8 protein-coding genes and 1 pseudogene are annotated in these 46,101 nt (G+C 74.7%); 4 read left to right on the top strand and 5 right to left on the bottom strand.

Going from position 1 to position 46,101, the window contains the following annotated elements:
- From EF387_RS49550 to EF387_RS46915, 4 genes are all read left to right on the top strand, one after another.
- On the top strand, nucleotides 1-16,041 hold a 16,041-nt coding region (locus EF387_RS49550), incomplete at its 5' end, for a type I polyketide synthase (protein WP_128381908.1).
- Nucleotides 16,042-16,155: 114 nt separating this feature from the next.
- On the top strand, nucleotides 16,156-26,661 hold the full coding sequence (locus tag EF387_RS49555; RefSeq protein WP_128381909.1) for a type I polyketide synthase: 10,506 nt from the start codon (nucleotides 16,156-16,158) through the stop codon (nucleotides 26,659-26,661).
- Between the two features lie 57 nt (nucleotides 26,662-26,718).
- Nucleotides 26,719-37,809, top strand: coding sequence for a type I polyketide synthase (locus EF387_RS49560; RefSeq protein WP_128381910.1), 11,091 nt, complete (start codon nucleotides 26,719-26,721; stop codon nucleotides 37,807-37,809).
- A gap of 57 nt (nucleotides 37,810-37,866) precedes the next feature.
- Nucleotides 37,867-38,028, top strand: a complete 162-nt coding sequence (locus tag EF387_RS46915) for a hypothetical protein (RefSeq protein WP_155589825.1) — start codon at nucleotides 37,867-37,869, stop codon at nucleotides 38,026-38,028.
- 256 nt (nucleotides 38,029-38,284) lie between these two features.
- Here EF387_RS46915 and EF387_RS42220 read toward each other — a convergent pair whose 3' ends face one another.
- The 5 genes and pseudogenes from EF387_RS42220 to EF387_RS42240 all read right to left on the bottom strand — a co-directional run.
- On the bottom strand, nucleotides 38,285-39,316 hold the full coding sequence (locus EF387_RS42220; protein ID WP_128381911.1) for a ketoacyl-ACP synthase III family protein: 1,032 nt from the start codon (nucleotides 39,314-39,316) through the stop codon (nucleotides 38,285-38,287).
- Between the two features lie 233 nt (nucleotides 39,317-39,549).
- Nucleotides 39,550-43,761 carry an AMP-binding protein gene (locus EF387_RS42225; RefSeq protein ID WP_128381914.1) on the bottom strand — a complete coding sequence of 1,404 codons (4,212 nt, stop codon included), beginning with the start codon at nucleotides 43,759-43,761 and terminating at the stop codon, nucleotides 39,550-39,552.
- Nucleotides 43,762-43,790: 29 nt separating this feature from the next.
- Nucleotides 43,791-44,648: an ABC transporter permease gene (locus EF387_RS42230; RefSeq protein WP_128381912.1), complete on the bottom strand. Its 858-nt coding sequence runs from the start codon at nucleotides 44,646-44,648 to the stop codon at nucleotides 43,791-43,793.
- Complete coding sequence (locus EF387_RS42235) at nucleotides 44,648-45,640, bottom strand: ATP-binding cassette domain-containing protein (protein WP_128381913.1); 993 nt, start codon at nucleotides 45,638-45,640, stop codon at nucleotides 44,648-44,650. The genes EF387_RS42230 and EF387_RS42235 overlap by 1 nt, the downstream gene beginning before the upstream one ends.
- Nucleotides 45,641-45,680: 40 nt before the next feature.
- A pseudogene (locus EF387_RS42240) lies at nucleotides 45,681-46,101 on the bottom strand (dehypoxanthine futalosine cyclase); the annotation flags it as partial.

A 46,101-nucleotide genomic window follows, 5' to 3' on the forward strand; every position in this document is an offset into this window, starting at 1 on the left:
GGCAGCGGGGGCCAGTCGGCCTATGCCGCGGCCAACGCCCACCTCGACGCCCTCGTCGAGCGCCGCCGGGCACGTGGCCTGGCCGGAACCGCCGTCGCCTGGGGCCCCTGGGACGGCGGAGGCATGGCCGCCGACGCCGCGACGCAGGACGTGCTGCGCCGCCGTGGGCTGCGCCCGCTCGAACCCGGAGCCGCGCTGCGCGCGCTGTCCCGCGCCCTCGAACTCGGCGACAGCACGGTGGTCGTGGCCGACGTGGACTGGGACCGCTTCGCACCCGCGTTCACGACCGGCCGCCCCAGCCCGCTGCTGTCGGGTCTGCCGGAGGCCGCCGACGCGCTGGGCGGCTCCGGCTCGGCCGCGGCAGCAGCCACGAGCGTGCGCGCCGCCCTGCGTGAACGGCTCGCCGGGCTGCCGGCCGAGGACCGCGACGCGGAACTCCTCCACCTGGTCCGCCGACACGCTGCGGCCGTGCTCGCGCACACCGAAACCACCGCCGTCGCCCCCGAGTGGACCTTCCGCAAACTGGGCTTCGACTCCCTGACCGCCGTCGAACTGCGCGACGAACTCACCGGCGCCACCGGAGTGCCGCTGCCGTCCACGCTCGTCTTCGACCATCCGACCCCGCTGGCCGTCGCGGCCCGGCTACGCGACGAACTATTCGGCGCGGACACCGACACGGACAGCACCGGCACCGCACAGCCCACGGCGGACGCGGCCTCCGACACCGATCCGGTCGTCATCGTGGGCATGGGCTGCCGACTGCCGGGCGGCGTCGGCGGCCCCGAGGATCTGTGGCGGATCGTCTCCGAAGGCCTCGACACCGTCTCCGGGTTCCCCGAGGACCGCGGCTGGGACCTCGAGACCCTGCTCGCGGCCAGCGACACCCGCTCGGGCGGCTTCCTGCACGAGGCATCCGGCTTCGACGCGCCGTTCTTCGGCATCAGCCCCCGCGAGGCCCTCGCCATCGACCCGCAGCAGCGCCTGATCCTGGAATCGTCCTGGGAGGCGCTGGAGCGCGGCGGCATCGACCCGACCAGCCTCAAGGGCAGCCGCACCGGCGTCTTCGTCGGCGCCGGAAGCTCCGGCTACGGCTCGGGGCTGACGGAGGTCCCCGAAGGGCTCGGCGGACACCTGCTGACCGGTGGCGCGGGAAGCGTCGTCTCCGGTCGCGTCGCGTACACGCTCGGTCTCGAAGGCCCCGCCGTCACCGTCGACACCGCCTGCTCCTCCTCGCTCGTGGCCCTGCACCTCGCCGTGCAGTCCCTGCGGTCCGGTGAGTGCGATCTGGCGCTGGCGGGCGGCGTCACCGTCATGGCGAACCCCGGCGCGTTCGTCGAGTTCAGCCTCCAAGGGGGCCTCGCCCCCGACGGCCGCTGCAAGGCGTTCGCCGACGGCGCCGACGGAACGGGCTGGTCGGAAGGTGTCGGCGTACTCGTCGTCGAGCGGCTGTCCGACGCCCACCGCAACGGCCACCCGGTCCTCGCCGTCGTCCGCGGCACCGCCGTCAACCAGGACGGTGCCTCCAACGGACTGACCGCGCCGAACGGTCCGGCGCAGCAGCGTGTCATCCGCGCCGCCCTCGCCTCCGGCGGGCTCACCCCGGCCGACGTGGACGCCGTCGAGGCGCACGGCACCGGCACCGTCCTCGGCGACCCCATCGAGGCGCAGGCGCTGCTGGCCGCCTACGGGCAGGACCGGCCCGGGGACCGGCCGCTGTGGCTGGGCTCCGTCAAGTCGAACATCGGCCACACGCAGGCCGCCGCCGGTGCCGCCGGAATCATCAAGATGGTCCTCGCCCTCGACAAGGGCGTACTCCCGCGGACCCTGCACGCCGACGCGCCCTCGTCGCGCGTCGACTGGACCGCCGGCGGCGTCCGCCTGCTGACCGAGCAACGGGACTGGCCCGAGACCGGCCGCCCGCGCCGCGCCGGCATCTCCGCCTTCGGCGTGTCCGGCACCAACGCCCATGTGGTGATCGAGCAGGCCCCGCCGGCGCCGGCCGCCCCAGCGGCTCCCGTCCGCCGGTCCGCCGCCGAAGCGGCGACGCCGTGGATCCTGTCGGCCCGCAGCGCCACCGCCCTGCGCGGCCAGGCCGCACGACTCCTCACCCACATCGAGGAACACCCCGCACTCGACACCGCCGACGTGGCCCGCGCACTGGTGACGACCCGGCCGAGCTTCGAACACCGGGCCGTGGTCCACGGCACCGGGCGGGCGCAGCTCCTGGGCGGTCTCGCGGCCGTCGCCGCGGGCGAGCCGTCCCCGGACGCCGTGACCGGCGACATCCTGACCGAGGGCACCACCGCCTTCCTGTTCGCCGGACAGGGCACCCAGCGGCTCGGCATGGGCCGCGGCCTCCACGACGCCTTCCCCGTCTACGCGGACGCCTTCGACGCCGTCTGCGCCCATTTCGACGGCCAGTTGGACCTGCCGCTGCGCGAGGTCGTCTTCGGTTCCGACGCCGCCCTCCTCGACCGCACCGAGTACGCGCAGCCCGCACTGTTCGCCGTCGAGGTCGCGCTCTACCGCCTCGTCGAGTCCTGGGGCGTACGACCCCACCACCTCCTCGGCCACTCCGTCGGCGAACTGGCCGCCGCGCACGTCGCGGGCGTCCTCTCCCTGCCCGACGCGTGCCGGCTGGTCGCCGCCCGGGGCCGGCTCATGCAGGCCCTCCCCGAGGGCGGCGCCATGGTCGCGCTCCAGGCCGCCGAGGAGGAGGTGCTGCCCCTGCTGGCGGGCCGGGAGGACGAGGTCGGCCTCGCCGCCGTCAACGGCCCCCGCTCCGTGGTGATCGCGGGCGACGAGGACGCCGTGCTCGCCGTGGCCGCGCACTTCGCGGGCGAGGGACGCAAGACCACCCGGCTGCGCGTCAGCCACGCCTTCCACTCGCCCCGCATGGAACCGATGCTGGCCGACTTCCGGGCCGTCGCCGAAAGCGTCCGCTACGGCGAGCCGCGCATCCCGGTCGTCTCCGACCTCACCGGCAGGCCGGCCTACGCAGGCGAACTCGCCTCCCCCGAGTACTGGGTGCGTCACGTCCGCGAGACCGTCCGCTTCGCCGACGGGATCGGCCGGCTCGAGCGAAACGGCGTGGAGCACTACCTCGAGCTCGGTCCCGATGCCACCCTGACCGTCCTCGCCCAGGGCTCCTGGGAGTCGTACGGCCACCTCGCCGTCCCCGCGCTGCGCCCGGACCGCCCCGAACCCGCCGCCCTCATCGCCGCCGTGGGCGCCCTGTTCACCCGCGGCGTCCCCGTCGACTGGCAACGCTGCCTGGACGCGGTCGCCCCCGGCGGCCGGCCCGTGCCCCTGCCCACCTACGCCTTCCAGCACCGCACGTTCTGGCTCGACGCACCCTCGAAGACCGGTGACCCCTCGGCGGCGGGACTCCTCGACGCCGACCACCCGCTCCTCGCGGCTGTCGTCCCGCCCGCCGCGGGCGGCCCCGTCGTCCTCACCGGACGCCTGTCGGCGCAGGCCCAGCCCTGGCTCGCCGCCCACCGCGTCAGCGGCTCCCTCGTGCTGCCGAGCACCGCCTTCCTCGAACTCGCCCTGCGCGCCGGTGCCCACACCGGCTGCGGGCACGTCCGCGAAGTCGTCCTGGCCACCCCGCTCACCCTGCCCGAGCAGGGCCACGTCCACATCCAGGTCCACGTGGCGGAGCCCGACGCGCACGGTTCCCGTGCCTTCACCGTGTACGGCCGGCCCGAGGAGACGGACCCCGCCGGTCCCTGGACCCGGCACGCGGTGGGCGTACTGAGCGCGCCGGCACCGGAACCGGCCGACGCGGCACCGGTGTTCGACTTCGCCGTCTGGCCGCCCGAAGGCGCCGAAGCCCTCGACGTCGACGGCGTCTACGACCGGCTCGCCGAGGCCGGACTCGACTACGGGCCCGTCTTCCGGGGCCTGCGGGCCGCCTGGCGCCACGAGGACGACGTGTACGCCGAAGTCGCCCTCCCCGAAAGCACCGACAACGAGGCCGGGCGCTTCGACCTGCACCCGGCGCTGCTGGACGCGGCCCTGCACCCGCTCGGCCTCGGCACCTTCGACGGCTTCGGCGACGGCCGCGTTCTGTTCTCCCTCGGTGACGCCTCGCTCCGGGCCACCGGCGCCACCACCCTGCGCGTCCGTCTCTCCCGCCGCGGTCCCGACACCCTCTCCCTGCAGGCCGCAGACGCGATCGGCGAGCCCGTCCTCAGCGTCGACTCCCTGGTGATGCGCAACGTCGACCCGCACAGCACGACGGCCCCGGCCGCCACCGCACAGCGGCCGGCCGCGACGCCCACCCGGGTGCCCGCCCGCCGCGCCGCGGCACGCGCCCAGCAACCCGGGAGCCTGCTGGAGCGGCTGTCGGGCCGGTCCGAGGCGGAGCGCGCCCGCACCCTGCTCGCCACCGTACGCGGCCAGGTCGCCGACATCCTCGGCTACGACGGCCCCGCCGACGTCGAGGCGGCCCTCTCCTTCTCCGACCTCGGTTTCACCTCGCTCACCTCCGTCGAACTGCGGGACCGGCTCAGCACCGCGCTCGGCGTGGCCCTCCCGGCCACCCTGGTCTTCGACCACCCGACCCCGAACGCGCTCGCCCGGCACCTGTGCGCCGACCTGTTCGGATCCGCCGAGACCGCCGAGGGCGGCGCCACCCCCGGCGCCCCGGTGCTCCTCGACGACGATCCGATCGCCGTCGTCGGTATGGCCTGCCGCTACCCCGGCGGCGTCCGCAGCCCCGAGGACCTGTGGGACCTCGTCGTGGCCGGCGCGGACGGCATCTCGCCGCTGCCCACCGACCGCGACTGGAACCCGGAGACCCTGTACCACCCGGACCCCGACCACGCGGGCACCGTCTACACCCGCGAGGGCGGATTCCTCCACGACGCAAGCCGGTTCGACCCGTCGTTCTTCGGCATCAGCCCTCGCGAGGCACTCGCCATGGACCCGCAGCAGCGCCTGCTGCTGGAGACGTCCTGGGAGGCGCTGGAACGCGCCGGCATCGACCCGACCACCGCGCGCGGCAGCCGCACCGGCGTCTTCGCGGGCGTCACCTACCAGGACTACGTCACGATCCTGGCCGCCGCCGAGGACAACGTGGAGGGCTATGTCGGCACCGGCAACTCGCCCAGCGTGCTGTCCGGCCGCATCGCCTACACCCTCGGCCTGGAAGGCCCGGCGGTGTCCGTCGACACCGCGTGCTCCTCCAGCCTCGTCGCCCTCCACCTCGCCGCCCAGTCGCTGCGCCAGGGCGAGTGCTCTCTCGCGCTCGCCGGCGGTGTCACCGTGATGTCCACGCCCGGCTCCCTCATCGAGTTCAGCCGCCAGCGCGCGCTCGCCCCGGACGGCCGCTGCAAGCCGTTCTCCGCGGACGCCGACGGCGCGAGCTGGGCCGAGGGCGCCGGCATGATCGTCCTCGAACGGCTCTCCGACGCGCGCCGCGGCGGCCACCCGGTGCTGGCCGTGCTCCGCGGCAGCGCCCTCAACCAGGACGGCGCCTCCAACGGCCTGACCGCGCCCAGCGGACCCGCGCAGCAACGGGTGATCCGCCAGGCGCTCGCCACCGCCGGCCTCGCTCCGCAGGAGGTCGACGCGGTCGAGGCGCACGGCACCGGCACCACCCTCGGCGACCCGATCGAGGCCCAGGCCCTCATCGCGGTCTACGGCCAGGACCGGCCCGAGGACCGGCCGCTGTGGCTGGGTTCGCTGAAGTCGAACATCGGCCACAGCCAGGCCGCCGCGGGCGTCGGCGGTGTCATCAAGATGGTCATGGCGATCCGCGAGGGCGTCCTCCCGCGCACCCTGTACGCCGACACGCCCACACCGCACGTCGACTGGACCGCGGGCGACGTACGGCTGCTGACCGACCAGCGGGACTGGCCCGACACCGGACATCCGCGCCGCGCCGGCGTCTCCTCCTTCGGCATGAGCGGCACCAACGCCCACGTCATCGTCGAACAGGCCCCCGACGCCGAAACGGTCACCACCCCGCCCGCCCCCGCGACACCGGACCCCGGCGTCCTCGCCTCCGCCCTGCCCGTCGTACCGACCCTGCTGAGCGGCCGCACCGAGGCCGCACTGCGCGACCAGGCCGCGCGGCTGCGCACCCACCTGCTCGCCCACCCCGGCACCGGCCTCGCCGACGTCGCCCGCTCACAGGCCGAGACCCGCCCGGCCTTCGAACACCGGGCGGTCGTCCTCGCCACCGACCGCGACCGACTCGACGACGCACTCGACACCCTCGCCGCGGGCGGACCCGTCACCGGGCCCGGCGTCGTCTCCGGCACCGCCCCCAGCGGCGCCGATCCCGTCCTGGTGTTCCCGGGTCAGGGCGCTCAGTGGACCGGCATGGCACGCGAACTCCTCGCCGACTCGCCCGTGTTCGCCGCGCTCGTCGCCGACTGCGAACGCGCCCTCGCCCCCTATGTCGACTGGTCCCTGACCGCGGTCCTGCGCGGCGAGAAGGACGCGGCCGACCTCGGCCGGGTCGACGTCGTACAGCCCGCCCTGTGGGCCGTCATGGTCTGCCTCGCCGGGTTGTGGCGCTCCCTCGGAGTCACCCCCGCCGCCGTAGTCGGCCACTCGCAGGGCGAGATCGCCGCCGCCTGCGTCGCAGGGGCCCTGTCTCTCGACGACGGCGCCCGCATCGTCGCCCTGCGCAGCCGCGCCATCGCCGACATCGCCGGCACCGGCGGCATGATGTCCGTACCGCTGACCGCCGACGAAACCCGCGCACGCATGAGCCCGTGGGCCGACCGTCTCGCCGTCGCCGCCGTCAACGGACCGGCCTCCGTCGTGGTGTCCGGCGAAGCCACCGCGCTCGACGAACTGTTGACGGCCCTCACCGAGGACGGTGTCCGCGCCCGCAGGATCGCCGTCGACTACGGCTCCCACTCTCCGCAGGTCGAACCCATCCGCCAGGCGGTGCTCGACGCCCTCGCGGGCATCGAGCCGGGGGAGGCGGAGATCCTGTTCCGCTCGTCCCTGACCGGCCGGTGGCACGACACCACCACCCTCGACCCCGAGTACTGGTACACCAACCTCCGCGAGACCGTCCGGTTCGAGGAGGCCGTGCGCGGCCTGATCGCCGAAGGCCACCGCACCTTCCTGGAGGTCGGCCCGCACCCCGTGCTCGCCGTCGGCCTGCGCGAGACCCTGGAGGACGCCGGCGTCGAAGGCGCGGTGCTCGGCTCCCTGCGCCGCGACAAGGGCGGACTCCAGCAGTTCCTCACCTCGGTCGCCGAGGCCCACGTCCACGGCGTCACCGTCGACTGGGCAGCCGTCTTCGCCGGCACCGGCGCACACCGCGTGGACGTGCCGACCTACCCCTTCCAGCAGCAGCGGTACTGGCCCAACGTGCGCGACACCGCCACCCCCGACCCGTCCGGCTCCCACACCGCGGACCCGGTCGAGGCCCGCTTCTGGGAGACCGTCGAACAGGGCAATCCACAAGCACTCGCCGACGTCCTCGGCCTCCCCGGTGTTCCCGCCGACGCGCCGCTGAGCACCTTCCTGCCCGCGCTGTCCGACTGGCGCCGCACCAGCCGCGAACGCTCCACCACCGAATCCTGGCGCTACGGCGTCCGTTGGTCCCCCCTGACCGAGAACGCCGCGGGCACCCTGTCCGGCACCTGGCTCGTCGTCGCCCCCGCCCACACGGGCGGCCACGACGAACTCGTCGACGCCGCCCGCCGCGCCCTGACCGACGGCGGCGCCCACGAAACCCGCGTCGTCACCGTCCCCGACGGCGGCACCGACCGCGCCGGACTCGCCGCGCTCCTCACGGCCGCCCTCGGCACCGACCGTCCCGACGACGAGACGCCCGCCACTCCTGCTCCCGCGGGCGTACTGTCCCTCCTCGCCCTCGACGAACGCCCGCACCCCGACCACCCGGCGGTCCCACAGGGTCTCGCCGGCACCCTCGCGATCATCCAGGCCCTCGGCGACACCGACACCGGCGCCCCCCTGTGGTGCGCCACGCGCGGCGCCGTCGCCGCCGGCGCCTCCGAGACCGTCACCCGCCCCGCCCAGGCGCTCGTCTGGGGCCTCGGCAGGGTGGCCGCACTGGAACACTCCGAACGCTGGGGCGGCCTCGTCGACCTGCCCGCCGTACTCGACCACCGGGCCGGCAGCCGACTGTGCGCCGTCCTCGCCGCCCCCGACGACGAGGACCAGATCGCGATCCGGCCCTCCGGTGCCTACGCCCGCCGCCTCGTCCACGCCGCCGGCTCCCTCGACGACGGCGTCACCGGCACCTGGCGCCCGCGCGGCACCGTCCTCATCACCGGCGGCACCGGCGCCCTCGGCGGCCACATCGCCCGCTGGCTGGTCGGACGCGGCGCACAGCACCTGGTCCTGGCCGGCCGCCGCGGCGCCGACGCGCCCGGCGCGGCCGAACTCCGCGACGAACTCACCGCGCTCGGCGCGCACGTAACCCTCGCCGCCTGCGACGCCGCCGACCGGGACGCCCTGGCGGCCCTCCTCGGCTCGATCCCCGCAGACCGCCCGCTGGACGCGGTGTTCCACGCCGCCGGCTCCCTCGACGACGGCGTCGTCGACTCCCTGACGCCCGACCGCATGGACCCCGTCCTGCGGGGCAAGGCCACCGCCGCGCTCAACCTCCACGAACTGACCCGCGAACTGGACCTGTCCGTGTTCGTCCTGTTCTCCTCCACGGCCGGAGTCCTGGGCGGCGCCGGCCTCGGCAACTACGCCCCCGGCAACGCCTTCCTCGACGCCCTCGCCGAGCACCGGCGCTCCCAGGGCCTGCCCGCCACCGCCGTCGCCTGGGGCCTGTGGGCCGACGGCGGCATGGTCGGCGACGCCGCGGGCGACCGTATGCGCCGCTACGGCGTCCACCCCATGGACACCGGGCCCGCCTGCGACGCGCTGGGCCGGGCCCTCGAAGCCGACGACACCACGGTCGTCGTCACCGACCTGCGCTGGGACACCTACGCGCTCGCCTTCACCGGGCCCCGCCCGAGCCACCTCCTCGACGAACTGCCCGAGGCCCGACGCGCCCTGAACGCGGCCCGTGCGCAGCAGCCGGACGCCCCGGCGGCCGACCCGTCCTCCCTGCGTGCCCGCCTGGCCGAACTGCCCGGCTACGAACGGGCCGACGCCGTCCTCGACGTCGTCCGCTCCCACGTCGCGGCCGTCCTCGGCCACCCGTCCGCCGACTCGGTCCAACCGGGCCGCCCCTTCACCGACCTCGGCATCGACTCCCTGAGCGCCGTCGAACTGCGCAACGCCATGAACCGCGTCAGCGGCCTGCGCCTGCCCGCCACCCTCGTCTTCGACCACCCCACCTGCGACGCGCTCGCCGCCCACCTCCTCGCGGAACTCGCCGGACAGGAGCAGCCCGCCACCCCGACCGCCGAGCCCCCCGCAGCGCCGCGGGACGACGAACCGATCGCGATCGTCGCCATGGGCTGCCGCTTCCCTGGCGACGTGCACACGCCCGAACAGTTGTGGCGCATGCTGCTCGACGGCGGGGAAGGGCTCGTGCCGTTCCCCGAGGACCGGGGCTGGGACCTCGAGGCGCTGTACGACCCCGAGCCCGGAAAGCCCGGCAGCGTCTACACCCGCACCGGCGGATTCCTCACCGATGCCAGCGGCTTCGACCCCGCGTTCTTCAACATCTCGCCACGCGAAGCGGTCGCCATGGACCCGCAGCAGCGGCTGCTGCTGGAGATGTCGTGGGAGACGTTCGAACGGGCCGGCATCGACCCCAGGACCCTGCGCGGCAGCCGCACCGGAGTCTTCGCGGGCACCAACGGCCAGGACTACACCGGCATGCTGGCCGCCTCCCGGGAGGACTTCGAGGGCTACATGCTGACGGGCAACGCCGCCAGCGTCGTCTCCGGCCGGCTCTCCTACACCTTCGGTCTGGAGGGACCGGCGGTCACCGTGGACACCGCCTGCTCGGCGTCCCTGGTGGCCCTGCACCTGGCCGTGCGGTCGCTGCGCTCCGGCGAGTGCGACCTCGCGCTGGCCGGCGGTGTCACCGTGATGGCCTCGCCCGGACTGTTCGTGGACTTCAGCCGGCAGCGCGGGCTGTCCGCGGACGGCCGGTGCAAGGCGTTCGCGGACGCGGCCGACGGCACCGGGTTCTCCGAGGGCGGCGGCATGCTCTTGGTGGAGCGGCTCTCCGACGCCCGCCGCAACGGCCACCCCGTCCTCGCGGTCGTCCGGGGTTCGGCGGTCAATCAGGACGGTGCCTCCAACGGCCTGAGCGCTCCGAACGGTCCGGCGCAGCAGCGGGTGATCCGTGCGGCGCTGACCGACGCGGGCGTGGCGGCCACGGACGTCGACGTGGTCGAGGCGCACGGTACCGGGACCACGCTGGGCGACCCCATCGAGGCCCAGGCGGTGATCGCCACCTACGGCCAGGACCGGCCGGAGGACCGGCCGTTGTGGCTGGGATCGGTCAAGTCCAACATCGGTCACACACAGGCGGGCGCGGGTGTCGCGGGCGTCATCAAGATGGTGCTGGCCCTGCGAGGTGGTGTGCTGCCGGCCACGCTGCACGTCGACCGGCCCTCCACCCACGTCGACTGGGACGCGGGTGACGTCCGGCTGCTGACCGAGGCGGTCGACTGGCCTGAGAGGACGGGACGACCGCGGCGCGCCGGTGTGTCGTCCTTCGGCATCAGCGGCACCAACGCGCACGTGATCCTCGAGGCCGCCACCGAAGCCGCGACCGAGGCCGCCACGGAGATGGAGCCCACCCCGGCTGACGCCGCCTCTGCCGATGCCGCACCGGCCGACACCAAGTCCGCCACCACCGAGTCGGCGCACACCGAGTCGGCGCACACCGAGTCGGCCCGTACCGAGTCGGCCGGCACTGAACCCGCCGTCGCGGACGGCGTCCTGCCGTGGGTGGTGACCGCACGCAGCCGCACCGCCCTGCGGGCACAGGCGGCCCGGCTCCTCACCCACCTCCAGCAGCGGCCGGAGCAGGACCTCGCCGACGTGGGCCGCACCCTCGCGGCGCACCGCTCGGTCTTCGAGCACCGCGCGGTCGTCCTCGGCGAGGACCGCGACGCCCTCGTCCACGGCCTGCGATCACTGGCCGACGACGAGACGCATCCGCCTCTCACGGTGACGGGCTCCGCCCGCGGCGAGGGCAAGACCGCCTTCCTGTTCTCCGGCCAGGGCGCGCAGCGGCTGGGCATGGGGCGCGAACTCCACGACGCCTTCCCGGTGTTCGCGGACGCCTTCGACGCGGTCTGCGCCCACCTGGACGACGAACTGCGGGAGGTGGTCTTCGGCACGGATCCCGAGCTGTTGAACCGGACCGCCTGGACACAGCCCGCCCTGTTCGCCGTCGAGGTGGCGCTGTTCCGGCTGGTCGAGTCGTGGGGTGTACGTCCAGACTTCCTGGTCGGCCACTCGGTCGGCGAGCTGGCCGCCGCGCATGTGGCCGGGGTGTTGTCCCTGGAGGACGCGTGCCGTCTGGTGTCGGCGCGGGGCCGGCTGATGCAGCAACTGCCGCCCGGTGGGGCGATGTTCGCGCTGGAGGCGGCCGAGGAGGAGATTGTCCCGCTGCTGGAGGGGCGGGAGTCGGAGGTGTCCGTCGCGGCGGTGAACGGACCGCGGTCGGTGGTGGTCTCGGGTACCGAGTCCGTGGTGTCCGCGGTCGCTGACGAAGTGTCGGCCCGGGGCCGCCGTACGTCCCGCCTGCGCGTCTCGCACGCCTTCCACTCGCCGTTGATGGAGCCGATGCTCGACGACTTCCGTGCGGTCGCGCAGAGCGTGACCTACGCGCCGCCCCGGATGGCGGTCGTGTCGAACGTGACCGGCCAGGTCGCCGCGGCAGGGGAGTTGGAGTCGCCCGAGTACTGGGTGCGGCACGTCCGGGAAGCTGTGCGGTTCGCCGACGGGATACGCACGCTGGAAGAGCACGGGGTCCGCCGGTTCCTGGAGATCGGCCCGGACGGCACGCTCACCGCCCTTGCCCAGGCTTGCGTCCTCGGCGGCGACGAACTGGTCTTCGTCCCCGTCCTGCGCAAGGACCGCGCCGAGCACGAGGCACTGCTCTCCGGCCTGGCCCAGGTGTTCGTCAAGGGCGTCGAGGTCGCCTGGGCCCACGTCTTCGACGGCACCGGCGCACGGGCGGTGGACCTGCCGACGTACGCCTTCCAGCGGCAGCGGTTCTGGCCCGGGCCGCCCGTCCTGCCGAGCGACGTCGGTTCGGCGGGGCTCGGCTCGGCGGCGCACCCGCTGCTCGGCGCGGCGGTCGAACTGGCCGGAGGCGACGCCCACCTGTTCACCGGGCGCCTGTCGCTGCGCAGCCACCCGTGGCTCGCCGACCACGCACTCACCACCACGGCCCTGTTCCCGGCCACCGGCTTCCTCGACCTGGCGCTGCACGCCGCCGAACACGTCGGCTGCGACCGGGTGGAGGAGCTGACGATCCTCACCCCGCTCGTCCTGCCCGAGAGCCGAGCCCTGCAAGTGCAACTGCGGGTGGAGGCGCCCGACGCGACCGGTGCGCGCGCCCTCACCGTGCACTCCCGGGCGGAGGACGCGGGCCCCGAGCAGCCGTGGACGCAGCACGCCTCCGGTCTGCTCACGGCCGGCGGAGCGACCGTGCCGCAAGCGCCGTACGACTTCGCCGTATGGCCGCCGCAGCACGCCGACGAGGTGCCGCTCGACGGCTTCTACGAACGGTTCGCCGAGCGGGGCCACCTGTACGGGCCGCTCTTCCAGGGCCTGAAGTCGGTGTGGACACGCGGTGACGAGGTGTTCGCCGAGGTCGCGCTGCCGGACGCCGCCGACCCGGCCGCCGGGGCGTTCGACCTGCACCCGGCGCTCCTCGACGCCGCCCTGCACGCCGTGATGTTCGTGCCCATGAAGGACGCGGGCCGGCTGCCGTTCTCCTGGAACGGCGTCCACCTGGCCGCCGCCGGTGCCGACGCCCTGCGGGTGCGCATGGTGCAGGAGGGCCCGGAGTCGGTCAGCCTCACGCTCGCCGACACGGCGGGGCGGACGGTCGCCACGGTCGGCTCGCTCACCCTCCGCGAACTCACCGGAGACCTCGGCGGCGCCACCATCGGAGCACCACGCCCCGAAGGCCTCTACGAACTGGACTGGGAGCCCGTCCCCCTGGGCACGGGCACGCCTACGGGCACGGTAGCGCCGGACCCGGACGTGAGCCTGGTCGGCGGAGCCGAAGCACGGTCCCTGGCAGCGGAGTTGGAGCGAGCGGGCTCGCGCGTGCGGGTCTTCGCCGATCTGGCCGCGCTCGCCGCGTCGGACACCCCGGTACCTCAGACGGTCCTGCTGGCGCTGCCGCACGCCGACACATACGCCGACCCTGACCCTGAACCCGACTCCGACCCCGGCGCCGACGGCCTGGCCGCCGCCGCGCGCGCCACGGCGCACACGACGCTCCGCCTCGTCCAGCAGTGGCTCGACGAACCCCGCTTCGCCCACGCCCGGCTCGCCGTCGTCACCCGCGACGCCGTACGCGTCGGCCCCCGGCCCGCCGCACCCGCCGGGGCCACGGCCTGGGGTCTGGTCCGCTCGGCCCGCACCGAGAACCCCGGCCGCTTCCTCCTCGCCGACATCGACACGGTCCCCGCCTCCGCGGCCGCGCTGCCCGCCGCTCTCGCCTCCGGCCACCTCGAACTGGCCGTCAGGGACGGGGCGGTGAGCACACCGCGGATCATCCCGCTCGCGACGGGACGTGCCCTCGCCGAGCCCGCGGACAGCGTCGCCTGGCGGCTCGCGGTCGAGGAGCGGGGAACCCTGGAGAGCCTGCGGCTCACCGAGTGCCCGGAGGTGACCGGACCCCTCGCACCGCGTGAGATCCGCATCTCCATGCGCGCCGCCGGTGTCAACTTCCGTGACGTCCTCACCGCGCTCGGCATGTATCCCGGCGACGCCACGGCCATCGGGCTGGAAGGCGCCGGCGTGGTGACCGAGACCGGCTCCGACGTCACCTCACTCGCCCCCGGCGACCGGGTGATGGGCATGTTCGCCGGAGCGTTCGGCCCCGTCGCCGTCGCCGACGAACGGATGGTCGTCCGCATCCCCCGCGGCTGGACGTTCGCGCAGGCCGCGACCGCGCCCATCGTCTACCTGACCGCCTACTACGGTCTCGTCGACCTCGGCGGACTGCGCCCCGGCCAGTCCGTGCTCGTGCACGCCGCGGCCGGCGGAGTCGGCACGGCCGCCGTCCGGCTCGCCCGCCACCTGGGCGCCGAGGTGTTCGGCACCGCGAGCCCCGCCAAGTGGGACGCGTTGCGCGCCGCGGGCCTCGACGACGACCACCTCGCCTCGTCCCGCGACCTCGGCTTCGAGAAACTGTTCCTGCAGACCACCGAAGGCCGGGGCGTGGACATCGTCCTTGACTCGCTGGCGGGGGAGTTCGTGGACGCCTCGCTGCGGCTGCTGCCGCGCGGCGGACACTTCCTGGAGATGGGCAAGACCGACGTCCGCGACCCGCGGCGGATCGCCGAGGACCTTCCGGGCGTCGCCTACCGGGCCTTCGACCTCGTGGAAGCCGGGCCCGACCGCATCGGCGAGATACTGCGCGAGTTGCTGACCCTCTTCGAGGAGGGAGTGCTGCCGCCGCTGCCGATGACCACGTTCGACGTACGCCGGGCCCCCGACGCGTTCCGCTTCCTCAGCCAGGCACGCCACATCGGCAAGGTCGTCCTGACCCTGCCCACGGCCCCCGACCCGGACGGCACGGTACTGCTCACCGGCGGCACCGGCGGACTCGGCCGGATCACCGCCCGCCACCTGGTCACCCACCACGGCGTACGCCACCTCGTCCTGGCGAGCCGGAAGGGACCCGACGCGCCCGGCGCGACCGAACTCCGCGAGGAACTGACCGCACTCGGAGCCGACGTCTCCGTCGTCGCCTGCGACACCGCCGACCGCACCGCCCTGGCCGCACTCCTCGCATCCCTGCCCGAGGACCGTCCGCTGACCGCGGTGATCCACACCGCTGGCGTCCTGGCGGACGGGGTGATCTCCTCGATGACCCCGGAGCGCATCGACCGATCCCTTCGGCCGAAGGCCGACGCCGTCGCCAACCTGCACGAGCTGACCCGCGACCTGGACCTCGCGCGCTTCGTGGTGTTCTCCTCCGTGGCCGGTACGTTCGGCGGCGCCGGACAGGCCAACTACTCGGCCGCCAACGCCTTCCTGGACGCCCTGGCCCACCACCGGCACGAACTGGGCCTGCCCGCGACATCCCTCGCCTGGGGCACCTGGCTGCCCGACGCCGGCATGACCGGCGAACTCACCCAGGCCGACCGCGACCGGCACGCCAGGACCGGCATGGTGCCGCTCGACGCCGACCTGGGCACGCGGCTCCTCGACGCCGGCCCGGCCACCGACCGCGCGGTCCTGCTGCCGATGAACCTCGACCACGGGCTCCTGCGCGAACACGCCGACGTCCTGCCGCCGCTGCTGCGCACGCTGGTCAAGGCGCCCGCCCGCCGCCGGGTCGAGGCGGCCGCCGCGGGCGGCACCGGGAGCCCGCGGACCCTCGCGGAGCGGCTGGCCCCGCTGTCCGCCGCCGACCGGGAACAGCTGCTGCTCGATGTGGTCGCCGAGCAGGCCGCGGCCGTCCTCGGCCACTCCTCGGCCGACGGGATCGAACCCGAGCAGTCCTTCAAGGAACTCGGCTTCGACTCGCTCACCGCGGTCGAACTGCGCAACCGCCTGGGCGCCGTCACCGGCCTGCGGCTGCCGGCGACCCTCGTCTTCGACTACCCGACACCCGCCGCGCAGGTCCGTCACCTGCTGACCGAGCTGGACCTGCCCGACCCGCCCGGCGGCGCCGAGGCCCTGCTGGGCGAGCTGGACCGCCTGGACGCCGCACTGAACCGCATCAACGCCGATGCCGCCGACGACACCCAGGTCCGCTCCCGGGTCACCGACCGGCTGCGGGAGATGCTGTCCCGCTGGTCGGGCGCGCCGGTGGCGGTCAACGGGACCGCGGGGCCGGAGGCCACCGAGGACGGCGAACTCGAAGCGGTCGAGACCGCCGACGACTTGTTCGACCTCATCGACAGGGAGCTGGGCACGACGTGACAACGGCAGCGGACGCCCACCCCACGGCGGCACCCGCCGCCGCGGATACCCCCACCAAGGCACTCGATCGCGCACAACGGACACTGCCCGGCTCGGGTCAAGGAAGTGACACACGTGGCTGACGACGGCAAGTACGTCGAATACCTCAAGCGGGTGACGGCAGAGCTGCGGCAGACCCGCCGGCAGCTCCAGGAGACGGAGGACAGGCACCACGAGCCCATCGCCATCGTGGCGATGAGCTGCCGCTTCCCCGGCGGCATCGCCACCCCGGAGGACCTGTGGCGGCTCGTCGACGAGGGCGGCGACGCCATCGGACCGCTGCCCACCGACCGCGGCTGGGACATCGAGGACCGATTCGACCCGGACCCCGGCAAGCCGGGCACCTTCTCCACCCGCGAGGGCGGCTTCCTCAGCGACGCCGCCGCGTTCGACGCCGCCTTCTTCGGCATGAGCCCCCGCGAGGCCCTCGCCACCGACCCCCAGCAACGGCTGCTCCTGGAGGCGTCCTGGGAACTGCTCGAACGGGCCGGAATCCCTCCCGCCACCCTCCGCGCGAGCGCCACCGGCGTCTTCGTCGGCGCCGCCACCTCCGGTTACGGCCAGGGCCCCGTGGAGGTGCCCGAGGACGTCCACGGACTGATGCTCGCGGGCAACGCCACCTCCGTCGCCTCCGGACGCATCTCCTACGTCCTGGGACTCCAGGGCCCGACCGTCACCGTCGACACCGCCTGCTCCTCCTCCCTGGTGGCGCTCCACTGGGCGGTGCAGGCACTGAGGTCGGGGGAGTGCGACCTCGCGCTGGCCGGCGGCGTCGCCGTCATGGCGACTCCCGGACTGCTCTTCGAATTCAGCCGGCAGCGCGGCCTCGCCCCCGACGGCCGCTGCAAGGCGTTCTCCGACGACGCCGACGGCACCGGCTGGTCCGAAGGCGTCGGCCTGCTCCTCGTGGAGCGCCTGTCCGACGCCCGCCGCAAGGGTCACCCGGTGCTCGCCGTCGTCCGCGGCAGCGCCGTCAACTCCGACGGCGCCTCCAACGGCCTGACCGCGCCCAACGGCCCCTCCCAGCAACGCGTCATCGAGCAGGCGCTCGCCAACGCCCGGCTGACCGCCGCCGACATCGACGCCGTGGACGCCCACGGCACCGGAACCACGCTGGGCGACCCGATCGAGGCCCAGGCGCTGCTGGCCACGTACGGCCGGGCCAAGGACACGGCGTCCCCGCTGCTGCTCGGTTCGCTCAAGTCCAACCTCGGCCACACCCAGGCCGCCGCGGGCGTGGCCAGCGTCATCAAGATGGTCATGGCGCTGCGCCACGGCCGCCTCCCGCGCACACTGCACATCACGGAGCCCTCGACCCACGTCGACTGGTCCGCGGGCAGCGTCCGCCTGCTGACCGAGCCCACCGAGTGGCCGGACACCGGGGACCGGCCGCGCCGCGCCGCCGTGTCGTCCTTCGGGATCAGCGGCACCAACGCCCACACCATCCTGGAGGCCGCGCCCGCCGAGACACCCGCCGAGACACCCGCCGGGACACCCGCCGAGGGCTCTGCCGGCACTTCGGCCGAGCCCCCTGCCCAGACACCTGCCGAATCCTCCACGGAGCCCCCGGCCGAACCCCCCGCCGAGTCCTCGGCCGAGACCCCCGCCGGACGGCCCGCGCCCGCCGCCCCATCCATCACCGCGACCGCGTCCCCGGTCGTCCCGTGGATTCTCTCCGCGCGCAGCGCCGCGGCCCTGCGCGGCCAGGCGGCACGGCTCCTCACCCACGTCGAGGAACACTCGGAGCACTCACAGGCCGACGCCACCGACGTCGCCCACGCCCTGCTCTCCACCCGCCAGTTGTTCGAGCACCGCGCGGTCGTCCTCGCCGAGGACCGCGCCGCCGCGCTGAGCGGCCTGGGCCGGCTCGCCGGCGCGGACGGTGAAGCCGAAGCCGGTGAAGCCGGCGCAGACGGCTCCGCGCCCGCCGCGCCGCACGTCGTCACCGGCCGCGTCCTGCGGGGCGCCACCGCCTTCCTGTTCTCCGGACAGGGCTCCCAGCGCATCGGCATGGGCCGTGAACTGTACGCGGCGTTCCCCGCGTTCGCCGCGGCCTTCGACGCGGTCTGCGGCCACCTCGACACAGCCCTCGGCCGGTCCCTGAAGGACATCGTGTTCGACGGCGCGGAGGGCCCCGATGCGCTGGACGGCACCGACCTCGCACAGCCCGCGCTGTTCGCCGTCGAAGTCGCGCTGTTCCGGCTGCTGGAGTCCTTGGGGGTCAAGCCCAAGTACCTCGTCGGGCACTCCCTGGGCGAACTGTCCGCCGCGCACGTCGCGGGTGTCTGGTCGCTCGCCGACGCCTGCCGGCTGGTCGCGGCCCGCGGCCGCATCATGCGGGCGCTCCCGGCAGGCGGCGCCATGATCTCCGTCGAGGCGACGGAGGACGAGGTCGCACCGCTGCTCGCCGTACACGGCGACGCCGTGAGCATCGCCGCCGTCAACGGCCCCAGCTCCATCGTGCTGTCCGGCGACGAGAGCGCCGTCGAGGAGGTCGCCGGCCGGCTGCGTGCGCTGAACCGGCGAACCCGGCGCCTGCGCGTCGGCAACGCCTTCCACAGCGCCCGCATGGACGCCGCCCTCGACGAGTTCCGCGTCGTCGCCGAGAGCGTCACGTACCACGAACCGCGGATCACGCTGGTCTCCAACCTGACCGGCAGTCGGGCCACCGCCGACGAACTGCGCTCGCCCGACTACTGGGTACGCCACCTGCGGCAGCCCGTGCGCTTCGCCGACGGCATCACCTGGCTCGCCGAGCACGGCGTCAGCCGGTTCGTCGAACTCGGGCCCGACGCCACACTGACCGCGCTCGCCCGGACCTGCCTGCCCGACGACACCACCGAGCGGGTCTGCTTCGCCTCCCTCCGCAAGGACCGGCCCGAGGCACCCGCGCTGCTGGCGGCCGTGGCCGGACTGTTCGCGCACGGCGCCGCCGTGGACGTCGAGCGCCTCCTGGGCGCCCCCGGCACCGCCCGCGTCGACCTGCCCACATACGCCTTCCAACGCGACGACTACTGGCTGCCCATGAGCCCGCGACGGGCCGGCGACCTCGCGGGCGCGGGACTCGGCACCGCCGGGCACCCGCTGCTGAGCGCCGTCGTCCGCGTCGCCGACGACGGCCGGGTCCTGCTCACCGGTCTGCTCTCGGTGCGCGATCAGCCCTGGCTCGCCGACCACACCGTCTCCGGCACGGTCCTGCTGCCGGGCACCGCTTTCACCGAACTCGCCCTGCGCGCGGGCGACGAGGTCGGCTGTGACCTGGTGGAGGAGCTGACGCTCGAGGCCCCGCTCGTCCTGACGGGGAACGGCGCGGTGCAGCTCCAGCTCGTCATCGGCGCCCCCGACGACTCCGGCCGCCGCACGCTGACCGTGCACGCACGCCCCGAGGCCGGCGACGACACCGACACCGAGTGGACCCGCCACGCCTCCGCCACCCTGGCCACCGGGGCCGCCGAGCCGTCCTTCGACCTGGCCGCCTGGCCACCGCCCGCCGCCCGACCCGTCTCCCTCGACGGCTTCTACGCCGCCCTCGCGGACACCGGCTACCAGTACGGTCCCGTCTTCCAGGGCCTCAAGGCCGTCTGGCGCGAAGGCGGCACCTGGTACGCCGAGGTGGCCCTGGCCGAGGACCAGCACAAGGAGGCGGCCCGTTACGGGCTGCACCCCGCGCTGCTGGACGCCGCTCTGCACGCCCAGCTCGCCGCTCCCGCGGGAGACGGCGGCCCCGCCCAGGTGGCGCTGCCGTTCTCGTGGCGTGGGGTCCGCCTGCACGCGGTCGGTGCCGCGAGCCTCAGGGTGCGCATCGAAGCGGTGGGCGCGAGCGGTGTCGCCCTGCGCATCGCCGACGCCGAGGGACGCCCCGTCGCCGCCGTGGACACCCTCGTCTCCCGGCCCGTGTCCGCGGCCGGCCTGCGGGGAGCCGCGACCCCGGCCGCGGGGGCCCTGCACCGAGTCCGGTGGAGCGCCATCGAGAACGCTCGGCAGGCGCCGCCCGCGCTCCCCGGCGAACGCTGGTACGTCCTCGGCCCCGGGGCCGCCGACGACACGGGCATCGACGCCTCCTGGCCCCGCGTGACCGGTCCCGGCGACGTCCCCGAAGACGCCGACGCGGTGCTGCTGCCGTGCCCGGCCGCCGGCGGTTACGACAGCGGCGCCCTCGCCGACAACGGCGGTGACGACATCGGCGCCGTCGCCGCGCACGTCCTGACGACCGTGCAGGCCTGGCTCGCCGACGGCCGCCCGACCGACACCCGCCTGGTCGTCCTCACCCGCGGGGCCGTCGCCGCCCGCGACGGCGAGGACGTGCCGGCCCTGGCCGCCGCCGCTGCCTGGGGTCTGGTCCGGTCCGCCCAGACGGAGAACCCGGGCCGTCTCGTCCTGCTCGACACCGGCACCGGCACCGACGAGATACCCGCCGCCGCGCTCGCCGCCGCCCTTGCCACCGGCGAACCCCAACTCGCCCTGCGCGAAGGGCAACTGCTTGCCCCGCGGCTCGTGCCGGCACCCACCGCCGGCCCCGCGTCCGACACAGCGGCCGATACCGAGGCCGACACCGCGTCCGACGAGGCGTCCGACACCGAGGCCCACACGGCGTCCGACACCGAGGGCCGCACCCCGTCACCCTGGGACCCCGAAGGGACCGTCCTGATCACCGGCGGCACCGGCTTCTTGGGAGCCCTCGTCGCCCGCCACCTCGTCGCCCGCCACGGCGTGCGCTCCCTCGTCCTCGCCTCCCGGCGGGGCACCGACGCCCCGGGCGCCGACCGCCTCGCGGCCGAACTCACCGAACAGGGCGCGCAGGTGACCGTCGAGTCCTGCGACATCGCCGACCCCGCCGCCCTCGCCGCCCTCCTCACCCGGATCCCCGCCGACCGGCCCCTGCGCGGCGTCGTGCACACCGCCGGCCTCCTGGACGACGGCGTCCTCGCCTCCCTCACTCCCGAGCGGCTCGACGCCGTCCTGCGGGCCAAGGCCGCCTCCGCCCTCGCCCTGCACCACGCGACCCGGGACGCCGACCTGACGGCGTTCGTCCTGTTCTCCTCCGCCGCCGGCCTGCTCGGCGGCGCCGGACAGGCCAACTACGCGGCCGCCAACACCGTGCTCGACGCCCTCGCCCAGCACCGACGGGCCCAGGGGCTGCCCGCGACCTCCCTCGCCTGGACCCTGTGGTCCGGTGCCGAGGGCATGACCGGGGCACTGCGCGAGGACGACCTGCGGCGCATCGCCGCCTCCGGCCTCCCCGCCATCGGCGCACAGGAGGGCCTCGACCTCCTCGACGCGGCGCTCACCACCGACGAGGCCCTCCTCGCCCCGCTCCGGCTGGACACCGCCGCCCTGCGCGCCGCCGCCACCTCCGGCCGGCTGCCCGTGCTGCTGCGCGGCCTCGTCCGGGCCCCGGCCCGGCGCACCGTCGAGGCGGGCACCGGCGGCGCGCCCCGGCTCGCCGCACGGCTGGCGGGCCTCGCACCGGCCGAACAGGAGCGGCTGCTCCTCGACCTGGTCCGCCGGCACGCGGCCACCGCCCTCGGCCACGCCTCGGCCGGCGCGGTCGGAGCCGACCAGTCCTTCCGCGACCTCGGCTTCGACTCGCTCTCCTCGGTCGAACTGCGCAACCGCCTGAACGCCGAGACCGGCCTGCGCCTGCCCGCCACGCTCGTCTTCGACCACCCCAGGCCCGTCGCCCTGGCCCGGCACCTGCGCGAGGAACTCGGCGGAACCAGCGCGCGGACGGACACCACCGCCGTGACCGCCGCCGACGACGACCCCGTCGTCGTCATCGGCATGGCCTGCCAGTACCCCGGCGGTGTCACCTCACCGGAGGACCTGTGGCGGTTCGTCGCCGAGGGCGGCGACGCCATCTCCGCGTTCCCCACCGACCGCGGCTGGGACCTCACACGCCTGCCCGGGCTCCAGGCCGGATTCCTCTACGGCGCCACACACTTCGACGCCTCCCTGTTCGGCATCTCGCCCCGTGAGGCCCTCGCGATGGACCCGCAGCAGCGGCTGCTGCTCGAGTCCTCCTGGGAGGTCTTCGAACGGGCCGGCATCGACCCGCTGTCCCTGCGCGGCAGCCGCACCGGCGTGTTCGTCGGCGCCATGGGCTCCGGATACGCCTCCGGACTCGCCGACATCCCCGAAGGCATGGAGGGCTACATCGGTCTCGGTGTCTCCGGCAGCGTCATCTCCGGCCGCGTCGCCTACACCTTCGGCCTCGAAGGCCCCACCATGACCGTCGACACCGCCTGCTCCTCGGCGCTGGTCGCCCTTCACCTCGCCGCGCACGCGCTGCGCTCCGGCGAGTGCGGCATGGCGCTCGCCGGCGGCGTCACCGTGATGGCCACCCCCGGCACGTACACCGAGTTCACCGCGCAGAACGGTCTCGCCGCCGACGGCCGCTGCAAGGCCTTCGCCGCCTCCGCCGACGGCACCAGCTTCTCCGAGGGCGTCGGCGTCCTGCTCCTCGAACGCCTCTCGGACGCCGAGCGCAACGGCCACCCCGTCCTCGCCGTGCTACGGGGCTCGGCGACCAACCAGGACGGTGCCTCCAACGGCCTCACCGCCCCCAACGGCCCCTCCCAGGAGCGGGTCATCCGCCAGGCGCTCGCCTCCGCGGGCCTCACCCCGGCCGAGGTGGATGCCGTCGAGGCGCACGGCACCGGCACCAGCCTCGGCGACCCCATCGAGGCCCGGGCCCTGTTCGCCACCTACGGTCAGGACCGGCCCGACGGGCGGCCGCTGCTGCTCGGCTCGGCCAAGTCCAACTTCGGCCACACCCAGGCCGCGGCCGGCGCCGCCGGAGTCATCAAGATGGTCATGGCCATGCGCCACGGGGAACTGCCCCGGACCCTCCACGTCGACGAGCCCTCCGGGCACATCGACTGGTCCAGCGGCGCCATCGAACTGCTCACCGAGCCCCGCGCCTGGCCCGCCGACCCCGCACGGCCCCGCCGGGCCGGCGTGTCCTCCTTCGGTATCAGCGGCAGCAACGCGCACGTCGTCCTGGAGGAGCCGCCCGCGCCCCGAGCCGCCCCGGATCGCACCGAACCGGCCGACGGGCCGCGCGTGTTCACGGTCTCCGGGCACACCCCGGACGCTCTGCGCGCCCAGGCCGCCCGGCTGCGCACGCATCTCCTCGCCCGGCCCGACACCGATCCGCGCGACCTCGCGCACTCCCTGTCCGTGTCCCGGCACGCCCTCGACCACCGCGCCGTCGTCGTCGCCGACGACCACGCGCACCTGCTCACCGCGCTCGCCGACGCCGCGCGCGGCGCGAGCGCCCCGGACCTCGTCACCGGTGTCGCAGGCACCGGCGGCCGGACCGCGTTCCTGTTCAGCGGCCAGGGCGCCCAGCGTCCCGGCATGGGGCGCGGCCTGTACGACACGTATCCCGTGTACGCCGAGACGTTCGACGCGGTCTGCGCCGCACTCGACCGGCACCTCGACGGCCCGCCGCTGCGCTCCGTGGTCTTCTGCGCGGAGGGTTCGCCCGAAGCCGCCCTCCTCGACCGGACCGCCTGCACCCAGGCGGCGCTGTTCGCCGTCGGCACCGCCGCGCACGCCCTCGTCCATTCGTGGGGCGCCCGCCCCGACGCCCTCATGGGCCACTCCATCGGCGAACTGACGGCCGCGCACGTCGCGGGAATCCTCACGCTCGAGGACGCCTGCGCCCTCGTGGCCGCCCGCGGCCGTCTGATGCAGGCCCTGCCCGAGGGCGGGGCGATGATCGCCGTGGAAGCGACCGAGGAGGAGGTGCGTCCGCTCCTCGACGGCCGCGGGGACCGCGCCGGAATCGCGGCCCTCAACGGGCCCGCGTCGGTGGTGCTCTCCGGGGACACCGACGAAGTGGAGCGGATCGCCGCCGTCTTCGAGGGCCGGGGCCGCAGGACCAGGCGCCTGCGGGTCAGCCACGCCTTCCACTCGGCCCGCATGGACGCGATGCTCACCGAGTTCGAACAGGTCGCGGCACGGATCACCTACGCCCCGCCGACCCTGCCCGTCGTCTCCAACGTGACCGGCCGCCTCGCCGAAGGCGACGAGCTGCGCTCGGCGGCCTACTGGACGCGGCACATCAGGGACGCGGTCCGCTTCGGCGACGGCGTGCGCACCCTGGAGGCCCTCGGCGTCACCACGTATCTCGAACTGGGCCCCGACGCCACGCTGACGGCGATGATCCTCGACAGCGTCGTCGACCCCGCGGAGGCCGCCGCCGCAGCGCTGATGCGGCGGGAGGGCGACGAGCGCCGCTCCGCCCTGCTCGCCGCCGGCCTGCTCCACGTCCGCGGTGCCGAGGCGGACCTCACCCGGCTGCACTCGCCCGACGCCCGCCGCACCGAACTTCCCACGTACGCCTTCCAGCGCGAGCGCTTCTGGCTGGAGTCCTCGGCGCAGCCCACCGCGTCGTCCGCCGAGGACGCGCGGCTGTGGGACCTCGTCGAGCAGGCCGACCCGCGGGAACTCGCGGACAGTTTCGGCCTCGACGCGACCGCGCCGCTCAGCGCCGTCCTGCCCGCGCTCGCGTCCTGGCGCCGTGACCACCGGCAGGCATCCGAGACTCGGGGCTGGGAACACCACATCGTCTGGAAGGCCGCGGCCGACGACACCGCCGCGCTCACCGGCACCTGGCTGCTGCCCGTCCCCGCGGACCTCGCCGACGGAGCCTGGGCCGCCTCGATCGCCGCGGCACTCGGGGCGCACGGCGCCCGCGTGGTGAGCGTCCCCGTCGACTGCGCGTCGGCCGACCGCGTCACCCTGGCCGGGCAACTGGCCGGGGCCGCCGCGGCGGACGGGGCGGAAGTGTCCGGTGTCCTGTCCCTGCTGGCCGCCGACACGCGGCCGTTGCCCGGCACCGCGTCCACCCCGAGCGGTCTCGCCGCCACCGCGGCCCTCGTGCAGGCGCTCGCAGACGCCCCGGAGGGCGTGGCCGGGCCCGCCACCACGGCGCCCCTGTGGTGCGTCACCGCGGGCGCCGTCGGGGTGCACGCCCAGGAGGCGCCCGGGGCGCCCGAACAGGCCGCCGTCTGGGGCCTCGGCCGCACCGCGGCACTGGAGTACCCGCGCGCCTGGGGCGGACTGGTCGACCTCCCTGCCGGCACCGGCACACCGGTCGCCGACGATGTCGCCCGCCGGCTGTGCGCGGTGGTCGCCGGACGCGACGGCGAGGACCAGGTCGCGGTGCGCGGCACCGGCACCTTCGTGCGGCGCCTCGTACGGGTCGAGGGCTCGGGCCGTCCCGCGGCCGGGCCCGACTGGAGCGGCACCGTCCTGCTGACCGGCGCCACCGGCGCCCTCGGCATACGCACCGCCGCCTGGCTCGCCGAGCAGGGTGCCGACCGGGTGCTGGCCGTCAGCCGCTCCGGCCCCGGCGCGGAGGGCGCGGCCCGGCTGAAGGCCGCGCTGGACGGATCCGGCACCGAACTCGTGCTCGTCGCCTGCGATGTCGCCGACCGTGACCAGTTGGCCGCCGTCCTCGCCGAACATCCGGTGGACGCCGTGGTGCACACGGCGGGCGTGCTCGACGACCGGCTGATCGACACGCTGACCCCCGAGAGCCTGGAGCCGGTGCTGCGCCCCAAACTGGCCGCCGCCCGCAACCTCCACGACCTCACCCACGACCGCGACCTGTCCGCCTTCGTCCTGTTCTCCTCGGTGTCCGGCACCCTCGGCACTATCGGCCAGGCCAACTACGCCGCCGCCAACGCCTGCCTGGACGCCCTGGCGCAGGCGCGCCGCGCCGCCGGGCTGCCCGCCACCTCGCTGGCCTGGGGGCCCTGGGCCGGAGCGGGCATGGCCGCACAGAACACCGCGACCGAACAGCGCATGCGGCGCAGCGGTATGAACCCGCTGGACCCGGAGCGTGCCCCGCAGGCCCTCGGCAGGGCGGTGGCCCGCCAGGACGCGGCCGTGGCCGTCGCCGACGTCGACTGGGCACGCTTCGCGCCCGGTTTCGCCTCCGCCCGGCCGAGCCCGCTGCTGTCCGACCTCCCCGAGGTACGCGCCCTGGCGGCCGCCCACCCGGCGGACCCGGGCCAGGACGACGCCGGCCAGGGCCTGCGCTCCCGACTGGCCGGGCAGTCCGCCGCCGAACAGGAGCGCACGCTCCTCACCCTGGTACGCACCCAGGTCGCCGGCGTCCTCGGCCATGCCTCCACCGACAAGGTCGGCGCCACCCGAGCCTTCAACGCCCTGGGCTTCGACTCGCTGACAGCCGTGGAACTGCGCAACCGGCTCGGCACCGTCACCGGCCTCTCACTGCCCGCCACGCTGCTCTTCGACCAGCCCAACGCGGCGGCCCTCGCCGGATACCTGCGCGGCAGGCTCACCGCCGGCGCGGACGGCGCGGGCCGGGTGCTCGCCGAACTCGACCGTCTCGAAGCCGCGTTGGAGGACCTGCCGGATGACGACGGCAAACGGGACCGGATCGGCGTACGGCTGCGCTCCCTGCTCGCCCGCTGGGACGGCACGGACGGGACGGCGGTCCCCGCGGCCACGGCGGTGGCGACGGACGACATCAGCGACCGGATCAACTCCGCCGCCGCGGACGAGATCTTCGACTTCATCGAAAACGATCTTGGAATCTCCTGAACACGCCGCACGGCAACGGGCGCACGCATACGGGACCGGGGAACGGGTGAATGACGCATGAGCGATGAGGAGAAGATCCTCGGCTACCTGAGGAAGGTCACGGCCGATCTGCACCAGACGCGGCAGCGACTGAACGAGGCCGAGGCACGCAACCGGGAACCCGTCGCGATCGTCGCCATGGGCTGCCGCTTCCCGGGTGGCGTGACCGACCCCGAGGGCCTGTGGCAGCTGCTCGGATCGGGCACCGACGCCATGACCGAATGGCCGCAGGACCGCGGCTGGGACACCGACGCGCTGTACGACCCCGAGCCCGGGACCCCGGGGAAGAGCTACACGCGCGTCGGCGGATTCGTCGACCGCGTGGCCGACTTCGACGCCGGCTTCTTCGGCATCTCGCCCCGCGACGCCGTCGGCACCGACCCCCAGCAGCGGCTCCTGCTGGAGATCTGCTGGGAGTCCCTGGAACGCGCCGGCATCGACCCCACGACGCTGCGCGGCAGCCGCACCGGAGTGTTCGCCGGCACCAACTTGCAGGACTACACCACCCTGCTGAGCCTGTCGGACAACGCGGGCGACGACGGGGTCGGCAACTCCTCCAGCGTCGTCTCCGGCCGCGTCTCCTACACCCTCGGCCTGGAGGGCCCCGCGGTGTCCCTCGACACCGCGTGCTCCTCCTCGCTCGTCGCCCTGCACCTGGCCGTGCAGTCGCTGCGCTCCGGAGAGTGCGACCTCGCGCTCGCCGGCGGTGTCACCGTCATGTCGACGCCCACGGTCTTCCTGGAGTTCAGCCGCCAACGCGGGCTCTCCCGCGACGGGCGCTGCCGCGCCTTCGCCGACGCCGCCGACGGCACTGCCTGGGGCGAGGGCGCCGGCGTCCTCGTCGTCGAACGCCTGGCCGACGCACGCCGCAACGGCCACCCCGTGCTCGCCGTCGTCCGCGGCTCGGCCGTCAACCAGGACGGCGCCTCCAACGGCCTCACCGCACCCAACGGCCCCTCCCAGGAGCGCGTCATCTGGCAGGCGCTCGCCTCCGCGGGCCTCGCCCCGGCGGACGTGGACGCCGTCGAGGCGCACGGCACCGGCACCACCCTCGGCGACCCCATCGAAGCCCAGGCCCTGCTCGGCACCTACGGCCAGGACCGGCCCGCCGACCGGCCGTTGCTGCTCGGCTCGGTGAAGTCCAACATCGGCCACACACAGGCCGCCGCCGGCGTCGCAGGGGTCATCAAGATGGTCCTCGCACTGCGCAACCGGCACCTGCCGGCCACCCTGCACGTGGACCGGCCGTCCACCCACGTCGACTGGTCCGCCGGCCACGTCGAACTGCTCACCGGCGCCCGGCCCTGGCCGGCCGTCGACCGGCCGCTGCGCTGCGGCGTCTCGTCGTTCGGCGTCAGCGGTACCAACGCCCACGTCATCCTCGAACAGCCCCCGACGCCCGACGACCCGGCACGGCCCGACACCGACGGGCCCGGGCCGGCCGCCCGAGCCGGCGGACCCTTCGCCTTCCCGGTGTCCGGACGCACCGCCACCGCACTGCGCGCCCAGGCCCGCCGTCTGCGCGACCACCTGACCGCTGACGACCGCCCCGCCCCGCACCCCGCCGACCTCGCCTGGTCGCTGGCCGCCACCCGGCCCGCCCTGGAGCACCGCGCCGTCGTCGTCGCCCACGACCACGACGAACTCCTGGCCGGCCTGGACGCCGTGACGCGGGGTACTCCCGCACCCCTGGTCGTCCGCGGCACCGCCGACACCGAGGGCGGACCCGTCTTCGTCTTCCCCGGCCACGGCCCCCAGTGGATGGGAATGGCCACCGAACTCCTCGAGGGCGACGAGCGGTTCCGCACCCACTTCACCGAAGTCGCCGCGGCCGTCGAGCAGTTCACCGAATGGAAGGTCCTCGACGTCCTGCGTGGGGCTGACGGGGCCCCGCCCCTGGAACGCGTCGACGTCGTCCAGCCCGCCCTGTTCGTGGTGTGCGTCGCGCTCGCCCGCCTGTGGCAGTCCTGCGGCGTCCGGCCCGCCGCCGTCGCCGGCCACAGCCAGGGCGAGATCGCCGCCGCGCATGTCGCAGGCGCCCTCACCCTCGAGGACGCCGCCCGCCTCGTCGTCACCCGCGCCCGCGAACTCGCCCCGCTCTCCGGCCGCGGCGGCATGGTCTCCGTACTCCTGCCGCTCGCCGACGTGGAACGCCGACTGGCCCGCTGGGACGGCCGCCTCGTCGTCGGAGCGGTCAACGGCCCCCGCGCGGTCGTCGTCTCCGGCGAGGAGGACGCACTCACCGCGCTCCTCGCCGAACTCACCGGCGAGGGCGTACGGGCCCGCCGCGTCCCCATCCGCTACGCCTCGCACTCCGCCCAGGTCGAAGAGGCACGCGACGCCCTCCTCGCCGGGTTCGCGCCGGTCACCCCGCGCCCGGCCGACCTGCCGCTGTACTCCACCGTCACCGGCGACCGGATCGAGGACACCACCGCACTGGACGCGGACCACTGGTACCGCAACGCCCGGCAGGCCGTCCGCTTCGAGGACACCGTCGAAGCGCTGGCCGCCGCCGGACACCGCGTCTTCGTCGAGGTGGCCCCCCACCCGGTGCTCACCAGCGCCGTCAGCGACGTCCTGGACAACCGCGGCGACACCGAAACCGCGGTCGTGGGCACTCTCCGCCGGGGCGACGGCGGCCCCGGACGTTTCCTGCTCTCCCTCGCCGAACTCCACGTCCGCGGCTGCCCGGTCGACCTCGGCGCCGCCCTCGAAGGCGGCCCCGGACAGCGCGTCGATCTGCCGGTCTACGCCTTCCAACGCCGCCGCCACTGGCCCGAGTTCACCCGGACCGGCAACGCGGACAGCACAGACCTCACCCGGCGCACCACCGACGCGCCGTTCTGGGAAGCCGTCGAACAGGGCGACATCGCGGCCCTCACCGCCGCCCTCCACCTCGACGAGGACGCCGTCGCCCACGTCGTACCGGCCCTCGCGCACTACCGCCGGCACAGCACCGAGACGGCCGTCGCCGACTCCTGGCGCTACCGCATCGCCTGGCAGCCCGTCGAGGACACTCCCGCACCCGCCCTCACCGGCACCTGGCCCGTCGTCGTCCCACAAGGCGGCGAGGACGGACCCGAGGCCACCGCCCTGCGCGCCGCTCTGCTCCGCGCCGGCGCGAACCCGGTGACCGTCGCCGTGGACTGCGCGGCCGATCGCGCCTCCTTCGCCGCCGCGCTCACCGACGCCGTCACCGAAGCAACCGGAATCCTCTCGCTGCTCGCCCTCGACGAGGACCCCCTGCCCGGGCTCCCCGCGGTGCCCAGGGGATTCGCCGGGACCGTCACCCTCGTCCAGGCGCTGGACGACCTCCACGCACACGTCCCCGTGTGGTTCACCACCCGCGGCGCCGTCGCCACCGGCACGGACAGCCGACCCGACGCCCCCGTCCAGTCGCTGGTCTGGGGATTCGGCCGCGTCGTCGCCCTCGAACAGGCCGACAAGTGGGGCGGCCTCGCCGATCTGCCGACCACCCTGGACGACTTGGCGGCCGACCGGTTCACCGGCGTGCTGGTCCGCCGCGACCACGAGGACCAGATCGCGATCCGCGGCACCGGAGTGCTCGGCCGCCGGCTGCTGCACGCCGCCACCGGGGCACTGCCCGGCAGCGGCCGCTGGACCCCGCAGGGCACCGTCCTCGTCACCGGCGGCACCGGCGCCCTCGGACGCCACGTCGCACGCTGGCTCGCCCGCTCCGGCGCCCGCGACCTGCTGCTCGTGAGCCGCTCCGGCCCCGACGCCCCCGGCGCCCGCGAGTTCACCGACGAACTCGCCGCGCTCGGCGCCCGCGCGGAGCTCGCCCGCTGCGACATCGCCGACGCGGACGACCTCGCGCGCCTGCTCGCCGCCGTACCCGCCGAACGGCCCCTGACGGCCGTGTTCCACACGGCCGCCGTCCTCGACGACGGCGTCATCGGCTCCCTCACCCCCGAACGCCTCTCCGCGGTCCTCCGCGTCAAGGTGGGCGGCGCCCTCAACCTCGACGCCGCCACCGCCGGCCTCGACCTGTCGGCCTTCGTCCTGTTCTCGTCGTCCTCCGGCGTCTTCGGCAGCCCCGGCCACGGCAACTACGCCCCCGGCAACGCCTTCCTCGACGCCCTCGCCGAGGACCGCCGCGCCCGCGGCCTGCCCGCCACCGCCGTCGCCTGGAGCGGCTGGGCCTCCGGCGGCATGGCCTCCGGCGCCGTCGGCGAACGCCTCGAGCGCCACGGCGTACGCCTCATGGACCCCGACATCGCCGTCACCGCACTGCAGCACGCCCTCGACCACGACGACACCTCGCTCGTCGTGACCGACACCGACTGGGAGGTGTTGGGCGCCGAACTCGCCAAGGGCCGCCCCCGCCGGCTCTACGCCGCGCTGCCCGAGCTACGGCACCTCCTGACCGAAACCCGCAGGACCGCACCACAGCAGGAGCACACGGGCGGGCGCCTCGCCGAGCAGCTCGCCCCGCTCGGCGAGCGCGACCGCAGGCAGGCACTGCTCTCCCTGGTCCGGGCGCACATCGCGTACGTGCTCAACCACTTGGGGCCCGAGGACGTCGAACCCACCCGGGCCTTCCGGGAACTCGGCTTCGACTCCCTCACGGCCGTCGAACTGCGCAACACCCTGGGCGAGGCCACCGGCCTGCGGCTGCCGACCACCCTCGTCTACGACTACCCGACGCCGGCCGCCCTCGCGGAACACCTCAGCGCCGAGTTGGCGCCCGCGGACACCCCACCCGCCGCCACGCCCGTGGCCGTCGCGGCACGGAACGCGGACGCCGAGGACGACCCGATCGCCATCGTCGCCATGGCGTGCCGGTTCCCGGGGGACGCCGGCACCCCCGAGGAGTTCTGGCGACTCCTCGCCGACGGCACGGACGCCATCACCGCCTTCCCCGAGGACCGGGACTGGGACCTCGACGCGCTGTACGACCCCGAACCCGGAAAGCCCGGCAAGGTCTCGAGCCGCGGCGGCGGCTTCCTGTCCTCCTTCGCCGACTTCGACCCGGGGTTCTTCAACATCTCGCCGCGCGAGGCTGCCGCGATGGACCCGCAGCAGCGGCTGCTGCTGGAGATGTCGTGGGAGACGTTCGAACGGGCCGGCATCGACCCCAGGACCCTGCGCGGCAGCCGTACCGGTGTGTTCGCCGGCACCAACTACCAGGACTACTCCTCCCGGCCGCTGGCCCTCGACGAGGACGCCGGCGGGTATTTCGGCACCGGCAACTCCGCGAGTGTGATGTCCGGCCGGCTCTCCTACACCTTCGGCCTGGAGGGCCCCGCGGTCACCGTCGACACCGCCTGCTCGTCCTCCCTCGTGGCCCTGCACCTCGCCGTGCGGTCGCTGCGCTCCGGCGAGTCGGACCTCGCGCTCGCCGGCGGTGTCACCGTCATGTCGACCCCCGGGCTGTTCCTCGACTTCAGCCGGCAGCGCGGTCTGGCCGCCGACGGCCGCTGCAAGTCCTTCGCCGACGCCGCCGACGGCACCGGCTTCTCCGAGGGCGGCGGCATGCTGCTGGTGGAACGGCTCTCCGACGCCCGCCGCCACGGCCACCCCGTCCTCGCGGTCGTCCGGGGCTCCGCCGTCAACCAGGACGGCGCGTCCAACGGCCTCACCGCGCCCAACGGCCCCTCGCAGCAGCGCGTCATCCGCGCCGCCCTCACCGACGCGGGCCTGACGGCCAACGACATCGACGCCGTCGAGGCGCACGGCACCGGCACCACTCTGGGCGACCCCATCGAGGCCCAGGCCGTCCTCGCCACCTACGGCCAGGACCGGGCGGCGGACCGCCCGCTGTGGCTCGGCTCGGTGAAGTCGAACATCGGCCACACCCAGGCCGGAGCGGGTGTCGCGGGCGTCATCAAGATGGTGGAGGCGATGCGGCACGGCGTGCTGCCCGCCACCCTCCACATCGACCGGCCCTCGACGCACGTCGACTGGGAGGCGGGCGACGTCCGCCTGGTCACCGAGGCCGTCGACTGGCCCGACACCGGCCGGCCGCGCCGCGCCGGCGTCTCCTCCTTCGGTATCAGCGGCACCAACGCCCACGTCGTCCTCGAAGCCGCCCCGCCCGGCGAGAGCGAGGAAGGCGAGGAAAGCGAGGAAGGCAAGGAGACCGAGGAAAGGGCGGAAAGCGAGGTAGGCGAGGCACACGGCGATGCCGGTCGCGGCCCGTCCGTCATCCCCTGGGTGCTCACCGCCCGCAGCGCCACCGCCCTGCGCGACCAGGCGAGCCGACTGCTCGAACACCTCGCCGCCCGGCCGGGGACCGACCCCCGCGACGTGGGCCTGTCCCTCGCCACCACCCGTACCGCCTTCGAACACCGGGCCGTCGTCCTCGGCGCCGGCCACGCCGAACTCACCGAAGGTCTCAGGGCACTTGCCGACGGCCGCAGCGGACCGCAGACTCCGGCCGGCGTCGCGCGCAGCGGCGGCCGGACCGCGTTCCTCTTCACCGGCCAGGGCGCCCAGCGCCCCGGCATGGGACGGGAACTCCACCAGGCGTTCCCCGTCTTCGCCGAGGCCTTCGACGCGGTCTGCGCCCACATCCCAGGGCTGCGCGAGGTCGTCCTCGGTGACGACACCGCCGATCCCGACGCCGCCGCCGAGGCCCTGAACCGCACGGAACACACCCAGCCGGCCCTGTTCGCCTTCGAGGTCGCTCTCCACCACCTGCTGGAGTCCTGGGGAATCGTGCCGGACCAGGTCACCGGCCACTCCGTCGGAGAACTCGCGGCGGCGCACATCGCCGGCGTGCTCTCCATCGAGGACGCGTGCACGCTCGTCGCCGCCCGCGGCCGGCTCATGCAGCGACTGCCCGCGGGCGGGGCGATGGTCTCCCTGCAGGCCACCGAGGCAGAGGTACTGCCCCTGCTCGCCGGGCGTGAGCAGGAGATCGGCATCGCAGCCCTCAACGGGCCCTCGGCCACGGTCGTCTCCGGCACCGAGGACGCCGTCACCGCCGTCGCCCAGCAGGTGGCGGCGATGGGCCGCAAAACCTCGCGGCTGCGCGTCAGCCACGCCTTCCACTCGCCGCTGCTGGATCCCGTCCTCGACGACTTCCGGGCCGTCGCCGCCGGGCTGACCTACCGGACGCCGCGCCTGACCGTCGTCTCCGGCATGACCGGTGAACCGGCCGGCGCACAGCAGCTCACCGACCCCGAGTACTGGGTGCGCCACGTCCGCGAACCCGTCCGCTTCCACGACGCCGTCCGCCGTCTGCGCGACCTCGGCGCCACCCGCTTCCTGGAGGTCGGCCCCGACGCCACCCTGACCGCCCTGGCCACATCCGCCCTGAGCGACCCAGACCGCGCCGAGCCCCTGCTCGTACCGGCCGTCCGCAAGGACGTCCCCGAGGTCCGCGGCGTCCTCACTGCACTCGGCCGGCTGTTCGCGGGTGGCCTCGAACCCGACTGGCGGCCCCTGTTCACCGGCGCCCGGCCCGTCCCCCTGCCGACCTACGCGTTCCAGCGGGACCGCTACTGGCTGCCCGCCGCGCCGTGGACCGGTGACCTCGAGGGCGCCGGCCTGGAGACGGCGGCACACCCCTTCCTCGGCGCCGCGGTCAGCCCCGCCGGCTCCGACACCGTCCTCCTCACCGGACGGCTGTCGCTGCGCACCCACCCCTGGCTCGCCGACCACGCCGTACTCGGCCGGGTCATCCTGCCCGCGACCGGCTATCTCGACCTCGCCGTCCACGCGGGCGACCGCACCGGCTGCGGCCACCTCGCCGAACTCACCCTGCACAGCCCGCTCGTGATCCCCCGCGAGGGCGCCATGCAGCTCCAGGTCGCCGTCGAGGCGCCCGACGAGCGGGGCCGGCGCGCGTTCGGCGTGTACGCACGCCCCGCCGACACCGACACCCCGTGGGAGCGGCACGCGCAGGGCATCCTCGCCCCCGAGGCGCCTGCCACCCCGGCCGCGGACCTGACCGCCTGGCCCCCGCCGGGCGCCCGCACCGTGGCCTCGGGAGACCACTACGAACGGTTCGCCGCCGCCGGTTTCGCCTACGGGCCGAGCTTCCAGGGCCTCGGTACCGTGTGGCGGCGCGGCGACGAGGTGTTCGCCGAGGTCGCGCTGCCCGAGGAGTACCGCGCCGACGCGGCGGACTTCGGCCTGCACCCCGCCCTGCTGGACGCGGCCGTACAGGCACTCCTCGTCGAACTCCCAGGCGGGGCGGGCGAGTCCGGGGCCGGGGAACCGATGCTGCCGTTCGCGTGGAGCGGTCTGACACTGCACGCCGAAGGCGCCACCGCCCTCCGGGTGCGGTTGGCGCCGGCCGGTCACGACCACGGCTTCTCCGTGCTCGTCGCCGACGGCGGCGGCCGCCCCGTCGCCTCCGCCGACTCCGTCACCCTGCGCGCCGTCCCCGCCGACCGGCTCCCGGAACCCGGCGACCGCGCGCCCGGACTGCTGCGCCTCGCCTGGAGCCCCGCGCTGCCCGCCCCCGCCGCGCCCCGTCCGGAGTCGCTCCGCTGGATCATCCTCGGCGACGGCGACGACACCGTGGCCCGGGGTGTCGACACCGGGGGCGTCCACCTGGAGACCTACGCCGACCTCGAAGCGCTCGGCAAGGCCGTGGACACCGGAATGACCATGCCGGACGTCGTGCTCGTGGCCGTGGGCCGCCACCGCCCCGGGGCGGACGCCGACGTCCCCGGCGCCGTCCGCTCGGTGCTCGCACCCGCCCACGACCTGATCCGCGGCTGGCTCGACGACGAGCGGTTCGCCGCCTCCCGTCTCGTGTTCGTCACCCGGTCCTGCGTCGCCACGGACGACGACGCCGTCCACGACGTGGCCGGCGCCGCCCTGTGGGGGATGGTCCGCTCCGCGCAGGCCGAACACCCCGGCCGATTCCAGCTCGTGGATCTGTCCGGCGGGCATGCCGGCCACGAGGAACCGGACGAGCCGAACCAGCCGAACCAGCCGAACCAGCCGAGCCGGCCGAGCCGGCCGAGCCGGCCGAGCCAGCCGGGCGAGCCGGGCGAGGCGGGCGAGGCGGGCCAGCTGGACGAGCCGGAACAGCTGGACGGGCCCGACGACGTCGGCCTCCTCGCCGCCGTCACCGCCGACCACCCGCAGAGCGCGATCCGCGGCGGCCGGGTCCTCCTGCCCGACCTCGCGCAGATCGCACCCGGCCCCACCGACGCACCCGCCCTGGCGTCCGGCACCGTCCTGGTCACCGGCGCCACCGGCGCCCTCGGCAGCACGGTCGCCCGGCACCTCGTCACCTCCCACGGAGTGCGCAGCCTGCTGCTGGCCGGCCGCCGCGGCGCCGACGCCCCCGGCGCGAGCGCGCTGTGCGACGAACTCACCGCGCTCGGCGCGGACGTCACCCTCGTCGCCTGCGACACCGCCGAACGCGCCGACGTCGAACGGCTCCTCGCCGCCGTCCCCGCCGACCGGCCGCTGACCGGTGTCGTACACGCCGCGGGTGTCGTGGACGACAAGCCGGTCACCGCCCTCGACTCCGAGCGCTTCGAGCGGGTCCTGCGCCCGAAGGCCGACGGCGGTTGGCTGCTGCATCAACTCACCCAAGGCCACGAGCTGTCCGCGTTCGTCCTGTTCTCCTCCGCCGCGGGCACCTTCGGCTCCCCGGGCCAGGCCAACTACGCCGCCGCCAACGCCTTCCTCGACGCACTCGCCTCCCACCGCCGCTCGCTCGGACTGCCCGCGTCCTCCCTCGCCTGGGGGCTGTGGGAGAACGACAGCGCCCTGACGGCCGGTCTGTCCGAGACCGACCGCCGCCGTATGGCCCGCGGCGGTATGCGACCGCTGACCGCCGAGGCCGGACTACGCCTGCTCGACGCCGCGTTGACCACGGACCATCCCGCCCTGGTCGCCATGGACACCACCGCGGGCCACGGTGCCCTTAAGGCCCTCCTCCGGCCCGGCGGCCGGCCGGCCGCCCGGCGCAGCGCGGCGAGCACTCCGGCGGCGCCGACCGTGTCGGCGCGCCTGGCGGGACTCGCCCCGGCCGAGCGCCGCACCGCGCTGGTCGACCTGATCCGCGAGCTGGCCTCGACGGTCCTCGGACACACCTCCGCCGACGCGGTGGAGGGCGACCGCCTCTTCACGGAGCAGGGCTTCGACTCGCTGACCGCCGTCGAACTGCGCAACCACCTTGCCACCGCGACCGCGCTGCCCCTGCCACCGACCCTGCTGTTCGACCACGCCACCCCTGAGCAACTCGCCGCCCACCTCGACCAGCGGCTGTTGGACGCACCGGCGACCGCCCCGTCCGACGGAGGCAGGGCACCGGCCGACGGGCCCGCCCCGCACGCCGGGGACACGCTCAGCGGCCTGTTCAAGCAGGCCTGCGAGAGCGGCCGGGTCGACGAGGGGTTCGCCCTGCTGCAGGCCGCCGCCGCACTGCGGCCGACCTTCGCCTCGCCGCGGGAACTGGCCGCGGCGCCCGAGCCGATCCGGCTCTCGAAGGGCGAGGCGGGCGTGCCGTTCGTCTGCTTCAGCTCCTACGTGGCGCTGGCGGGCGTGCACCAGTACGCCCGGTTCGCGTCGGTGTTCCGCGGCGAGCGCGACGTATGGGCCCTGCCCACCCAAGGCTTCGGTACCGGTGAGGCGCTGCCCGCGTCGTTCGACGCCGTCGCCGCGCTCCAGGCGGAGGCGGTCGACCGGGCGGCCGGAGACGGCCCCGTCGTCCTCGTCGGCTCATCGTCGGGCGGTGTCCTCGCCCTGGCCGCCGCCCGGCACCTCCAGGAGCAGGGCAGGCCGCCGACGGCCGTGGTCCTGCTCGACACCTACATGCCGCGCGCCGACTCGCCGTTCCTGCGGTTCTCCCAGCAGATGCTGGGCGGCATGTTCGACCGCGAGTCGATGTTCGCGCACATGGACACCGACCGGCTGACCGCGATGAGCTGGTACGTCAGCATGATCGGCGAATGGGAACCCGGCCCGCTGGACAGCCCGGTCCTCCTGGTGCGCTCCAGCGAGCCCCCGGTACCGGCCGGGACGACCGGTCCGCTCGAGCCGCACGAGTGGCAGGCGGCGTGGGAGAGGGCACACACCGTCATCGACGTCCCCGGCAACCACTTCACGATGATGGAGGCCCACGCCCGTTCCACGGCTGCCGTCACCGACGACTGGCTCCGGCGCCTGGCCTGAGCCCCGCATGCCTCACCGGGGGCGAAACGGCCCCGGAGCTGATGAACGGAGATGAACATGAAGCGGTTCTTACGCGTCACCGCCTGTGCAGCCGCGGCGATCGCGGGTGCGCTCGCGGTTGCCCCTGCCGCGCGGGCCGCCACCGTTACCACTGCGACCGCGGCGGATTACGTCTGCGACGACGGCAGCTTGGAAGCCAGGAGCATCACCATCCCGTAGGCCCCGAGATGTTGCTCGTGTGGGGCACCAACTGCACGGGCTCCCTGCCCGAAGTAGGGCAGGATGTGAGGATCACCCGCACCATCACCGACGGCACACAGACCTGGCGGTGCCCCGACTGGTACCGGCCGAGCGAGGTGGTGCTCACGGGCGGCCGGGTGTGCGAGCGCCTGAGCTGATTCTCCGGCGCCCGTGAAGCGCAAAGACAGTGGCGCCCCCCGGCATCCGCCGAGGGGCGCCGATCGCGCTCCGGCGCTCAGTCCGCCCAGTGCGGGGTGTCGGTGACGGTGACCACGGCCGCGCTGCACAGCCAGCCCGGTCCCTGGGAGACCAGCAGCACATGGTCGCCCGGGGACACCTCGCGGGTGCGCACCAGGTGCTCGAGGGTGATGAACACATCGGCGCCGCCCACGTGTCCCACCCCCTTGCCGAACTCCCAACTGCACCGCGACATCGGCAGGCCCAGCGGCATCATGACCGAGTACTCGATCATCCTGCCGTCCATGTTGATCGGCACCACCCTGGCGAGGTCGGACGCGTTGAGGCCGGCGTCCACCAGCGACCGGTGGATGATGTCGAGGTCGAACAGGGTCAGCTTCTCCATCGTCTCCGACAGGGGCATCCGCTCGGCGAACTGCTCGGCCCGCTCGACCATGTCGGACGTCGGCCCGGCGTCCTCGCGCAGCAGCAGCGGACCGTCCCCGCGGTGCCACGACTCCAGCTCGTGCAGCACTCCCGAGTTGAGGGAGCGCACCTCGGCGAAGCCCTCCTCGTCGCTCACCAGGGCCGCGGCCGCGCCGTCGCCGAGGATGTAGGCCTGGCCCAGCCCCTTCCAGCGGTCCATGGACGGCGAGGAGAAGTTCTCGCCCGCCGTGAGCAGGACGGAACCCGCCTCGGCGGCCCCTGTGAGCTTGCCGATCGCCACTTCCAGGGCGCTGAGCATGCCGTCGCAGCCCTGCTGCAGATACAGCGCGGGAATCGTGCCCAGACCGAGCTCCCGCAGGATGTAGCCGGGCGGATAGCAACCGTCCGGGCCCTGATAGTGGACGGCGCTGTGGATGTGCGCCCCGAGGTCCTCAGGGTCGATCTTCGAACGCTCCAGCGCGGTCCGCGCGGCCTGCACGGCCAGGTCCATGGCCGGCACGTCACCGGAGACATGTGTGCCCGTCAGCCCGTTCGCCGCCTGGGTCTCGGCGTCCAGTTTTCCCTCGGCCACCGCCTGCTCGGCGTCGGCCCACTCGTGCAACACGACGCCCAGCGACTCGATGTACACGTTTTCGACCTTCATCTACCTCTCCCATCAGAGTCATGACAGCGCCGGGGGGGGGGGGGGCCCCCCCCCCCCCCCCGCCCCCCCCCCCGCCGACCCCCCATCAGAGTCAATCCCGCGCGGGGCGGGGGGCACCCACCGTCGGGGGCCGCGCCCCCCGGCCGGAATACCGTTCATCCGACCGCTGCGGCAGACCGGTTCACCGGGCAGCCGCAACGGGCGCGTTCAACGAGCCGCCGCGGCGGTCGCGTTCAACGGGCGAGCAACTCCTTCTTCAGATGGCGGGCGAGTCCGGCGGGCGTGGCGAAGTCGAACACCACGGTCGCCGACAGGGGCAGCCCGGTCGCCTCGACCAGCGCGTCGCGCGCGGTCAGCGCCGTCAGGGAATCGAAGCCGAGTTCCCGCGTCTCGCCGTCCGGCGGCACCGCACCGCCGCCCGGGAGCCCGAGGGACGCGGCGAAGTGACCGCACACCAGGTCCACGACGGCGTCCTCCTGCTCCGCGTCCGACAGCGCCGCCAGCCGGTGCCGCAGCCCGGACGGATCCGCGACCGCGTCCCGCGCCGCCCGGCGGGCCGGGCCGCGCACCAGTCCGCGCCGCAGCGCGGCGGAGCCGGTGAGCGGGCCGGGGGAGACGGCGCCGCCCAACTCGGAGCGCGCGGCGACGACCGCGGCCCGCCCCAGTGAGCGCGCCACGTCGAACAGGTCCCGTGCCTCCCGCGACCGCAGGTCGGCCCCGCGCACCGACACGGCGGGCACGCCCCCGGCGCGCAGGCGTGTCGCCCACGCGTCGAGGAACGCGCCGACCGCCTCGGCGAGGAGCCCGGGAGCCTTCGGGGCGCTGACGGGGGAGTGGAGCACGAACGCCGACACATCCCCGGGCGCGAGCCCGTAGCCGAGGGCGAGCGCGGGGTCGACGACGGGCCGCAGCACCGCGTCGACGTCACCCTCCGCCCCTTCGGACGCGCTGTCCACGGCCGCGGTGTCCACGGCCGCGGTGAACAGCACGGCGGACGGCCCGGCCGCCCGGAGCGCGCGAGCGGACGCCGCCGGATCCGCGGCATTCCAAGAAGCCACGGACACGGAACCTTCCGGCCCACCCGGTTCCGCCGCGCCGTCCGCCGCGGCCCCGCCCGCCACCAGCACGTCACGAACGCCGTGCTCGGCCACCATGTACCGGGCCAGATCCACGCCCCCGGCACCCGCGACCACCAGCGGACCGGAGCCGTCCCACGCCGATTCCGCCATGCCGTCGCCAGGCTCCACGCGTTCGATGCGCGGCACCCGCACAGAACGGCCGCGCAGGGCAAGCCGGGGCTCGCCCGAGGCCACGGCGTCCGGCAGGACCCGCCAGGCCCGCTTGGAGCCATCGGTGTCCACCAGGACGAAGCGCCCAGGTGCCCGCTCCTGCGCCGCACCGACCAGCCCCCACACGGAGGCGGCCGGCAGATCCAGCGCCGAGGACGCACCCCAGGCGGGTACGGCATTGTCGGTCAGCACGACCAGACGGGACCCGGCGAACAGCGGGTCGGCCCACCGGCGCGCCCACTCCAGGCCGTCACGAACGGCACGGCGCACCGCGCCCGCTGTGTCCGCCGCGGCCTCGGCCGCGGCGGTGGTACGGGAGACGACCACCACGTCGGGGGCCGCGGCACCGTTCTCGACGGCCTTCGCCAGGGCGTCGAGGTCCGGATGCGTCTCCGAGTAGCGCCCGGCGGCCATCAGACCGGCCCGCGCGCGCAGCGGATCGTCACCGACGACCGCCCACCGCTCGCCCCGCTCCGGGGCCGCCGCGAGTCGCACGTCGTCCCACACCTGCGCGAAAAGTCCGTCCTGCTGGGCGGCCGACGCCTTGACCAGTGCCGACCGGGTCAGCCGGCCGGAGGCCACGCACTCCACGCTGAGCACCGGGTCTCCGGCCGCGTCGGCGGCCTCGACGCCGAACCCGCCGTCGGGGCGCGGCCGCACCCGCACACGCAGCACGGACGCCCCCGAGGCATGCAGCGTCACCCCGTGCCAGGAGGCCGGCCACCACACGCCGTCGCCGTCCGGCGCGGGCACCCGGAGGTCAGGGTCCACCGGGGTGTTCAGGAGCGCGGGCCGCAGCACCGCGTCCAGCAGGGCGGGGTGCAGCCCGAACCGGGCACCCCGCTCGCGGCTCTCGTCGGGCAGGGCGACTTCGGCGAACAGCTCGCCGTCGCGCCGCCAGACGGAGCGCAGCAGCCGGGCAGGACCGGCGCCGTACCCGGCTGGGGCGGCACCCGCGTCGGCCGGAAGGTCCGGAAGATCCGGGAGCTCCGGAAGTTCCGGGAGCTCCTCCAGCGGGACATACCGGGCGCCCACCGGAGGCCACACGGCCAACTCCTCTGGGGGCGGGGAAACCGCCCCGGGCGCGAGCGTGCCGGACGCATGGCAGCGCCACGGCCGTCCGGCCGCGCCCTGGCCGTCCCGGCGCGCGTGCACCGTCACGGGGCGTACGCCGTCGTCGTCGGCCGCCCCGACGGTCACCCGCACCTGGACCCCGTCCCGTTCCGGCAGCACCAGCGGCTCGCCGGTGCTCAGCTCCACCAGCCGGCCGCAGCCGACGTGGTCCCCGGCGTGCCGGGCCAGTTCGGTGAGGACCGCGGGCGCCACTACGGCAGTGCCGGCGACCTCGCGCGACAACAGCGGATCACATCCGTCGCCCGGCAGCCGGCCCGAGAACAGCACGCCGTCGTCGCCGGGCAGCTCGACCGTGGCCTGCAGCAGGGGGTGCGCGCCGTCCACCAGGCCCAGTTCCAGGACCTCTTCGAAGGCGCGCGCATTCCGCGCCGCCGTCCGGGCCCCGTGCCACAGCAGCCGCCCCCGCAGGCCGCCCAGGCGCTTGCGGACGATCTTCCCGGCGGGGTTGCGCGGGATCTCCTGGACCTCGTACAACTCCTCGGGCCGCTTGAAGGCCGACAGCTCCGTGCGGCACGCGGCCAGGACCGCATGCGCGTCGATGCCGCCGGGACCGGGCACCAGATACGCCACCGGCACCTCGCCGAGTGCCTCGTGCGGCTTCGCGCCCACGGCCGCGTCCGCGACTCCCGGCACCCGGGCCAGGACCTTCTCGATCTCACCGGGGTGGATGTTCTCGCCGCCGCGGATGATGAGCTCCTTCACCCGGCCGGTGATGGTGAGATACCCGGCGTCGTCCTGCCACGCGATGTCCCCGGTGCGGTACCAGCCGTCCGACAGCACCCCCGCGGTCGCCTCCTCCTGCCGGTGGTAGCCGAGCATGAGCGCCGGACTGGAGACCCACACCTCACCCTCCGCACCCCGGGGCACCTCGATGCCGGTCCGCGGATCCGTCAGCCGGAGCGTCAGCCCCGGCACGGGCAGCCCGCAGGAGCCCGGTACGTACGGGCCCTCGGGCAGGTTGGTGGTGATGGCACCGCCGGTCTCGGTACTGCCGTAGCTGTCCAGCAGGGCGCGGCCGAACACGGCCCGGAACGCCTCGTGCAGCGGCACCGGGCACGAGGACCCCGCGACCATGCACAACCGCAGGTCCTGCGGGGTGTCCAAACCGCCGGAGCGGGCCTGCTCCACCATATGGCGGTACATCGTCGGCACCCCGACGAGGAACGTGGACCGCTCCTCGCGGGCGGTACGCAGGATCTCCTCGGCCGCCAGCCCGTCGGTGATCCGGGCCGTCGCGCCGACCGCCACCACCCCGAGCACGCACACGTTGTGCGCGACGGCGTGGAACAGCGGCATCGGCCACAGCACCCGGTCCTGCGGCGACAGCCCGAGGACCGGGGCGGTGCACGCGCCGGTCGCCCACAGCGACGACCGCTGGGTGGAGAGCACGCCCTTGGGGCTGCCGGTGGTGCCGGAGGTGTAGAGCATCCAGGCGGGCTCGTCCAGGTCCAGGTCGTCGCGCGGCGGATGCCTTATCGACCAGGTCGTCGCCAGGGTCTCGTACCGCGGCAGGCCGTCGTCCGCCCCCTCCGGGCCGGGGGAGTCGGCCTCCCCGAACCCCGGGAAGCCGGCCTCCCCGGACCCCGGGGAGCCGGCCTCCTCGGGCCCGGAGGAGTCGGAGACGACCACGACGCCGATGCCCGGGCGGTCCGCCAACACCCGGCGCACCTGCGGCAGTTGCGCGGTCCCGGCGATCACCATCCGGGCCGCGGAGTCGTCCAGCAGATACGCCAGTTCCGCGTCGGTCGACTGCGGATTGAGCGGGACACCGACCGCGCTCGCCCGGGTGATGGCGAGGTAACTCTCCACCGTCTCCACGCGGTTGGGCAGATAGATCACGGCGCTCGCGCCGCGTTCCAGGCCCAGCTCCGCGAGGTGGCCGGCCACCCGGGCGGTGCGCCGGTCGAGTTCGGCGTACGTCACCGAGCGCCGCGCGTCGCGGAACGCGGTCTGCCGCGGCCGCTGCGCGGCGTGCCGGGCGAGCAGTTCGTGCAGCGGCCGGACGAGATCGGCACGGAACATCTCACTCACGCTCCTGAAGTTCCCGACGTTCAGGCGGCCGAGCGGTAGCGGCGCACCGCCAGCGTCCGGCACACCAGGGCGATGACGATCGACCAGACGAGGGACACGGTCGCCGCGTGCTGCGCGGGCCAGGCGTTCGACGCGTGCACTCCGGGGTTGCCGAACAGTTCCCGGGCCGCCTGCACGGTGGCGCTGAGCGGGTTCCACTCCGCGGCCCACCGCAGCGGGGCCGGGAGCGTGGACGGTGCGACGAACGCGTTCGACAGGAACGTCAGCGGGAACAGCCACAGGAAATTGCCGGTCGCGGCGGCTTCCGGCGCCCGCACCGACAGACCGATGAGCACGCCCACCCACGACAGGGCGTAGCCCATGAGCAGCAGCAGCGCGAATGCCGCGGCGGCGCGCGGGAGTCCGTTGTGGATGCGCCAGCCCACGATCAGCGCGCAGCCGACCATCACCGCGACCAGGACGACGTTCTGCGCCAGGTCGGCCACCGTGCGGCCGGTCAGCAGCGCACCACGGGTCATCGGCAGCGAGCGGAACCGGTCGACCATGCCGCTGCGCAGGTCGTTGGCCATGCCCACGCTGCTGTTGCTGGCGGTCGCGAAGGCGATGGTCTGGGCGAAGAAGCCCGCCATCATGTACTCCCGGTACGCCTCCGGGCCGCCCGCGCCGGGCAGGCTGAAGGAGCCCGCGAAGAGGTAGGCGAAGAGCAGCACGAACACGATCGGCTGCACGAGGCTGAGAATCAGCACCTCGGGAATGCGGACCATCCTGATCAGGTTGCGCCGCGTGACCACGACCACGTCGCGGACCGCCTTCCCCGCGGACGGGGGGCGCAGCGTGTCCACGGCGCTCCCGGACTGAACCGCCCATGCCACGGTCATCACCCCTTCTCGCTCGACGCACCGGCGGAAACCATCGCGTGCTCGGACCGGCCGGCGAGGGCCGGATCCGTGAGGGCCACGAACACCTCGTCGAGGGTCGGCCGGCGCAGACTGATGTCGCTGATCTCGATGCCGGCGCCGGCCAGTGCGCCGATGACCTCCGTCAGCAGGCTCACCCCGCCGTCCACCGGTGCGGAGACGAGCGATCTGGTCCGGTCCACCTCCGGTGGCCTGAGGCTGAAGCGGCTCAGCAGCGACGCGGTGCCGTCGATCTGCTCGCCGCGCTCCACGATCACCTCGACCTGCTGCCGGCTGGTCTGTGTCTTGAGTTCGTGCGGCGTGCCCTGCGCGATGATCCGGCCGTGGTCGACGACGGCGATGTCCTGGGCGAGCCGGTCCGCCTCCTCCAGGTACTGCGTGGTCAGCAGCAGGGTGGTGCCCGCCCCGACCAGCCGGTCGATGGCGTCCCACAGCATCAGGCGGCTGGTGGGGTCCAGTCCGACCGACGGCTCGTCGAGGAACATCACCGACGGCCGGACCACCAGCGCGCAGGCCAGGTCGAGGCGTCGGCGCATGCCGCCGGAGTACGTGCCGGACGAGCGGTCGGCGGAAGAGGTCAGGTCGAACTGGGTGAGCAGTTCGTCCGCCCGCTGCCGGGCCGGGCGGGCCCGCAGACCGTACAACTCTCCTATCATGCGCAGGTTCTCACGGCCCGTCAGCCTGTCGTCGACGGCGGCGAACTGACCGGAGAGCCCGATCGACCGGCGTACCCGGTCCGGTGCGCGGACCACGTCATGGCCCGCCACCGTCGCGGTGCCCGCGTCGGGGCGCACCAGGGTGGTGAGCACCCGGACGGTGGTGGTCTTGCCCGCTCCGTTGGGGCCCAGCAGCCCCAGCACGCTGCCTTCCGGGACCGTGAGGTCGATTCCGTCGAGGGCCCTCAGCTGTCCATAGGTCTTGACGAGGCCCTCGGCGTGGATGGCGCCCGGCATGGCTTCTCCGTCCTGTCTATGCGTCCGGTGGTGGGCCGCTTCAGTTCGCCGAGATGAGCTTGAGCTCGGGGTGGGCGGTACCGCCCGCGATGGCGGTGGACGAGATGTGGGAGACGACCCGCTCGTCGACGGGGTCGTTCGCCGGGTCGTCGTTGACGACGATGTGCTCGTACGTCGTCGACCGCTGCGCCGGCACCCGGCCCGCACCGCGGATCAGCGTGATCAGCTCCATCAGGTTGGAGCGGTGCTTGGCGCCCGCCGAGGAGACCACGTTCTCCTCCAGCATCACGGAGCCGAGGTCGTCGGCGCCGTAGTGCAGGGTCAGCTGTCCGGCCTCCTTGCCGGTGGTCAGCCAGGAGCCCTGGATGTGGGCGACGTTGTCCATGAACAGCCGGGCGATCGCGATCATCCGCAGGTACTCGAAGATCGTCGCCTGTGTGCGGCCCTTCAGATGGTTGTTC

Source organism: Streptomyces cavernae (assembly GCF_004023625.1).
Lineage (GTDB): Bacteria > Actinomycetota > Actinomycetes > Streptomycetales > Streptomycetaceae > Streptomyces > Streptomyces cavernae.

Excerpts from the sequence above, each read along its gene's own strand:
- EF387_RS42235 (WP_128381913.1), bottom strand. The coding sequence starts at position 45,640 with ATGCCGGGCGCCATCCACGCCGAGGGCCTCGTCAAGACCTATGGACAG.
- EF387_RS42220 (WP_128381911.1), bottom strand. The coding sequence starts at position 39,316 with ATGAAGGTCGAAAACGTGTACATCGAGTCGCTGGGCGTCGTGTTGCAC.
- EF387_RS42230 (WP_128381912.1), bottom strand. The coding sequence starts at position 44,648 with ATGACCGTGGCATGGGCGGTTCAGTCCGGGAGCGCCGTGGACACGCTG.
- EF387_RS46915 (WP_155589825.1), top strand. The coding sequence starts at position 37,867 with ATGAAGCGGTTCTTACGCGTCACCGCCTGTGCAGCCGCGGCGATCGCG.
- EF387_RS42225 (WP_128381914.1), bottom strand. The coding sequence starts at position 43,761 with ATGTTCCGTGCCGATCTCGTCCGGCCGCTGCACGAACTGCTCGCCCGG.
- EF387_RS49560 (WP_128381910.1), top strand. The coding sequence starts at position 26,719 with ATGAGCGATGAGGAGAAGATCCTCGGCTACCTGAGGAAGGTCACGGCC.